Origin of the sequence: Gemmata sp., from assembly GCF_051859125.1 — a bacterium.
Lineage (GTDB): Bacteria > Planctomycetota > Planctomycetia > Gemmatales > Gemmataceae > Gemmata.
Genome location: NZ_JBHYGG010000168.1, coordinates 1 through 57,671 on the forward strand (window position 1 = coordinate 1; position 57,671 = coordinate 57,671).

Consider the following 57,671-nt stretch of genomic DNA (forward strand, 5'->3'; position numbering starts at 1 on the left):
TCGCTCGGCGCTCGGGCTCGGACCAATACGAATCCCACAGATCCGGGATCAGTCCTGCGCGTCGCCCTTGGACTTCTTGGGCTTCTTCGGGGGTGCGGGCGGGGCGACGTCGGGCTGCCCCTTCTTCGGCTTGGCGGTCGGGGCCGGGGGCGTGGCCGGTTGCTTCGCCCGCGTCGCCTGGAGCTGGTGGATCATCGCGGCGAGCTGGCGGCCGTGGATGCCCGACTTCGCCCACGCCGACACCTTTGGGCCGATGCCCTCGGAAGCCGGTTCCGGTTCCGGCTTCACGGCCATCGGAGCGGGCTTGGTCGCCTTCGGGGCCGGCGCGGTCTTCGGCGCGGGTGCCAGCGGTGCCTCGTTCTTCCGCCAGCCCTTGCCGGGCGGCGGGCCGGCGGTGCCCGGCTTCGCGTCCTTCTCGTCGGCCGCGACCGCGCCGACCGCGGCGAACAACACAGCGGCGACCAGAGAGTGCTTCAACATGCCAACCTCCGTTACGGGGTACCGAATCGAGCGGGCCGTCACGGCTTCTTGGACCACCCGGGCGGCCCCTTCCCGGGGTGGTCGTCCTTCTTCCACGGCGGGCCGTTGCCGTTGCCGTTGCCCTTGCCGGCCGGCTTGCCGGTGGCCTTGCCCCGGCCCGGCGCGGACACGGCGAGGGCGCGCTCCAGCCCGGCACGGGCGGCGGGGGGGGCCTTCGCCAGGTTCCGTTCGATCACGTCGGTCGCCCGGCCGGCCCGCTCCCGGACCTCCGCAACTTCCTTCCGGAGCTTGCCCGCGGGGTCCGCCGCCTCCACCCGGTCCAGGTTCGCGGCGACCCCGGTTTCGAGAACGAGGTCCAGCGCCCCGCCGACCCGGGCCGCGTCGTCGGGCCGGTCGGCGACCGACAGCACCGTCACCGCGTGGGCGAGCGCGGCGGCGAGCCGGGTCGATTCGTCGGCGCGGGCCAGGGGCGTCTCCGCGTCGGCCGTGCGGATCGCGTGCGCCGCGAGCGCCTCCAGCGGCGTCGCGGGCGCGGGCCACGCGGGCGAAACCGGGAGCAGCGCATCGTCGCGAGCCGCGGCCGCGACCTCCCGACACGACGCGACGAGCGGGCCCAGCATCTCGGCGGCGACGGGGACCAGGGTGCCCGACGCGGTCGCGATCTCGTCGGCCGACCGGCTCAGGCCGTCGCTCAGGCGGGCGGCGAGGGCGGACCGGTTCGGCTCCGGCACGCGGGCGAGGTGCTTCGCGACCCCCAGCTTCAGAACGCGGTCGTGCAGCACCGCCAGGCGCGGGAGCTGTTCGAGGTCCCCCGCCGCGGCCCGGGCCAGCGCGTCGGCCCGGAGGTCCGCGGCAAGACCGCTCAGGACGTCGAGGTGCGACGCCGGCGGACCGGCCGCGATACTGACACAGTGACGGGCGACCTTCGCCACCAGTCCCGGGGGGAGCGACGGGGGCGGCGCGACGGCCAGCGCGGCGGGGGCGGCCGGCGACTGCGGGCTCGGGCGCGGCGGGGCGGGCTCCCCGGGGCGCTTCCTGGCCGGCAGCGGGTCGGGCCTCGGCTCTTCGACCGTTGGGGGCGCCACGGGCTTGGGGGCCGTCGCCCGGCCGAGCCACCAGCCCCCGACGAGGAGCAGTACGACCGCGGCCCCCAGGCGAGCGCCCCGGCGGGCCGCGAGGTGCCGCCCTGCGTCATCGGGCCGGACTTGCGCGGCGTCCGCGAGGGCCGCGTCGAGCCGCGTGCGGGCCCCGCGGCCCGCGGCCGGAACCAGTCGCACGGTGGCCTCGTGGAGTTGGCTCAGTTGCGCGACCTGGCCGAGGCACCGCGGGCACCCGGCCAGGTGCCGGCGGACCTCGCCGGGCAGCGCCCCGGGCGAGCGGGCGGCCAGTAACCAGGGTTCCGCGGTGCCACAGGTCATCGTCGCTCGTCTCCCAGGTACCGCTTCATCGCGACCGCCAGCCGCCGCCGCGCGTCGCACACCCGCCACCGCGCGGTCTCCTCGGTCACGTCCAGCACGCGGGCGATCTCGGCGTAGGGCAACTCTTCGTGGGTCCAGAGGAGGTAGGCGGCCCGGTACGCCTCGGGGAGCTTCTCGACCGCGGCCCGCAGCGCCGCCCCCGCCTCCCGCTCCTCGGTCCGTTCGGGCGGCCCTGGTGCCGGGTCCGGGGCGTCGACCGGCGGCGCGCCCGCGGCCGACCGCGGCGAGCGGAGCAGGGCGAGGTGCTCGTTGCGGGCGATCCGGAACAGCCACACCCGGAACGTCTCCGGGGCGGCGAGCCGCGGCAATCCGGTCCACGCCTTGAGGAAGGTCTCCTGGGCGAGGTCCTCGGCGGCGTGGGCCTGTCCCGAGAGCCCGGCGAGCCAGCGGCGAACGGGGTCCCAGTACCGGTCGACCAGGACGGCGAACGCCGCACGGTCGCCGGCACGAGCCCGTCGCACCCAGCCCAGCTCCTGCTCGTGGTCCGCGTCGCCCACGGGTCCTCCCGCCCAAACAGATGCGCCCCGCCGTGTCGTGTGAGAACAATTTTCGGTTCGGCCCGAATGCGACCCCGCCACGGCCCGAGAAACTCGGCGCCTCGCGTGGACATCATTGTTGAACGGGCCGGCCGGCGCCGAGCGGGTCGGCCCGCGGGCCCCGAACCTGAACGCCCACGCCGACAGGCTCACGCAGACCCCGCGCCGCGGGCTGTTCGACCACAGTGGTGCGACGCGGCCCGGCGTCGCACCAACTGGCGAACGGCACCGGCACGCTGCCCCAGACCGGGCCCACCTTGCAGGTGTCGGCCACGTCCGCATCTGCCGTTGGGCCGTGCGTCAGAAGCTATCGGAACACCGGCTGACACCCCGGTGCTGCGGGGCACGTCGCAACGTGGTGGTGTCCGGGATGGCCGCCCAGACGGGTGGCGGGCTGAAAGGGCATCCGGTCCGGCTCGGGCAGCAAGCGAGGCGGTCGGACCTGGTGGACGTCTTCGACGCTGGACCGGACATGGACCTGGGTTCGGTAGCAGAGCAGCAGGAGTTCACGCAGACTTGGTATCGCTCACTCCACATCACGGATTAGAGAGTGTGATCCAAACTGGACCCAGTAACCAACCCATTCGCCGTGCTGACGGGCCAGGCAGGGGATGATGGTGCTCTCACGGTTACCATTAATGGCGGAGTCTCCGGCGTACGGGTCGTCGATGGGATGGAAGTCACACTGACGGGGAAGACCTGACAAGTTCCACGCGCAGGCGCTGCGCCGAGAGGGCCTCGGCCACTTCTGATCTCCGGCGAGCGGCCCCGGCCCACCCGGGAGTTCATGGAGCACGCCTGCAACGCGTGCAGCACGTCCCGAACGCCTTCCCGGGGCGGGACGCTCCCGCTCACTTCTTGTCCGGTTCCTTCAGGAGGACGCCCCAGGCGGCGATGTCCTTGCCGGTCTTCCGCCCGACCACCCCGACGACGAGCGTGCCGTCGCCCCCGGAGGTTGTCGGCCCGGCCCCGCCCTTGCTGCCCACCCACTCGCTCTCGTAGCTGTCCTTCGGGTCGAGCTTGCCGTCGACCACCTTCATGAACGTCACCGACAGCCCGTCGCAGAAGAACAGGCCCTTCGTGCTCAGCGCGCCGACGGCGTACCCGGGCTTTGCCACGACCTTGACCACGGTGGCCGACTCGACGCCGACCCACTCCCCGACCGAGTCCTTGTCCCCCGCCCGGTAGACCGGCCGGCAGGCGCGGACGACCTCGCCTCCGGACCCCTTGGCGAGCCCCACCTCCAGGCCCACCAGGAGGCTGCCCGCCGGCCCGGCGACGCGGAACTCGGCGTCCCCGCCGCCGAGGATCTTGCCCGGCTTGCCCGCCGGCCACGGCGCGTTGTCCTTCGCGGTGTCCGGGTAAATGACGCCCAGGCCCGTCACCGCGCTCCGGGCGTTCGCCACCGCGAGCAGGCCGACGATCGGGGACCCGTCGCCCAGCCTGGTCCCGCCCTTGTCGCACACGGTCTCGCCCTCGTAGCTGTCCTTCGGGTCGAGCTTCCCGTCGACCAGCTTCATGAACGTCACCGTCACCCCGTCCAGGTTGAGGCCGGTCCGCACGGCGACCGCGCCGACCGCGTAGCCCGGCTTCGCGAGGACGCGGACGGGCCGCGACGTGTCGGTGCCGAACTGGTCCCCGGGGACGTCCTTCTCGCCGACCCGGTACACGGGCCGGACGGCGACGATGATGTCGCGGTTGACGAACTTGCCCAGCCCGAACTCCAGGCCGACGAGCACGCCCCCCTCCGGCGCGAGGCTGCGCACCTCCTGGGCGCCCCGCCCCTGGATCCGCGGGCCGCGGTTCGCCGCGGGTTGCTCCGGGCGCCTGGGTGCCGCGGTCACCGAGGGGTCGAACCCCTCCTGCCCCTTGAACAGCAACCCGAACGCCGTCGTCTCGCTCCCCACGATCTTGCCCACGATCCCGACCGCCGGCGGGCCGTCCGTCACCACCTTGAAGGCGTCGCTCTTCCCGTTGAACCCGGCCCAGTCGCTCTCGTAACTGTCCTTCGGGTCGAGGGTGCCGTCCGGCTTCACCTTCATGAACGTCAACGAGAACCCGTTGCACCACCACCCCGCCTTGCCCGTGACCCCGCCCACCGCGTACCCGTCCCTGGCTTTTAGCGTGACGGACCCCGTCAGGTCGTCGCCGAACTGCTTGCCGAACTCCTCCTTGCCGCCCACCCGGTAGATCGGCCGCACCGCCCGCGCGATGTCGGTCGCCCCGAACTTCCCGAACCGCACCTCCACCCCGACCAGGACCGCGCCCTCGGGGCCGACGGTCTTGAACTTCGGGTCGTGCGCGATCGACCCCAGGATGGTCGGCTCCTTCCCGCCGACGATCAGCTTCGGTTCCACCACCACGACCGCGGCCGGGGCCTCACCGGCGGTGTTGACCTCCAGCGCCTCCTGGCCCTTGAACACGAGCCCGAGCGAGTACGTCTCGGTGCCGGCGATCCGGCCCACGACCCCGACCACCGGCGGGCCGTCGCTGAGAACCCGGCCCGTGTCGCCCTTGCCCGTGAACCCGGCCCAGGTGCTCTCGTAGCTGTCCTTCGGGTCGAGCGTCCCGTCCGGCTTCACCTTCATGAACGTCAGGGAGAACCCGTTGCACCACCACCCGTACTTGGCGGTGAGGCCGCCGACGGCGTACCCGTCCTTGGCCTTGACGGTGACGGACCCCGTCAGGTCGTCCCCGATCTGCTTGCCGAACTCCTCCTTGCCGGCGACCCGGTAGATCGGCCGCACGGCGCGGACGATGTCGGTGGACCCGAACTTCCCGAACCGCACCTCCACCCCGACCAGGACCGCCCCGTCCGGGCCGACCCCGCGGAACTTCGGGTGGTGGGCGTCGGTCCCGAAGATCACCGGCCCCTTGTCGCTGGGCACCAGCTTCGGCACCGTAGTCGCCACCTCGGGCACCCGCGCGACGTCGCCGGGCCGGTGGAACGAGGCCAGGACCGTCTCGGCCTCGGCCCCGGCGACGGCGGCCGCCGCGCCCGAGACCCGCACCAGGTACACCCGGTTGGCCAGAATGAAGGCCCGCACCCGGGTGACCTCGGCCCCCGCTTCGATCCGGTACTCGGCCCCGACCAGGCCGCCCGCCTGCGCCTCGGCCGCCTCGGTGATCCGCCCCTTCGTCTCCTCGCGGAGCGCGTTGCGGACCGCCGGGTACAGGCCGGCACCCGCGCGGGTGAGGACCGGGGGCAGGGTGATGACCTCGGCGCGGTAGGTGAGCCCGTCCTCCGTCTTCCCGCCCACGCCCACGGCGGCGAGCGCCTCGCCGGCCACCGTGACGGCCCGCCGCTCGTCGCCCTGGCGGGTCGGCTTCTCCGGCACCCACACCACGAACGCCCGGTTCGGGGCCGTGTACTCCTTCCACCCGGCCGGGGGCGGGCCGGCCAGGTCGCCGGGCTTGGGCGGCGGGGCCAGCGAGAACCCCCGGGGCCGCGTGGCCGCCGCGTCCGCGCCCGGCCCGCGGTCGGCGACCACCTGCACCATCACCAGCCCCTCCGCCTTCTCGACGCCGACCTCGCCGGCCGCCACCCCGTTCTCGATCTTGAGCGCGACCTTGCGGGCGTCCGGGTGCTTGTCGAGTGCCGCGGCGTCCGGTGCCTTCCCCTTCGGGGGCACGACGACGCAGTACGCGGTCGCCCCGCGGACCGCCCCGGCCGGGTCGATCACGTCGGCCGTGACCCGGGCGCTCGGCTTCCCGTCGGCCCCCGCGGCCACCGCGACCCGCACCCGGCCGACGCGCCCGGCCATCAGCCGCTCGACCTCGGCCGCCGGGACCAGGAACCCGATCCCCTGTCCCTCCTTCGCGCGGGCCACCGCGACCCCGACCAGCCGCCCCTTCGCGTCCACCACCGGGCCGCCGCTGTTGCCCGGGTTCAGGTTCCCGTCGATCTGCACCACGGCGAGTTCGCCGTCGTCCCCCTCGCGGAGGCTCGACACCGACGCCTTGCCCACGGTCACCGCCGGGAACCCCTTGCCCACCGACAGCGCCTGCCCGAGCGGGAACCCGAACGAGTACACGCTCATCGTCTCGAACGGCTTGGGCGGGTTCGCGAACGCGATTGGGAGCGGGGCGTCCTTGACCGCGGCCACGCGGAGCACGGCCAGGTCGCGGTCCTCGTCCGCGGCGACCACCGTGGCGGGGCACTCGCGCTCGGCCCGGGTGCCGCTGCCGAACACGACCGTCACCACCGGGGGCTTCGGCCGGGCCCCGGCCGGGACCTTCACGGCGACGTGGTGGTTGGTGACCACGAGCACCCGGTCCTTGTCCGCGGCGACCACGAACCCGGACCCGGACCCGCCCCACCCGTCCCCCTCGACCCGGACGTACACGCTGGCCGCCTTGACCGCGGCGACGGTCTCGGCGGCGAGCGCGTCGTCCGCTCGGGCGGGGGCGGTGCGGGCCAGTAGGCCCGCCACGAGGACAAGGGCGTGTAACATGGGTCGGTCCGGGTTGGAGGCGCAGACGGTTGAGTGTCGGTCACCGGACCGGGCGTGTCAAAGTGATTTCCGGACGACCGAGGCGGCGGAATGGCTGGCGTGCGGAGGCCCGCTCCCGATGCTCTGGTTCCTGAAGGGAAAGCTGCCCGACCGTACCCCGCGGCTGTTTGCGGTTGAGTGCCGCCGCTCGTCCGGTTCGGTCGGGGGGCCGACAAGCGGATCTCGGAGGGTTCGAGCGAATGGATGCCCTCGCCGACGGGGGCGGAGCGGCTTCCGCCTGGTGGTTGCCGGTCCGGAATCGCGTGTTCCTGGCGGCCGCCGTCAACTCGGGGCCTGCGGGGGGGCGGTGCGAGCCGCGGTGAGTGCGGCTGGAGCTAAAGCTCTAGCCGGGGGGGTGCTGAGCGACCGCGGTAAGCATCCCCAAGGGCGCGGGTCCCGACCGGCGCCCGACGACGCGGGCGATCACGCCCGTGGCGGTGACCGATTGGTCGTGGATCGGCTGTCCCGGTGCGGGCGCGTTTCGCGTGGCGGCGGGGCGACCGCCGGGGACGTCTTCTCCGCCGCCTGCTTCCGAAGTGTCGCCACGTCGGCCCAGAACTGGGCGAACGCCTTCTGCTCGTCCCCCGGGAGCTCGGCCAGGGCCGTCGCGTCGCGGACGCCGGCCAGGGCGGCGTCTCGCTGCCAGTGGCCCAGGCCCTGCACGACGCCGCGTCGGGCGTACGGCGGGCCGGCGTCGAGGAGCTTGCCCCAGTCGGCCAGGTCGGCCCTCAGCCATCCCAGGGCGAGCCGGCGGAACCTCGCCCTCGTCGCCTCGTCGAACCGCTCGGCGCTGCCCGGCCCCGTGGCGGCCAGGGCCGCGGCACGGGTAAAGACCTGGCGCTCCAGGGGGTCCGCGGGCCGGTCGAAGTCGCGCCAGCGGACGAACGATTCGCCCGGCCCGCCACGCACGGCCAGGGAGTTCCACCCCTCCCGCAGTTCGACGAGGGTCGGTGCGGTGCCGACAAGCGGGACCGCCGTCTCGTTGAGCCACAGCCGATCGGGGGGGACCGGGCCGATGTCCAGGGCGGCGACCGCCCGGCGCGGGGCGAAGACCCGGCAGACGGCCGTCTTGCCGCCCTGGGGGAGTGACACGAACCCGTTCGGATCGTCCGCGGGGGCGAGCCACCGTGCGGTCGCGTCGGACGGGGGGAACGCCGGCGGCCGGTCCCCCGGGCCGTCGACGGCCCACCAGCCCCCCGGGTAGGCGACCGCCGCGGGGGCGGGGTGCCGGGCCAGTTCGGTGAAGTCCACCGCCGCCGCGTCCCAGTCGCCGCGCCGGGCGAGCACCTCGGCCCGGAGCCGCCGGGCCGTGGCGTCGGTCGCGTCGCGCCCGATCCGATCGCCCAGGTCCCGCAGCGTCGCCGGCGACCGCTCGCCGAGGTACGACGGCATCGCGTCCCAGGTCAGCACGTTGCCGTGGTCGTCCCGGGTCACGAGCTGGCACCCGGTGGGGTGCCAGTGGACCTCCCGGGCCGCCGCCGTGTGCCCGCGGAGGGTCAGGGTTTCCTGCCCCGTGGCGGCGTCCCAAACTCTGACCGTGCGGTCGTAGCTTCCGGTGGCGATTCGGGTCCCGTCGGGGCTCCACCCGACCGAAAGGACCTGTCCGGAGTGCCCGCGGAGGGTGCGCACCTCGGCGCCCGTGGACGTGTCCCAGATCGTGGCCAGGCCGTCCCACCGGGACGAGGCAATCTGCCGGCCGCCCGGGCTCCAGGAAAGGCCCCCCACCCCCGTGTTGCACGACATTTCGAGCAACTTGCGACCCGTGGTGGGGTCCCACAGGCAAATTCGTCCGCCGTCGTTGCCGGTTGCGACGCGGTCGCCCGACGGGGACCAGGCGAGCCCCCAGTGCCGGCCCGTGGTGGTCACTTCCGTCAGGACCACCCGCTTCCCGGTCGCCGGGTCCCAGACGGCCAGCGCCCACCCCCACCCCGAGCATGCGATCCGCGTTCCGTCCGGACTCCAACAGATTCGGAGCGGGGTCCCGGGCGCGCCCTCGAGGGTCCGGATCAACTCGGCCGTTGCGGCGTTCGAGACGCGGACCAGGTTGTCCTTCCCGCTCTCGGCGGACTTGGTCCCGTCCGGGCTCAACTTGATTTGAGTCCACCCGGGTTGGACCTTGCCCGGACCCGGTCCCGGCGGGACGGCCCAGACGCGGGTCACCCCTTCTTCGCCGGTCGCGGCAACTGATCCTCCGTTCGGGTTCCAGGCGACCGCAAGAACGTCGCCCCCGTTGCCGCGCAGCGCCGAACGCACCCGCCCGGAGTCGGCGTCCCAGACCTGCACGGCCCGGTTCCCGCCCCCGGCCGCGATCTGCTTGCCGTCGGGACTCCAGCACACGCCGTGCAGGTAGTACTCGGCCCCGGTCAGGACCGCCCGCTCCTTCCAGGTTTTCGTGTCCCAGATGCGGACCGTCTTCTCCCAGGCGGCGGTGGCCAGGCGGTCGCCCGTCGGCGACCACGCCACGCCGAGAATGCCGTGGGGCGGGCGCCCGGGCAAGTCGGCGACGAGCGCCCCGGTCCCGGCGTCGAGGACCTTGGCGACCGAGCCCCAGGAGCCCACGGCCAGTAGCTTGCCGTCCGGGTTCCACGCCACCGCCGTCCCCCAACTGCCCCCCACCGGCGAACTGATCACCTCGCGCCCGGTGTCCGCGTCCCACACGTGCGCGCGCATGTCGTGACCGGTCGCCGCCACGCGGGCCCCGTCCGGCCGCCACGCGACCGCCGTGACGGCGACCCCGGGGCCGCAGAGTTGGCGGACCTCTCGTCCGGAGGCGGCGTCCCAGATGCGGGCGGTGCCGTCCTTGGACGCGGTCGCCAGGCGGCCCCCGTCGGGGCTCCAGGCGACCCCGTTGACCGGCCCCGTGTGCCCCCGGACGCAGGCGACCTCGCGCCCCGTCGCCGCGTCCCAGATGCGGACCGCGTTGTCCGCGCCGCCGGTCGCCAGGCGCTTCCCGTCCGGGGCGTAGGCCACCGCGTGGACGCTCCCGGCGTGCCCGCGGAGCGTCAGGGTCGCCTGCCGGGCCAGGCTGTCGAGGTGGTACCACTCCCAGCCGCGGAGGTCGGTCCCGGGCGCGGCCGGCCCCCACCGGGCCAGCAGTTCCCCCACCCGCCCGAGGCCGGCGGGCGCCTCGGCGGCGAGGCCGGCCAGGGTCATCTCGGCGTAGTACAACTTCTGCCGACCCTGGTCCCGCTCGGCCCGGAGCAGGTTCCGGTTGCCCTCCGCCTCGGCCCGCGCGGTCTCGGCCCGCCCCCGGTGGTCGTTCGCCTCCCCCTCCGCTTGGCGCGCCGTCCGGGCCTCGCTCTCCGCGTGCCCCTCCGCCCGCTTCGCCTCCCCTTCCGCCCGGCGCGCCGCCTGCGCCTCCTCGCCCGCCCGGACCGCGAAGTACGTCGACGCGACGACCCCGGCGACCAGCGACAGCAGGACGAGGCCCGCCGCGAGCACCCGGCCCTTGTGCCGGCGGACGAACTTCTGCAGCCGGTAGGCCGTGCTCGGCGGCCGGGCCTCGACGACCTCGTCGTCGAGGTACCGCTGGATGTCACGGGCCAGCCCGTTGGCCGTCTCGTACCGCCGGCCCCGGTCCTTCTCCAGCGCCTTCATCACCACCCAGTCCAGTTCCCCCCGCAGGAGCCTCGCCAGCTTCAGGGGCTCGATCCCCCGGACGGCCGCGATGCTCGGCAGCGCGACCGCGGTGCTGAGCCGGGTGCTCGGCCGCGGCGGCTCGACCTCCCGCACCATCCGCAGCATCTCCAGGATCGCCCCCCGCTTGAACTGCTTGCTGTCGATCGGCGGCGACCCGGTGAGCAGCTCGTAGAGCACCACCCCCAGGGCGTACACGTCGGTGCGGGTGTCGATGTCCATCGAGGTCGGGTCGGCCTGCTCCGGCGACATGTACGCCGGCGTGCCGACGATGGCCCCCGCGTCCGAGAAGCTCAGGTCGGTCAGCTTCAGTTCGGTCGCCTTGGCCACGCCGAAGTCGATGACCTTCGGCGTCGGCCGGCCGTCCACCTCGGTGACGAGCACGTTGCCGGGCTTGAGGTCGCGGTGGATGATCCCCTTTTGGTGGGCGTGCTGGACCGCCTGGCACACCGCCACGAACAGCTCCAGGCGGGCGGCCACCGGCAGCCGCTTCTGGTCGCAGTACTCGGTGACCGGAACGCCGCGGACCAGTTCCATGACGAAGAACGGCTGGCCCTGCTCGGTGGTGCCGCCGTCGTACACGCGGGCGATGTTCGGGTGGTCCATCAGGGCGAGCGCCTGCCGCTCGGCGTCGAACCGGGCCAGAACCGCCTTCGTGTCCATCCCCGCCTTGATCAACTTCAGCGCCACCTGCCGCTTGACCGGCTCGCTCTGACTGGCGAGGTACACCGACCCCATGCCGCCCTCGCCGATGACCGCGACGAGGGTGTACCGGCCGGCGACGGTCGTGCCCAGCTCGAGGGCGGTCGCGTGGGCCGGACCGGCCGGCGCGGGCGGGCCGCCGAAGGTGCCGGTGGCCGCGTCGGACCCGAGGTCCGCGGTCTCCTCGTACGCCGGGCGGCGGGCCGGCGGGGCGGCCCCGCCGGTGACGTCGGTCCGGGCGAGGGACGGGGGCTCGAGGATGCTGTCGGGGTCGGCGTGGGCGGCCAACAGGCGGTCGACCTCGGCCCGCAGACCGGCGTCGCCGCGGCACGCGTCGGCCACGTAGCCGGGCCACTTTTCGGACGGGAGTTCGACGGCGGCGAGGAACACGTCGCGGGCGCGGATCGGATCGGCGGGCATGACGACTTCTCCGGTGGGTCACCCCACAATGCGGATTCCCGGTCGGCCGAGTCTCGACAACCGCCGAATTACTTCCCCGGCGCGTCGGCGAGGCGGGCGGTCAGCCAGGCCCTGGCGTAGGTCCAGAGCCGGAAGGCGGTGGCGCGGGGGATCCCGAGTGCGGCGCCGGCCTCCTCGGCGGAGAGCCCGCCGAAGACCCGCAGTTTCGCCAGGTCGGCCGCCGCCGGGTCGACGCACGCGAACCGGGTCAGCGCCTCGTCCAGGTCGAGCCACCGGTCGGGGTCGGTCGCGCCGGCCGCGAGGCGGTCCGGGTCGAGGTCGGCCCTCGCCGAGCGGTCGCCGCGCTTGATCGCGTGCTTGGCCCGCGCGTGGTCCACCAGGATGCGGCGGATGGCCTCGGCCGCGGCGAAGAAGAAGTGCCCGCGGCCGTCAAAGTGTTGGCCGCCGAGGAGGCGGAGGTACGCCTCGTGGACGAGGGCGGTGGCGTCGAGGGTGTGGCCCGGGGCTTCCGCGGCCATGCGCGCGGCCGCGAGCCGCCGCAACTCGTCGTACACGAGTGGGAGCAACTCGGCGGGGGCCTGGCGGTCGCCGGCCGCGGCGGCATCGAGCAATCGGGTCACGTCGGACATCAAGGCCGAGTTTAGCGGCACTCGGGGTCAGAACCACAGGAAATGAGGGCGGATCTGTCAGTTCCTCCGCCGGGGCGATACCGGTCGCCGCTGCGGCGGGTCGGTACCGCGGGCCCGCTCCTCCAGGCCCACGGCGACGGCGCCCGGGGCGTGCCGTTCGAACTCGGTCGGGAACGGTTCGACGCCGCCAACGAGCCGAAACGCTTCGAGCGGGTGGCCGGGGTCGGCCACACCAACCCTCCCACGGCGGGGTACAAGGACGCGCTGTGGTACTTCCTCCGCTCGCTCCCGGACCGCCACTAGCTCGCGTCCGGGTTGAGCAACTCGGCCGCGGTCGGGACGAGTTGGCTCGTTGACAGGGCGTAGTACGGCGTCCGCCCGAGGCGGGTAAACCCCATCCGCCGGTAGTACTCCCGCAGCCGCACCGCCCCCGCCCGCCGCTCCGCCTTGGTGCCGTGGCGAGGTATCCACCCTTTGGGGACGGCCAGGAGCTTCGCGGCGTCGCGCCGGAGGGGGGCAACCAGGCCGACGGCCAGGCCGCACCCGCCGCCGGCCAAGTCCACCACCCGCCGGACCGCGAGGAGCCCCAGCTTGAGCTTCCGCCACTTCGGCGACAAGACGACGTAGTCGAGCACCAACAGGTCGGGTTCGGCCGCGTCGAACCGGGCCATCAGGCCGTCGCGGAAGTGGTACGCGTCGGGCTCGTACAGCAGCGCGTGGAGGTAGTGCAGCTCCCCGCTGTGCGCGTCGCACGCGTCGAACAGGGACGCGCCCACGTTGTGAGCCAGGGCCGCGTGAACCCGGAGGGCGGCCACCTTGCCGACGCTCGTCACGGCCCCGGTCTCGTCGTTCCTACAGGTGATGACGCCGCGGATCTCGGAGATGAAGTTCGTCGGCTCGCCGTCCGGGTGGAGGCTGCCCTGGGTCCGTAACACGATGTCGAAGCTCGCCACTCGGTCCTCTCCTGCTCGTGACCTGGCCCGGACACCGTTCGCTCAGCGGGGTGCGGGGCGAAGTGTATTGTCAGCAGGAAGGGCCGGGGGCTCAACCCGATGTTCGTGTTCGGCCCCACTTCCTTGCACGCGCGGCGTGCCTCCCTTACACTCCCTCCGTTCCTTCGGCCGTTTAGCTCGGTGCCCTGCACCAGGGCGATGTTGCGTCGCCCGAGCGTTTGTCCGGTCGTGCGTCCCGGGGAGGGCTGTTCCAGCACCGCTATCGGCCGAACGTCTCCGTGGCCAAGAACGGTCTGGAGCAACCCCGCCGGTCGTGGTTCCGTTCTTGGCCACGGAGACGTTCGGCCGGCGGTGCCGCGAGCCCTCCGCGGGCCAGGTCCAGAAGTAGACGCCGAAGGACACGTTGCGGGCGGGGGCACCCCGCCCGCAACCGTTGCAGGTGTCGGTGACTCAGTGGCACGGTGGCTCGGGTCACTCTGTCTGTGCCGAGGATGATGTCGACCAACCGCAGGGTGATTGAGCATGACCGACGAGGGCCCGGTGACCGTGGTCGTCCGCCACCGCGTGCGGGTGGGTCAGGAGGCGGCGTTCGAGGACTGGCTCCGGGGCGTCACCCAGGAGGCCCTGCGGTTCGACGGGCACCTGGGGTTCCACATCATCCGCCCGACCGACCCGCGGCGGCCCGAGTACCTCGTCCTGTTCCGGTTCGACACCCTCGACCACCTCACTCAGTGGGAGGACTCGGCCGCCCGCGAGGCGTGGCTGGCCCGGGTCGCGCCGCTGACCACGCACCCGCCGGCCCGGGAGCGGCACACGGGGATGGAGGTGTGGTTCTCGCCCCCGGCCGGCCGGGCCCCGCCGCCCCGGTACAAGATGGTCGTGGTGACCGTGGCGGCCCTGTACCCGCTCATCTCGGTGGTCCAGTACGCAGTCGTCCCGGCGCTGGGGGACTGGCCCCTCGTGGCGCGGACCCTGGCGACCACGGTCCTGATGGTGTGCGTGATGACGTACGCGGCGATGCCCCTGATGACCCGGGTCCTGTCCCGGTGGCTCTACGGGCGGAACGCCTGAGCACGCACGAGGCGCGGGGCCTTCCTGCTCAGGAGCGGGGTCGGTGGAGAGCGGCTCCCCAATCCCGAGTCAGATGTTTTTGAGCAAAGGATTGACAGGGAGGTGTCGTTCGGGGAGACTTCATGTACCGTCGGCGACCCCTCTCACGAGCGCGGAACCGGCGGCCGGGCCGGCCACTTTCCCACCGGCCCGGGAACAGTACCGCCCGGACTTGTGACACCCTCTCCCCTGTGTCACGAGTCCGGGCGGCGTGTTTTTTAACGGACGACGGCTCGCCGAGCAGAGTGCCTCTCCCCTCACTGTGCTCGACGAGCCGCCTCGTTGAGAGAAGTGAAAGCACCTCCCGTACCAAACGCAGCGAGAGCCGACCGTTGGTACGCTAACCGGTTTTATGTCAACGTCTTGTGACCGGGCGAGTGCTTCCGAGCGGGACCAACTACTCCTGGCTCCTGCTCACAGGTTGGGCGTTCACGAGGTGGTCTGCCCATAGCCTGCGCACCCTCACTTGCTATCCCCTTGGCCCGCGCCACACTCGCCTTCTGAAGGAATGCCCCGCGGACCACACCCGCCCGCTCTGGAGATGGACCTCGACGTCAACGGTGGCTCGGTCCGCCCCTGACTCAAACACCCGCTCCCGCCACCCCGGCACGGCCGCCTCCAGATGCGTGCGGAAACCTCCGGGCCAGTGCCATCACGATGGTGGCCCACGGTGGTAGCCTACGGTGGTGGTAGCCGCGCCCAGAGCGCGAACGCGACGGCCCACGCGCTCGGGCGGAGCGTCCAGACGGCACAGTACTACGTGGACTGTGAGAAGGCGTTCGACCGGACCGACACCTTGAGGAACGTGTCAGGGCAGTTGCTCCCGCCGTCAGAGGGCGACGGGCCGGTTGAAAAATAGTGTAGCGTCGCGCGGAGAGCCAACGAGAAAGGGGTTGCGGCACTTGCCGCAACCCCTTCGTATTTCAGGACTTGTTGAGTGGCCCCTGTCGGGCTCGAACCGACGACCCGCTGATTAAGAGGCGCCTCAAGTACGACCCCGAAAACGCCCCGAACGCCAGCGTTTTCTAGGGAAATCTTATCAGCCGCCCAACGTTGCGTACAGTGGAATCCGTTGCGTGGAAATGCTTGTGCGTGTGGAATTTCCACAGCCAACTGTGGAATACTGTGGAACGGATATTTTCGGTCCCCGTGCCGCCAGTTCCAGTCCGACATTCCGTCGCGCGGGTCGGGTACGTGCGGCGGAGGTGGGGTGCGCGCCCGGTCGAGCAGCTCGTCGAACCGGTCGGACGAGCCGGGCAACTTGCACAGGCCCGCGGTGGACTCGCCATCATTCCACGCGAGGTGAGTGCCGAGCGCGTCGGTGCGGACGGTGTAACGGAGCAGTTCCGCAATCAGCCGCTGGGTGTGTCGCACGCACCACGCCCACAGCACGGTCAGGTCCTCTCGTTGCCCACCAGGTGCCGGCCCCGGGCCGGCACCTGGTGCGGCGACCGCCCGGGCCGGACGGGGGTGAAGGGGCGCCCAGTTGACGCCGGCCACAGCTCGTGCCCGGTCTTCGTCAGCAGTTGCTTGACGAGCCGCCCGCCGGCGGGGGCGAAGTCGAGGCAGGTGCGGATGCCGTACGGGGCGAGCCGGGACGCCCGCCGTTCGCCGGCGCCGCTGACCACCGCTACCGGCAGGGGGGCCAGGATCGCCCGCTTTCGTCGCTGCGCTCGGCGACCTCTCCGCGTCTCGTTGAGTGGGTCACTGGGTTCCCCCTTTCGTGGCCTCGGCCTCCCGGCTCAACCACGCCCGCAAGTCGGCCACGGGGTACAGCACCGCCTTGCGCTTGCCGGTGCCCACACGAACGCAGGGGATGTGGCCGTCCTTTGTGAGCTGCCACAGCAGGCGCGGTGAGATGCTCAGAGCCTTCGCCGCCTCACGCGGGCGGAGAGCCAGGGCAGAGGAGGGGATGTCGGTCGTCACGGTTGCCGGCCCAGGGGGTCGCGTACCGCGGAGCGCGGTTCGCATACTTGTTGCGGAGCGTTCGGCTTTTTTTTCTGTCGAGCAGCCGGCTCGTCGCGCGGAATTGCCCGCGAACTCAGGGCGTCCCGGGGAGTTGCAATGGTTGAAGGTGTCCGGCACCCGGTGCCGAACGATCGAGCACCGAGCGAGCTTCTACGCTTTGTGACGGACGCCGTCGTCAGTGGGTCGGCGCCCGCGCACCACCTCGCGGCCGTGAAGTTCGTGATTCAACTTTCGTAGCAGCACGTAAAGCACCGCGAAATCGCCGCGGCTGAGCGCCTTGTACCTGTCGTATCCATCGAGATGCAGCTCGGAGAACGCCGAAGCGGTCGAATGCGATACTTTTTAAGAGTTACGCAGTTGGGTACGGCTGTTCAGCAGGCACCGGCCACGCGAGCGGAGTAGCACTACGGTCATGAATCCCCCGCGGCGCGCCCCCGAGGACTACATCCAGTTCCTGCTGGCCACGCCCCGGGCGTGTACCGCCACAGAGGCCGCCCGCGTGCAACCCGACCGCTCCCCGGACCGGCCCACGACGCCTTCACCCAGTTGCTTCATCGGCTCGAGCCCGACTCGGCCACCCTGTGGGAGGAGGTGGCCCCGCTCGTGGACCGGTCCGCCGGGGTCCTCGTGGCCGACGATGGGACCCTCGGCGAGCTCCACGCCCGGCACATCCCGCTGGTCACCCGGCACTGGTCCGGGAAGCACTACCGGGTGGTCGACGGGATCAACCTGCTCAGCCCGGGCGCCTCGGCCGCGAGCCGGGCGGCTGCGAGCAGGGGCGGTGGGGAGGCCCATCGGGACCAGTATACCCACCGTTGTGCCGGACCGGAACAGCACGGTCAGCTTCCCGTAAGGGTCCCCGCGCGTTGCGCCGTAAGCGTGGCTGGTATTCCGCGGTCGGGGCGTGTGCGGTCGTGTACGGGCGCCCGAAGCGGCACCCGCCTGCGAGTCGTACGACTCGCAGGCCTGATCCGGTACGGCGAGTACGTGGCCAAGGTGGGCGTCGTCCCTGCCACCGACGCGCTGAGGGTGGCGGAGAAGGGGTTCGACGTGACGGACGAGGACGGGTTGGAGGCGGCGACGCGGGAGTTCTTCCGGACCCATGAGGCTCGGTACGATTGTCAGGTGCAACTAGCGGTGGGCGAGAAGACGACGCCGGCCGAGGACCCGACGGTCGACTGGCCCGAGGACGTGGCCCGATACCGGACGGTCACCGCTTGGGCGGGATGAGGTTGGCAATACGGCGGGTAAAGGTTCGGGCGCCGACCGCGTTCAGGTGCAGGTGGTCAGCGAACCCTTCCGGCCCAACCCAGTCCGAAGCAACCAGGTACTCACCGCCCGCGGTCCGAATGAGGTCAGCCACGTACTCACGATATGCGGCCCATTCGGGGTTGGAGTAGAACCGCCGCCGGTGCTCGTCGGTCACCGGCATTTCGACGATCACGACGGGAGAGCCGTTCTCGACCGCACGACCGAGGATCGCAGCGATTGCGGGGGTGAGGGGTTGCCGCTCTTGAACGACCCGACGACAGGACGTGGCGAAGTCCGCGTCGTCAGTTGGCTCCAGGAGTGCGAAGTCTTCGACGCGGCCGAACCGGTTGACGTCTTTGTTCGGGAGGCCGACCTCGCCCAGCACCCGCCGCACCCGCTCGACCTTTGCCCAGATGGTCTGTCGCTCGACCAGTGCGGGCACCCACCCGAGCGTTCGGATGCGCCAAGCGGCAAGCAGGTTTCCCGGGGCATAGAACCCGGCCGCGACTCCGGGAGAAACGTAATACGCCATCGCCCGGTTGCCGACAAGGTCGTCCCACCCGCCGACTGCGGGCTCGGTCAGTTGCCCATCGAAAAACCCGTAGTAGACCGTTGCCCCGCGGTGCCGGCCGAGGCGATCATAAATCAGGTAGTGTTCGACAGGTCCGGTCGAGCCCAAGCCGGCATTCAACCCGTGGCGGTCCGGCCGCGCAGTGGTGAACGCGGTCTCGTCGAGGCCCGCGGCCATCATCGAGTTCCCCAGGAACAGGTCGGTCGCCGGGTTCCCCTCCTCACAGTGGCGCAGGAGTTGGCGTGGTACCGTGTTCACCGCCGCCCGTGCGACGAACCAGTTCGCGGCTCCCAGAACGATCGCGGTAACGGCCAGTTGCGTGATGAAGTAGCTTGCGTTCACTGCAGCAGCCCGGTTAGAAATCGATGTAGATGAACTTCGACGCTTGCCCGCAGAACAGGAAAGCGACGCAGAGGAGCGTGCCCCACCACAACCCCCAGATCGGTGACCATAGCGGGAGCGGTACCCCCAGAGGCGGTTCGTCGCGCTCGCCCCCGAGGTACTCGCACAGGTGCTTCAGCCAACCTATCGGAGCGGGCACGCTAGCCTCCCAGCAGCCGTCGGAAGAAGAGTACCGATGTGGGAAGGTCCATTGCGAAGAACGCCCACCCGATGTTCACACAGAGGTAGGTTAACAACCACCCCGGGGCGCGAGAAATCAAGGACCGGCGCTCCTCCTGTCGCCCGCGCCCCCTCCCCGACCACCACCTGTGCGCGACGAGGAGGACTCCGTGCCACGCTCCCCAGACGAGGAAGTTCAGGCCGGCCCCGTGCCACACGCCGCTAACCAACATCACAATCATGATGTTGCGGCAAACGCGCTTCTCCCGGCCGCGGGACCCGCCGAGGGGGATGAACACGTAGTCGACCAACCACTTGTAAAGTGACATGTGCCAGTGCCGCCAGAACTCGGCGATGTTGGTCCGGAAGTACGGCCAGTCGAAGTTCTCGGGGATGCGAATGCCGAAGAGCCGGCCCGACCCGATCGCGATGTCCGAGTAGGCGGAGAAATCGAAGTAGATCTTCCACCCGTATGCGAACAGCCACACGGGGAGCACCCACCGGTCGGCACGGGCGATGTCGGCCGCGTTCAGGTGGTCCGTCAGGCTGGTCAAGAAGTCGGCGACGGCAAACTTCTTGACGAGACCGGTCAGGATGCGGGTGATTCCCCGGTTCCAGTCAAGAGCCCAGGCCGGACTCGGGTTCCGGAGGCACGGTGCGAAGTCCTGGAACCGTTTGATCGGTCCCGCGACCATTGTCGGGAAGAAGAAGATAAACGCGAGGTACTCGCCCGCACTCCCGCGCTCGACCTTGCCCTCGCACCGATCGACCGCGTAGTGGATGAATTCAAAGGTGAAGAACGATACGCCCAAGGGCAGGAACGCACCCGCCCAGTGAAGGCCGGCGGTCTCCGGCGGGGCCAGCCCGACCAAGAAGTTCCAATACTTGAACGCGACGAGTACGAGCACGCTCACCGCGATACCGAACCAGCATGCCCATCCGCCAGGACGGTATAGCGTGCGGAAGCACGCCTCCCACACGAAGATCAGGACGCACGCTGCTCCCCACCACCCACCGAGTTGAGTGACCGAGAAGTAGACGAAGAATACCACCCCGAACGCCACGCAAACCCACGGTCGAGTGCGGGCCGACGCGCAGCGGAACCAAATCGCCGCCGGGAATAAAAAGAGGAAATAATAAGCGACTGTGTTGAAGATCAATTTTGCTATCCGTGCGTGAACCGTTTGAACTTGCCTATGTTAAGCGAGCAAGTCCACCATGAGGGGCAGGATCTTCTCGGTCCCACACAGCCGGGCGTGACTCGGACTGCCAATACCCGGTGGTGAGCAACGCCCAGCAGGCCGAGACCGGGGTAGCGGCCCGTCGGGCCAGTTACAGCGGGTGTTGCGGCCAACCTTCACGAAGAGGAGCACGACCAGGCCCGCGCACCCGCCGGTCACCGCGGTCGATCCGCCGCCCACGACGGGAGCCTGGTCGGGCCAACCGGGGAGGTACAGGCCGACGCTCGCGCCGATCAGCGACGTGATCACTCCACCAGCAGCCACAACGACCCGACGTGGCTCTCCGGAGTGGCCTGGAAAATCGGCCCCGCCACGAACACCAGCGCTGCCCGGTCGAGCGGCCAGGCCGCCAACAGCGCGACCGGCACGCCGATACTGGCAACTCCCTCGGCCGGTTTCGCGCACAAGATGATCGCTGCCGTACCGAGCGCTACCCAGACGACCCACGAAGTGACCGCGACGGGCTACAGGCGGCCCCGGTTTATCCCCCCCACGTGACCAGGTACCCGGCCGACTGGTTCCGCCAGGTGACGCGACCGAGTGGGCTCGTCCGAAGGAGCACCGCCCCGGTAGCACACGCGACCCTGCCGCATCCGCCCTGGAGTCCACGACAGCCCAATAAGGGGCGGCAAATCAAGTCACAAACCATCATCCGCTAAATTCTCATGGCCAAAACTTATCAGACTCTGACCCCTTCATCCCGTTCGGGCGGTTCGCCGGTCGGCCGCCGCCGCATCACCACCACGCCGTACACGCCCCACAACTTCGCACCGTAGTCGAGCGCATCGAATCTGGCGGCCGCCGCATGGCGCGCAGCCAGGCTGAGTTGAGCGCGGAGGTCTGGATTCCGCGCGAGGCGACAGACCACTGACGACAACTGGTTGACATTACCCGGTTCGAACCCGAGCGCGTCAACACCGTCGGTGAACAACTCCGTCGCGCCACCGGCCGCACTCACGACCACCGCCCGCCCACACGCCATCGCCTCGGCGATCGTGAGGCCGAACGGCTCGGGGGCGGTCGAGGCGTGGACGACGACGTCGAGCGCCCGGTACACCGAGGCCGTGTCGGTCTGGAACGGCACGAACGCGACCCGGTCGCCGAGTCCGCGAGCCGCGACCGCCTCGCGCAGTTCGGCGGGGGTGAACTGGGCCGGGGTCTGGTAGATCGGCCCGCCGACGACGTACCACCGGACCCGCAACTCGGGTGCGTCGGCTCCGAGCCTGGCGGCCGCGTCGAGGACGGTCAGGTGCCCCTTCCACCGGGCATAGGTCGCCACCAGGCCAACGCGGAGCGTGCCAGTTGGTGCCACGAGCACCCCCGCGAGCCGGTCGAGTTCCGGGCCGTCGCCGGCACCCTGGCAGAAGCGCGAGATGTCGATGGCGTTCGGCACCACGCGGACCGGCACGCCTGGGAGGACCGCCCGCACGTCGGCGGCCACGGCGTTCGAGATCGCCACCACCGCCTTCACCCGTGCCCGCGCCCGCCGCAGCAGCCATCCGGCGACGGGCCGCGACCCGTAGAAGTCGTGTGCGTGCCAGACGAGCGGCACGCGCTTCGGGACGACGAACGGCGAGAGCAAGTGGGTCTTGATGCCGTTGGAGTGGACGAGGTTCGGCGCGAACTTCGCGATCCTGTCCCGGAGCCGGGCGACGAACTGCGCGAGCGCCGGGAGCCGGTGAAGTGATCGGAGCGCGGCCGCGGTCCGACCGCCCGGCCGCGAACTGTCGCCGAGCGCCGCGAAGTCCGCCGGCAGCGCGATGACCTCGACCTCCGCACCGATGTCGCGCACCGCACCGGCGAGGGGTCCGTCGGCGAGAACGACGACCCGCACGACCGCACCGGGCCGCTCGCGGAGGACGCCGCGGACGGCGGTGAGGAGCACCCGCTCCGCCCCGCCCAAGGTGCCGACCGGACTGAGGTACAGGAGCCTCACGCCGTTCGTCGCTCGCGCAACCGCAGGTACGCATCCGCGATCACCCGGGCGTGAGTCGCCCAGGAGAACCGGGCGACGTGTTCGAGGCGTGCCGCGAGCGGCGGGATGGAATGTGAGTTGTTGAGAACATTGACTACGGCGGCGGCCCACGCCGGGACGTCGGCCACGGGGCAGTACGCTGCGACGGTGCCCCCGGCCTCGCGGAGCGTCGGCAGGTCGCTCGCCACGACAGCGGCCCCGCACGCGAGCGCCTCGATCACTGGCAGCCCGAACCCCTCAGCGTCACTCGGCACGACGACGACCGCTGCCCGGCGGTACAACTCGGCGAGTTGCCCCCGAGACAGGCCGCGGACCTGGGCGACCGAGGACCCGAGGCCGACGACCTTATCGGCAAGCGCGGGCCACCACGGCCCGCCCACCTGGACGAGTCGAAGCCCCGGAACACGCCCGCGGACAGCGGCGAACACGTCGAGGAGGACGTCGAGCCGCTTCCGCGGGGCGCTGCTCCCGACGTGGAGCAGGAACGGCGGGCCGGTGGCGACGGGCAGGCTCACGACCGGGTTTGGGTCGGGGGTGTACTCGTCGGCGACGCCGTAGGGCGCGTGGATCAATCGGTCGGCTGCCACACGTGCGAGGCTGTGCAGATCGTTCCCGATCGCGGCCGTGCTGTGGAACACGACCGCCGCTCGGCGCAGGCCGTCGAGGGCCCGCTGCGCCTGACGCCGGAACCACCACGGCCGACGCTCCGTTGCGGGATCCAGGACCGAGCGGAAGGCGTCGAGGTCGTGGCAGTACACCCCAGCGCGGCCGAGCGGAACGGAGCTGACGAGGTGTGCGTAACTGTGGTCGGCGACGTGAACGAAGTCGGTCTGCCGGGCGACGCGGCAGACGACCCGGGGGAGGAGCAGGTAGCGGTTGAGGGCGCGATCGGCGTTGAACCCGGGGCGGCCCGCCCCCGGCACCCGTCCGAACACGCGGGCGAACGCCGGAGCGACGTCGGCCTCTTCGACTCCGGGCGGGAGGTGAGCGAGGAGTTGGTCGGCGCACAGATCCATGCTCCACCACCCCTCGGCCCGGAAGTCGCGCACCACCGCGAGGCGGAGAGGGCTCGGCACGCTACGATGTCCGGGGCTGTCGCGCGTCGCCCCGCTCCGGGTCGCTGGTCGGCGGGGCCAAGAGCGCGCCGCGGTACTCGAGGCGGCGCGACGCGCGGGTGAGCGGGCGCTCCGCCAACTGATAGAACACCAGACCGACGACCACGGCCGCTCCGACGGCACCCAGGCACACGGCCACCTCGCCCAGCGGCGTCAGTTCGAGACGCATCACCGCGGGGACGTTGAGCACGCGGTAGATGACGTAGGTGTGGGTGAGGTAGATGCTGTAGGACCGGTGGCCGATGAACGCCAGCACTCGGGTGAGCGCGTTGGGGTTGAGCGTCGGGTGGGCCGCCACCCGGACGAGGAGGACCGCTGCGACGCCCGCCGCGATCGGGCGGGACGCCCCGGACGCCAGCCCGAGAGCCACCAGGGCGAGCACCCCGAGGCTCAGCGCCGCCACGCTCCCCAGTCCGACGGTGCGCCAGTACGTCAGGCAGCCGATGGCGAGATACAAGGCATTGGTCGGGAGCGCCCACGCGATGCGCGGCCCGGTCAGCGTGAACAGCAAGGATGAGACCAGGGCGAGGGTGGTGAAGTGGTACACGACCACGACGGCCCGGTCGTGAAACGCGGCCGGGCTCCACTTCAAATGGCACCGGCGGGCGCACCAGAACACTACCGCCCACGCCACGTAGAACTGCATCAGGGGGGCCATGAACCAGTAGACCGCCGAGGGGGCCGCGACCGGCGCAAGGTCCTGGACGAAGGCGAGCAGCGGGAGCAACTCGGCGGGCGACGGAAGGGTGTACGGCCGGTCCCGCACCCACGCGCTGACCTGGAAGCCGATCAGACCGAATGCGATCGCGACCCAGAACGGCACGGCCAACCGGACGAGGCGGCGGGAAAAGAACGCGCGGACCGAGAGGTAGCTCCACGCCCCGGGGCGGAACCCGTAGGCCAGGAAGTACCCGGCGATGACGAAGAAGCTCTCGAACCCGAACCGGAGGTGCGCGACGCACCAGACAGTGACGTGCCCCAGGTGCTCGGCGAGGGGCGGGTACCGCGCCCCGAAGAACGTGTGCGCCGTCACGATCTGGAGGCACACGACGGCGCGGAACACGTCCAGCGACGACGCCCGTGGCGTGCCGGCCGGATTGGCAGTGGCAGCAGCGTCCCGCGGTCCCAAGGGGTTGGAATCTGGCATCGGGTCCGTGATGGAGGGTTAGCAGTGAGCCCTGGAAGTCAGTAAAGGCCGGCGCATAGCGGGAACCAATGAGCGCACCGTGTGAACGTCCCGCACAACCGCGAGCCGGACCGGTGTCATCGCCGGGTTGGGGTTCGTGCGGCGATCCACGTCCCGCCCGCGATGAGGCGCGTCCAACCCGGTCGTCCCAGGGCCGCGTCACGAAGGACCTCGCAATTGCGCTGCCGAAAGTAGCGAGCGAGGTCGATGGGATTGCAGAGGTAGCAGGCGTCGTTGTCCGCGTGGAAGGGCGGCCGATCGTCGGGCCGGCGCATCGTGAACGCCGGGCGGCGGGACAGGCACTTCTGCGAGGCGAGGAACAGGTGGTACGCGAGGTACGCGAGGGCTTCCGGGAGTGTGTTCCCGAACGGATGCCGCGGCATTTCCGCGTCCCGGAAGATAATCCGACGCTGAGGGCGGGCCTGCCAGACGTAGCGCGTCAGCGCCCGGAACGATTGCCCGAAGCTGAGGAGGTTCGGACCGACGACGCACACGACACCCCCGGGCCGCGCGACGCGGATCATCTCCCGCAGCGCCCCTTCGGGATTGGAGATGTGTTCGAGACAGGCGTGGGCGGCAACGGCGTCGAACGTTCCGTCGGGGAACGGGAGACGGGTCGCGTTCCCCTCGACGAAGCGGAGGTCGGCCCGGACCGCCGGCTCGAACGCGCGGGGGTTAAGGTCGACTCCGGTGGCATCCAAACCCTGTTCCGCAAACCAGTGCGACGACCAACCGTTGCCGCATCCCACATCGAGGACAGATCCCGCGGGGACGAACGCGCGGACGAACTCGACGTACCCCTGGTACATCAGGGCGGACGTGTCGCCCGTCAGCCCCGCCGCACGGACGCGATCGGCGGTGCGGTACATGTGCTCGAGATCTACCGTTTGGTGTGTCATGGTTGGCTGCTGAGAAGTTCGTCGAAGAACGTCAGGTGCCGGCGGGCGATGAGCGGCCAGGTGAACTCGGCGTGGACACGGGCGAGACCGGCCCGTGCCAGGTCGGCCCGTCGAGCGGGGCCTTCCAGCAGCGCCCCGAGACCCGCCGCCCACGCCAGAGAGTCGGCTTCGGGGAGGACGACGCCCGCGTCGCCGATGACGAACGGGATCTCGCCCGAGTCCGACCCTGCGACCGGAACCCCGCACGCCATCGCCTCGATGAGCATGCGGCCGAGTTGCTCCTTCCACCGCGGGGTCGTCTGGCTCGGGGCGGCGAGGACGTCCATCGCGTTCAGGTAGGCGGGGACGCCCGCGTGCGGCACGCCGGTGACAACCCGGGCCCTGTCCGGATGTCGCGCCGCCCACGCGCGGAGTTCACTCTCAAGCGGCCCGCCCCCCACGAACAGCGCTCGCCACGGCGAACGCACGAGATCGAGTGCGGCCGCCAGGAGCCGCACGCCCTTCTCCGCCACGAACCGTCCAAGGTAGCCCACGACCGGCGGTCCCGGGTCGGCCCACCCCAGCGATGCCCGCACGGCGGCCGCGGCCGCGGCGTCGGGGCGGAACGCAGTCGTGTCCACACCCAGGGGGATGACCCGGTGGGGCTTCGTCGCGTAATCTGTTCGTGTGCCGAGGACCGCTTGTACCGTGTCCCCCGCTGCGATCCAACCGGCCGCATGACCTAACACGTAGTGCTCGATCCATGAGAACGGGGGTGGGTACCGCTTGGAGATGTTCTGAAACGTGTACCAACTGAGTCGGTAGCGTTGAGCCCAATGGGCGATCTGAGCGCCCGCGAGCACGAAGGGTTCTTCCCAACAATGTACCAAGTCCCAGCGGTCGCTGAAGAGTCGACGGAGGGATCGTCCGTAGCACATAAGGTGCGGGTGACGGGTCGCGTAAAGCGTGACCGGAACAACCCGGCACGCTTCCCCGGGTAACGGCTCCAGGCGGATCGGGCGGAGGTCACCGTGGACGTACGTCGGGGCGGCGACCGTGACGTCCCACGCGCCCCGGCCCTCGCGGGCCATCTCGTCGGCGAGCCGACGGTTGAGGCCGACGACGTAGGATCGGCCCACGGTCAGGAGCCGCCGCGGTCGAGTCAAAGTCCGTCTCGCATCGACGTGATCGTGTGGGCGAGCGTGAACGTGTCGCGGTACAGCACCTGTCCCGACGCGCCGACACTGCACCGGGCTGGTTCGACCGCGAGCAGGTGGGCGGCGAGCTCCGCCAGGGCGTGGGGGTCGCACGCGGGCGCGAGGGCGACGGCCCCGTGCGCCCAGACCCACTCGCTCAGTGGCCCGAGGTTGGTGACCACGGGGACGCCGTTCGCGAGCCCGGCCATCACGCTCGTCCGCCGCGAACTGACGCCGTCGGGGTAGGGCTGGACGAGCAGGTCGCACGCCCGGAGGTGGGCCGGGAGCCGGTCCGGGGGGAGTTCGCCGGTCGCGTGGATGCGGTCACCCAGTGCCGGCACCTGCGAGGCGAAAGCGTCGCGCCAGCGGTCCGAGTTGCGGCCCATCAGCAGCACCCGAGCGCGGGACAATCGGCCAAGGAGTTCGGTGAGGGCTCGCATGAGGACGTCCCCCACATGGGGAGCGTAGGTTCCGAAGTGCCCGATGAGCTGCGCCTCGGTCTCCGGCGAGTACCGACTCCGGACGGCGACCACGTCGTTGGGGTCGGCCACGGTGCCGACGTTGCACGGCACCGGGAGCCACTCGGGCCGCCGGACCTTTGGGCATACGCGGCGCAGCATCGGCACCCACCCGGGGACCGAGACGAGGACGCGGTCGGCCGCGCCGGCCAGCAATCGTGCCATGAGGTTGTTCAGCGACCCGAGCAGCGCGTACCGGGCGGGCCGCCACGAGAACGGAAACGCGACCTCGTGGAACATCACCCACACTGGCGGGAGCCGCCTGGCACGGAGGGCGACCCACAGAACGAACGGCACGTTCATGGCCTTCCAGCCGAACGCATGGGGAACGTACTGCACGAGGACGCGGTCGGGCCGGGGCCGCCGGGCGATCGCGTGGTCGAGTTCGAGTAGCCCGCGGGGGCCGAAGTGGTCCGGCAGCCGCACAACGGTAACGCCGGGGTGGTGCGGGGTCGCGTCACCGGGCGGGGCGTACACGGTGACCGCGTCCCCCGCCGCCGCGAGCCCCTCCGCCACGAGCCGCGTGTAGTCGCTGACCCCGCCTGGCTCCGGCGGGTACTCACCCGTGAGAATCGCCCAACTTTGAGTGGCACCACCCGGCCGGGTCTCACGCACCGCGGTCGGTCGCGCGGGCTAGAGCGGTCAGGAAGAAGCGCGCTTCGAGCACGGTCGGATCGGCACTTTCTAAAGGTACGGGGGCCACCCATCCTTCGAGGTGAACGAACCGGTCGTACCGGTCCGCTGGGAAGTGCGACAACACCTCCGCGGCGGTGCTCCCGGACCTGGACCACATCGGGCCGAGGTGAACCTCGACGAACCAGTCGGGGTGCGTGGCGGCGGTCCTGGCGGCCCCGCGGAGCGCGTGGCACTCGTACCCCTCGACGTCGATGAACACGACGTCCGGCGGCCCGTAGCGGGCCGTCAGGGTGTCGATGGTCACGGCGGGAACGTCGATCAGGCCACCGTAGTCGCTGACGGTCCCGACTGCCCCGTTCCACCCGGCGTTGAACTGGAGTTGCCCGTCGGCGTCCGAGATCGCCGCGTGCTCAGCGGTCACCCAGGGCATCAGGTTCCGGGTCGCGTTCTGCCGGCACATCTCAGCGTTGTGCGGGTTCGCTTCGACCAGGACGACGTGTCCGGCCGCCCCGACGCGGTCGCCGAGCATCAGGCCGACGACCCCCTGGTGCGCCCCGCAGTCGAAGACCCGTGCGCCGGCCCTCAGCCGCGACCGGCTCAGCAACTCGAGTTCCGGGAGGGGCTCCCAGTCGTGGTCGTACCACCCCTGGCCGAGCGGGTCCGTTAGCTCGATGCTCAAGTCGACCGTTCCGTACCGGTGGCGGACGACGCGGCGGGGGAACGCGGCCGCGAGGCGCTGTAGCTTGCGGCGCTGGAGCCATTGACGAACTCTCGGCGGAAGGACCGCCCGCGCGATGCGCTTCAGCATGTGCCACCTCTCGTCTTCAATGCGTGCGTTCGGCGTCCTATTCGGCGAACCGACGCGAGCCAGCATTCAGCGATGTAGTGAGAGAACCGTGCGTGGAAACCCGAGTCGCATACACCGGCGCTGTACGGCCGATGATGTCGTCCCAGCAGAACTCGCCGGCGCGGGCTCTGGCCCGGTCGCTCGCCGTTGATCGCGCGTTGGTGTCGGTCAGAAGTTGCACCAGTTTTGCGGTCACTGTCGTGATGTCCCCGCGATGCACTAGGAACTCGTCGCCGAGCATCGCGGTGGGGCCGGGGACGCGGTAGGCCACGACCGGGAGGCCGGCGGCGAGCATCTCCAGTGCCCCGAACGGGAAGCCCTCGACCGCGGACGGGAACACGCCGGCGGAGCATCCCGACAGCAGCGCAGGCAACTCGTTCGGCTGGAACGACGGGGTCACCGCTATTCGGTCGCGGAGGCGGCGGGGGAACGCCGCGAGTACCTCGGCAGCGGTCGGGAGCATGCCGCGGGTGCCGATCAACCGGAACCGCGCGTCGGGCACCCGATCGCACACGCCCGCGACGATCGCGGGGAAGTCCCGCATCCCCTTCCTGGGGTCGAACGTGCCGACGAACGCGACGGTCGGCGGGTCGCCCCCGGGGGTCGCGCGGCCCAACTCGGTCCGCCGCTCCGCGGTCAGGGCGTAGGGGAAGACGACGATGCGGGCCGGGTCGATCCCGTGGCGCACGAGTGCGTCGCGGTCGTCGGTCGTGGGGACGTTCACGAGGTCCGCCTCGCGGCAGGTGACCGTCGCGTCATCGACGATCCGTTCGAGCGCCCGCCGCCGCGCTCGGCCGTACAAGTGGTGCCCGACCCACGCCCGCCCCCCGGGCCTGGGCGGGATGCGGGCCGCGAGGACGTTGTGGATCAGGAGGACCGAGCGCGCGACGAACAGCGGGCCGGCCGGGAGGGACGCACGCGGGAACGGGAGCTTGTCGTGCTCGTACTCGACCACGTCGAACTCCGCGGCCCGCGCCCGGAGGTACTCGCCGAGTGCCAACTGGTACTCGCGCGTGTGCGGCCGCACGCCGACCTGTTCCGGGCCGATCAGCGTTGCGTCCCACCCGAGCCGCTGGAACGCGGCCGCGACCTCGATGTAGACCTTCGCCGCCCCGTACTTCGGGTCGACGGTCACCGGACAACAGAGCAGGATACGCATCAGGTCGCTGACCGCTCGCCGTTGTACGCTGCGAGGCACCGCTTCACGACCGCGGGCCAGGTGAAGTGGTCGAGCACCCGCTGCCGGGCGGCGGTTCCCATGCGTGCGGCCGCGGTCGTGTCGTCGCGGAAGCGCTCCAGGACCGACCGCAGGGCGGCCGGGTCGTTGGGCGCCACGACGAACCCGGTCGCGCCGTCTTCGACGATCTCGGGCATGCTCGCAACGTCGGTGCAGACGGCCGGCGTGCCGCACGCCATCCCCTCGATGAGGGTCTGACCCAACAGTTCGGGCACCCGCGACTCGGTGCCGTACCGGTCGCGGTACACGCTCGGCAGCACCACGCAGAGCGCCCGGCGGTACGCGCGGATTAGATCGGCGTCGTCGCAATCGGCCCGGAACGTCACCCGCTTCCCCTCCGCGAGCCGCTTCAGGTCCGCGAGGAACCGGTCGTGGTACGGGCGGCCGATGAGTTCGAGTGACAGGCCCTCGGGGAGTGCGGCCACGAGGTCATCGACCCCCTTGTGTGGGAGCAACCGCCCGGCGTACACGACGAGCGGCTCCCGCGGCACGGCCGGGTCGGGCGAGAACTTCTCGGTGTCCACGCCGCCGTAGATCACCGACGCCCGCGGCTCGGCGTCGTGGTTCGCGACGCTCCGTGCGTAGCGGCTGATGTCCAGGAACCCGTGGTACAGGTGGCGGACGGCGGGGAGGTACGCGGACACGTCCCACCCGCCGCCGCCCAGGTCGGAGACGAACACCCGCCGCCCGGTGAGCCGGCACGCTGCGGCCGCGAGCGTGCCGCCGAGGACGAACCGCTGGTGACAGTGGACGACGTTCGCCCAGGCGATGTGGCGGATGACGCTGGGGTGAACCGGGTTCAGCCGCTGCCCGCGGACGTACCACGGCGGGCCGAGGACGATTACGTCGAGGTTGCCGATGCGTTCGCGGCGCGGGCGGTCGGCGAACGACACGAGACGGGTCGGGACGACGTCGGCCATGCTGCGGGCGAGTTCGAGGGCGTACCGCTCGCCCCCTCCGAACAAGCCCCCTGAGCCGAACGTTGCTGGGCTCAGGTGAACGACGCGGGGGCCGGTCATCGCGCGGCCGCCTTCCGGTACACCGCGAATGTCTCCGCGGCCATCCGCACCGGGGTGAACGTGGCCGCTCGCGCCCGTGCCGCGGCCCGCAGGCGGTCGCGCTCGGCTCCGTTCGACAGGAGTTGAGTCAGTCCATCAGCCAGTGCCGTCGGGTCGGCGGTCTCGACCAGCAACCCGGCGTCCCCGACAACCTCGGCCATCGCCGAGGCGTTCCGCGCCAGGACGCACGCGCCGCACGCCATCGCTTCGAGCAGCGGGAGCCCGAACCCTTCGTACAGCGGCGGGAACGCGAACACGTCGGCCGCACGGTACAGGGCCGCGAGTTCGGTGTCACTCACGATGCCCGTTCGGGTGGCGGCACCCGCGAGGTCGAGCTTCGCGAGGAGCCCGCTCGTGCGCTCCTCCCGCTCCGGGGTCCACGACCCCTTCCCGAAGAGAACCAGTTCGACGTCGGGGAACTGCGCTCGCACGGTGCGGAAGGCGGCGAGCAGAGCCGGCAGGTTCTTCCGCGGTTCGAGGTTGTACGGGGCGAGTACGAACCGACGCCCGACCAGGGTCGGGAAGCGGCTTGTGAGCGTCGCCGACCAGGACGCCTCGAACCCCGCCGGGGGGAAGCCGGCCGTACCGTGGTAAACCGTGTCGATGCGCCGTGCGGGAACCCGCCAGAGCCGTTGCACGTCTGCGGCCGTCGTGCGGCTGATCGCCAGGAGTCGCTGGGCGCGGTGCCGGAGGAGCCAGCGCCACCGGCGGTAGCCGCGACCGGTGATCCACTCCGCATAGTCCTGCGGGAACACTTCGGCCATCAGGTCGTGAACCGTGACGACGACCGGGCACGGGGGCGAGTACGGTGGCGTCGCGTCGATCACATGGAGGACCTCGAGGCCGCGGCCGCGGTGCGCCCGGAAGCTCCGCCACTGGTCGACCCAGAACGACCCGCGGCCCCGTGCGAGCGGCTTGGCGACCCACTCCCAGTTCGAGCCGCCGGCGAAGCACTTCACAATCGTCGCGGGCGGCTCGGGGCGGGTGCCGAACACCGTCACCTGCGCTGCGGCCCCGAGCGCCGCCAGAGCGTTGATGAGGTCGACCGCGTACCGGAACTGGCCGTTCCCGACCGAGAACCCGTCCATCCCCCAGTCGATCCCGACGTGCATTCCTGTCACCCCGGCCCCTTCACGACTGGGGCGGGGAGCGGGACCGCGAGCGGGAGGGTCAGGGTGGCTTCGTACTGCGCCGGGTCGGGCCGGCAGTGCTGTAGCGCGAGCCACTCGCGGAAGTCCAGCGGTTGCGACGAGAGGATGCCGCCGTAGTGCGTGGCGTACTCCGCGTGCGGGGCGTACTTCGGCCAGTACAAGTCGAGCGAGGCCGGGTCGACGACGCAGAAGTGCCCCGCCAGGGAGTCCCAACTGTCGGCGAGCGTCCACGCGACCGGCCGCCCGATGGCCTCCAGGAACCGCGACGCGAGGTACGCCTCGGGCGACTTGTGCCGGCAGATCGGGCCGATCACGTCGCGGTAGTCGGGCGGCAGTTCCGACGGCCGCAGGGGGGCGGAGAAGTACAGTTCCATGTCGCCGGCGTCGCCGAACAGGAGCTGGTCGGAGATCTGGTACAGCCCGAACTTGTAGCTGCTCCGCCCGCAACTGACGATCCGCGCCCGCTGCCGGTATCCGGTAGTGACCGGGAACGCCTTCAGGACGTTCACCAGGAACTCGGCTACGCTCGGGGCGTAGACCCGCTGGTCGGCCCGCGTCTTGAGAACGAACTTTGCCCCGAGTTGCCTAGCCCGCTCGATCCCGGCCCGCGTGCTGACCAACTGGAAGTTCACGTTCAGCGGCCCGGGGTCGGCGGGCGGCGTGCTCAGCACCACCTCCGCACCGGTCGCCCGCAGGCTCTCTACCACCGGGGCGGGCGTCCCGTCCCACGTCGAGACGATGACGGGCTGCCCGGGGAAGTGCTTGCGGTAGACGCGGACCGACTCGAGGGTGAAGTCATCCTCAACGACCGGTGGTCCCTGGACGACGACCGCGACCCGCAGCGGCTCGACGAGCGGGTCGGACCACGTCCCCACGCCCGCAGCGAACTTCGGCCGCGCGTGAGCCGTGACGAACGCCGACCCACAACGGTTCACAACGCGGTGGGCAAACCGCATCAGCTTGGGCCAGATCCTCATCGCTGTGGAGCCGATATCAGGCTCCCGCCGCTAAGACTCTGGGACATCTCGTGGTGAGGTACGGCATCCTTGCCGGAGAGTCCGACGCAAAGGTTTAGCCACTCCGCGAAGGTGAGTTCGTGGAGCGCCTCAATCCCCGCGTATCGAGGTCGTGGGTGCTCGTGCGTCTCGCTAATCTTGAACCAAACGAGGTCGAGCGCCGCCCGGTCCACAATAGCGAAGTGGTCGGCCAGCGATTGCCAGTACGCTGGGAGACTCCATTCGATCGGCTTGCCAATCGAGCGGAGATACGACCCAACAATGTGCTGCTCCGGCGGGTTTGCCCGTGCGACCTCGCTCAAGACGTTCTTGTGGTCGGGTGGAAGCCCGGCGGTTTTCGTGTGCGGGCAACTCCAGTACTCCAGTACGTCCGCGACGTGGCCGAACACGTTCATGTCCGAGAACTGGTACATGATGTACTTGTGGCTGCCGAGGCTCGAGCCGATGAGCCGGCCGCGCTGCCGATACCCTGGGGCTGCGGGAAACGCGGTCCAGGTGGCCACGAGGAACGCGGGAACATTCGGGGCGTACATGCGCTGGTCGGTGCGGGTCTTCAGGACGAACTCGGCCCCCAGTTCCTGTGCCCGCCGCACGCCCGCGAGGGACGACACGAGCTGGAGGTTCGTGTTCTTGAACCCGGCGAAGCTCGGCTTGCGGTTCAGGAGCACCTCGGCCCCGGCGTCGCGGAGCCGGGCGACGGCCGCGGCGTCCTCGCCCTCCCACGTCGAGACGATGAGCGGGCACCCCGCGAACGTCCGGCGGTACAAGCGGACCGTCTCGACGGTGAAGTCGTTGACGAGGAGCAGCGGCCCCTGGAGCACCACCGCCACCGTCGGCAGGTCAGGGCGGCGGTCGGACCACACGCCCACGCCGTCGGCCCGCTTCGGGCGCGCGTGGTACGTCGGGAACTGGTCGCCGCCACGGTGCGCCCTGCGCAGGGCGTACCGGAACAGCTTCTCCCAGAACCGGACCGGCAGCGCCGCTCCGGCAGTCCGCTCGATGGCGGCCTTCACCCGGGCCAGTGTCACGAGGCACCAACGAACGCGACGGCCTTCCGCGACACGGGGTTGGCGAGGAACCGTTCGAGGTCGGCGGGGATGCCCAGGCCGTACATGCCGGCGTCCTCCTTGCCCACGTTGTAGACCGCGAGCTTCTGCCCCTCGGCGATGAGCGGGTTGTACGCCGGGGCGACGTAGAACTCGCCGTTCACCCGCAGGTCCGCGGCGATCATCGCGTCGGCGGCCCGCACGAAGTCGGACCCGCGGCGGAAGTTGTACACCCCGACCGTCGCCTCGTTCGACACCACCTTCTTCTCCACCACCTCGACCACCCGCCCGGCCGCGTCGAACCGCACGAACGACCACTTCGGGTCGTCGGCCCACATGGTCATAATGAGCCCGTCGGCGGCGTCGCGGTCCATTGTGGCGAGGTAGTCGTCGATGCTCACGTCCACCCACTGATCGCAGTTGGCGATCATGAGCGGGTCGGTGGTGTCGATGAGGTGCCGGGCGAGCAGGACCGTGCAGGCGGCCCCCTCGGTCACCCGGTCGACGAACACGATTTCACTGCCCCGTGCCCACGCCCGCAGGTGGGCGTCGAACCCGAACGCTGCGGCGTGCTCGCGGAGGATCAGGAAGATGAACCGGTGCGGGCGCGCCGGCCGCAGGTTTGCGATGACGGCCTCGGTCATGGGCCGCCCGTGGACCGGGATCAGCGGCTTGGGGGTGGTGAACCCCGCGTCCGCAAACCGCTTCCCGCGGCCCGCCATCGGCATCACGATGTTCAGCATTCTGCAGTCACCCCGGGTACTTGTCGCCGGCCACGCACGGCACCTTTACGACCACGGTGGCCGTGTCGGTCACGGCCTCGAAGTCGGTGGACTCGCCCGGCTCGATCAGCACGATGTCGCCGGTACGGTAGGTGGTGCCGTTCATCCGCACCTCGCCCGAGACGATCAGCGTCAACTCGGTGGCGACCTTGTGGTGGTGCCGGTCCTCGCGGTCCCCGGCCCGGTACGGCTTCACCGCGACCTCGACCTCGTGCGTGCGGAGCGCCGTCGGGGCGAAGTCGCCGACGAACCAACCCTTGGTCATCTCGTTGAGCTTGAACACCTTCACGATGCCGCCCCCCGGGCCAGTGCCTGCTCGTACTCCTCGACGCTCTGCGGGGTCGCGAGCGAGACGTACGCCTCGCGGGGGACCGGGAACACGCCCACCCGGGCGTGTCGCAGGATCATCTCGTTGAACGCCGGGCACACGTAGAACGCGCCGTTCACGTTCGCGTCTTTGCGAATCATCTCCGCAGCGGCCCGCACGAAGTCGGCCCCGCGGCGGAAGTAGTAGAACCCGGCCGTCGCGTTCCGGCTGATGGGCCGCTTCTCCGCGGCCTCGGTCACCAGCCCGTCGGCCCCGACCCGCACGAACGACCACCGCGGGTGGACCGAGTCGAACGTGATGGTCCCCGCGTCCAGGTCGCGGGCGCGGAAGTCGGCCACGACCCGGCCGAGGTCGGTGCGGACCAGTTGGTCGCCGTTGGTGATGACGAGTTCGCGGGCCGGGTCGATGTGCTCGACGGCGAGCAGCGCCGTGCAGGCCGCGCCGGCCGTCGGACCACTCGCGAGGACGACGTCGGCGTTCGGGATGGTGAGGCGGATCACGTCGCCGAGGTGGAACCGGCGGTCGTCGTCCTTGCGGACGACTGGGACGTACCGGTCGGCCCCGAGCGGGCGGACGTTGTCCCAGACGTGTTCGAGGAGCGGCCGCCCGGCGACCTCGATGAGCGGCTTGCAGTACGCGTACCCGCGCTCGCGGAACGCCTCGTCGCCTCCGGCCATCGGGAGGACGCAGATCACGGGCGCTCCCTCCTTTCAACCCAAGCGAGGAGTCTGCTCCGCCCGCGGAACCACATGAGTTCTCCGACACGCTTGACGTGCTCGGTCCAGTACCTGCGACGGTTGACGCCGCAGAACTTCGGATCGCAGTACTCCCGGTACAACATTTTCCACTCGTCGTGAAACATGTACCCGCACCGACTGCTCGGGTGGAAAGGGTACTTTCGGAACCATACGCCCAGGATCCGCTCGTCGGCCATGATGAAGTTGTTCGCAAACGTCAACTCGCTGAGACGCGAATGCCCAGGCCGCCGATCCCCGAGGTGGGCGACTTCGAGTGGGCCGAACTTCCGGAGGCAGTTGATCCAGATGTATTGTTCGGGGATGAACTGATACACGAAATCTGGCATCCGGTCGGGCGAGGGACGCGGTCGGTTAGCAAAGTGCAGCCCTACTCCATTTCCCACATCGAGAGGTACGTCCCAAAGGGTCAGAACATCCGCCGTGAGCCCGAAATGGAACCAATCGCTCGGGCTATATGACAGCCCGCGGCGGCGGACCGACTGCGAAGGGAGTGTACAGGTTACCACGCGGCGCTCGAATACCCGCCACTCCGCGGCCCGCGCGGGGTACCGGTCGAACAGGTCGAGGAACCCGGTGCCGGTGAACTCCATGTCGGCCCGGACCTTGACCGCGTAGGGCCGGGTCGCGGCCCGCAGCCCGTTCACCGTGGAGACGATCTGCCGGTTGACGTTGAAATACACCTTTGGTTCGGAGCGTGTGCAGACAACCGCCCCCGGGTCGTCGTTTTCGACGGCGCGATCGTAGTCGAGGCCGGCGAGGTCGGTGCCCTTCCAGGTGGACAGGACGACCTCTGCCCCGGGGAGGTGCTTGCGCACGCTCGCGAGGCACCGCGGCGTCAGCGCCCGGTCCACCGGACCCTGCACCACCACGCTGATCTCGGACGGCAGCACCGTCATGTCCGGCCCCCCTCGGTGGCCTTCACGGCGCTCAGGATGTTCGCGAGGTGGACCTCGTCCACGCCCTGGACCACCAGGACCGGGCACCCGGCGGCCTCGGCGGCTTTTACGCCGTGGGGGTTGTCCTCGACCACGAGGCACTCGGCCGGGGTCAGGCCGAGGCGGGTCGCGGCGGCGAGATACATCTCGGGGTGCGGCTTCGCGTTGGCCACGTCCTGGTTGCTCAGGAGCACGTCCAGGTACGGCCGCAGGTTGCTCTTCTCCATCATCAACTCGACCGTCGGGCGGATCGAGTTCGACGCCACCGCGAGCTTGTACCCCAGCCCCTTCAGCTTGCTCAGGGCGTACTCGTGCGAGAACGTGGGCTTGCACTTCTGGTGTGTGATCTCGGTCGTGTACACCTGCTTCAGGTCGTTGATCATCGCGTGGAGCCCGCGGGGCAGCCCGCGGTCGATGCTGAGCATCTCCAGCTTCTTCTTGGTGGGCAGCCCGTCGAACGCGGTCAGGTGGTCGATCCGCGAGATGGTGTGCCCGAACAGCCCGAGGGCGCGGTTGAGCGCCTCGTAGTGCCACTCCTTGGCCTCGATCAGCACCCCGTCCATGTCGAACACGACGGCCTTGATCTTACCCATGCAGCGCCGCCTTTGCGTCTTCGGGCCGGTCCGTGCAGAGCATCAACTTCGGGTTCGTGCGGACGTCGCTCGCCGCGAGCGCGTCCCAGACGGCCCGGGGGTCGCGGCCGTGCAGGTCGGGCGACACCACGCACACGCTCTTCCCCGCGTTGAGGTGCCTCTGGATCGTGTCTTGGGTCCACCAGTCGCTCCCAAAGGCGTCGAGCCAGACCCCGGCGGCGCGGTCGTAGTACAGCGGGTGTTCTTCAATGTCGCTGTGCCGGGTGAACGTCGGCACGCCGAGCTTGAGCCACCCGAGGGCGTCGGGGACGGACATGTCGAACACGAAGTAGTTGGTGACGGCGAACCGTTCAATGAGCGGGGGCAGGAGCTTGTGGAGCCCGTCGGCCTTGACGTTGAGGGCGAGGGGCAGGTCGACCCCGACCCCGTGGTAGATGCCGAACAGCACCTCGGCCGCCAGCGCGTCGGCCTGGGCCGGGTCGTGGGCGACGACGAGCCGTCCGGCGAGGTCGCGGAGGTCGGTCTCGGTGCCGAACCCGAGGTGGAACGACCGGGCGAACGCCGCCGGCGCGTTCTTCTCGGCGGCACCCCGCCAGTACCCGCGGTGGCTAAGAATGAGCATGGTCAGCTACTTCGCCTTTCCCGCCCCGCTGAAGAGAGACCGAATGCGTCGCCGAAGGCCACCGTATCGATTGAACAGCGTGTGCGACCAGATGCGATAAATGTGCTCGTCGCGGAGCGTCGCACGGATCTGGCGAATCAGCACCGGGAGACCGCGACTAAACGGCCGCGGGTTCTCGGAGTACAAGGCCGACAGTTGCTCCCACTCCTGGGTCGAGTAGCAGGTAGACGTGTGGCACGTCGCTAAGCCAAACTCACCCGCCTCGATCCGGGGAGGAAGTCGGATGGCCAGATCGCTGGGTTCTGCAATGAAAAAGTTCGCGAGCATACTCCGCTCGCTCAGCCACAGATTTGTTGGAGTCGGAACCCGAATCGAGGCTTTCCGAGCAATCCGACCGCCATACTGGCGCAGACAGGCGAGCCACAGGTATTGCTCGGGAGCTTGGTCGCACGCTTGGCCCCCCCAGACGGCGGCGAAGACCATCGGTGTGCGGGGCGTACAGGTAAATCGTGGGCCGGTCGATGAACTGTTGATTCCTCGGGGCGACCTGGACACCAACTCCGCGCACCAGAATCGGGTCACGTCCTCACGGAGGCCGAACATGAAGATGTCGCTGGGGTGGAACAGCCACGGAGAGCGTTCGGGATTCCGAGTGAAGTGCCGGCACGTCAAAATTCGTTCTCGGAACACCCGCGGCTCGCTCGGTCTGGGGCACATTGTGCTTCGCGAGTACCACTCCAGGAATTGCGCTCCACCGAGACGGGTATCACTCCGCAACTTCATCGCGTACCGTCGCGTAGCCAGTGCGAGGCCGCTGCGGGTGGACACAATTTGCCGGTTGACGTTGTTCGTTTTGCCCGGTGTCGGAATCGGCCCCGGATCATCGTTCTCAACGAGTACGTCAGGCGTGAGCCCGGTGAGATCCGACCCCTTCCACGTTGAGAGGATCACTTCCGCGCCCGGCAGGTGCCGCCGCACGGAATCGAGGACGGACGCAGTGACGATCGGGACCACTGGCCCCTGAACGACCACCGAGACTTCTGGGGGTCCGACCGTCACCTTGGAACTACTGCCCTGACGGTGGCAACAGGACGAGAACCGCTGTGGGAGTCTGATGTTGGGGTTCCGGGCTCCCCCGCGAGCGGCAATGGCACCCATTGCCAATCGGGTCGAAGGACATCCGTATGGTGCTGATAGCGCCTTCCGAGCCCCGACACGTTTTCGAGCGCGAAGAGTAAGCGGCCCTGATCCTGAATGACTCGCCGGACGTTGTGAATCCCAAGGTCGAACACAACTGTGTATCGGCCGGCGGCAAAGATGTCCGGGGGGATCACGAGTTCCCAGCAATATTCGCCGGCCGGCGACTCCGTCGGGGGCGGGGTTTGCACGTCGTCCACGGCGGTGTACACGAGGCGCTGCTGGAACTGGTTGTGAATCTCCACCGCACAAATGAAGCCGAGTATCGAACGGCGGAGCTGGTATCGAACGCGAATTCGAAGCGGTTCGTCGGTCCGAAACGACCCGTCAGCGGCCCCGCTCACCGACGTTTCGAGCAACCGGACATCTTCGTCGCCCTCGTCGCCTTCCCAACGCACTGCTGCTTCGTCGTCGGCCGCTGCGAGGTAATCCCCCACCACCTCCCGAGCAGTTCCCACCCGCAGAACTCGCCCCTGCTTGAGATGCACGCCGCGGTCGCAGAGGGTCGCCACCGCCTGCATGTTGTGGCTGACGAACAGCACCGTGCGGCCGCCCCTGGCGACCTCGCCCATCTTGCCGAGGCACTTCTGCTGGAACTGGGCGTCGCCGACCGCGAGCACCTCGTCCACGATCAGGATCTCGGGCTCCAGGTGGGCCGCGACCGCGAACGCGAGGCGGGTGTACATCCCGCTGCTGTAGTGCTTCACCGGGGTGTCGATGAACTTCTCCACCTCCGCGAACCCGACGATGTCGTCGAACTTCGCCCGCACCTCGCTCCGCCGCATCCCGAGGATCGCGCCGTTCAGGTACACGTTCTCGCGGCCCGTCAGCTCGGGGTGGAACCCGGTGCCCACCTCCAGCAGGCTCCCCACGCGGCCGTGGATGTCGGCCGTTCCCTCGGTCGGCTCGGTGATCCGCGACAGGATCTTCAGGAGCGTGCTCTTCCCGGCCCCGTTGCGGCCGATGATGCCCACCACCTCGCCCGGCTTCACCTCGAAGGACACGTCCTTGAGCGCCCAGAACGGCGGCGGTGCCTCGGCCCGCCCGCGGCCGAGGAGCCCGCGGAGCGGGGACCAGTTGCGGAGTTGCTCGCCGAGCGTGTTGTACGCCGGCCGGCCGCCCAGCCGGTACTCCTTGCCGAGCCCCTCGACCCGCACGACCACGTCACTCATCGGTCACACCACGTCGGCAAAGGTCTTCTCCATCCGCTTGAAGTAATACAGCCCGCCGGCGAGCAGGACTGCGACCACGGCGGCGGACACGCCCATAAGCCCCCAGTCGGGGGCGTCGGTGCCGAGCAAGGCCCACCGCGTGCCCTCGATGACCCCGGCCATCGGGTTCAAACCGTACAGGGTGCGGTACTGCTCGGGGACGATGCTCGCCGGGTACGCCACCGGGCTGACGAACAGCCAGAACTGTGTGAGGAACGGGATCGTGTACCGCACGTCGCGGTACTGCACGTTCAGGGCACTCAGCCACAGCCCGATCGCCAGCGCCGTCGCCACTGCGAACAGCGTGAGGACCGGTAGCGCGAGGATCGCGGCCGTCGGCACGACGCCGAACAGCGCCATCGCGATCAACACGAGCACCAGGGTGACGCCGAAGTCGACGAGCCCGGACAGGACCGACGCGACCGGGACGATGAGCCGCGGGAAGTACACCTTGGTGATGAGCCGCTGCTCGGCCACAAGGCTGTTGCTCGACTGGGTGAGGGCGTAGGCGAACAGTTGCCACGGGAGTAGGGCCGCGAGGACGAACAGGGCGTACGGCTGGCCGTCCGACGGGAGCTTGCCGAGCTTGCCGAAGAACACGGCGAACACGGTCATGGTCGCGAGCGGCTGGAGCACGGCCCACGCGACCCCGAGGGCCGTCTGCTTGTACCGCAGCTTGACGTCCCGCAAAGTGAGGAAGAACAGCAGCTCGCGGTACCGCCACACCTCGGCGAGGTTCACGGCCCGCCACCCGCCGCTCGGGCGGATGCGGACGACTTCGGTCGGTGCGGGGCCGGCCGGGGTGTTCACGCGGCCCCCTTCGGTCGGCACACGAACCACGCCTGGCTGCTCGCCAGCCCGCCGAGCCACCCGAGCGGGGAGAAGTGCGTCGCGTCGAGTGTCAGGTGGTGCCGGACCCGCTCCCGCAGCGCCCGCCAGTTGAACCCGTAGTGCGACAAGGACTCGGCCCCGGGCGGGCCGTACACGGGCCGCGGCAGAGTGGTGCCCTTCCCGGCGGTGAGCATCTTCAGCGCGTTCAACGGGGTGTAGGTCTCGTAGTACCTGTAGTCGCTCAGCCCGCGCCACGCGGCCGCCGTTCGAACGGCGTACTTGAGGAGGAACGGCGGGCCGGTCTCGACGGGCACGCTGATGACGACGCGGCCGCCGGGCTTGCAGAGTCGCCCCAGGTCGGCGAGCACCACCTCGACGACCGGGGTCGGGCAGTGCTCCAGGGTCTCCATGCAGGTGACCACGTCATACGCCCCGGCGTGCTCGGGTGCGGCGAGGTCGCGGACGTGGGCGAACCGCACGCCCGGGCGGTCCGCGAACCGCTCGGCGCAGTCGCGGAGTTGGTCCGCGGCCACGTCGGCACCGACCGCGGTCCCGACCCGGTCCGCGACCATCGCGAGGAACGTCCCGTCCCCGCACCCGTAATCGAGCAGTTGCCCCACCGGGCCGGTGCCGATGAGTCGCCGGGCCGTCTGGAACCGCGCGCCGTGGCTCCAGGCGATGACGGAACTCTTGCAGTTGAGCTGCTTCTCGTAGTAGTGCCCGGTCTTCGTAGCGATCTCGCTCACGTCGCCTCCCCGACGGCGCGGAGGAAGGTTCGGGCCATCACGTCCCAGGTGTCGGCCCGCAGCGCCTCGGAGAACGGTGCGACGCGGCGGCGGAAGGCGTCGGGTTCGTGCCGCCAGTGTCGGAGCCGGGCCGCGAGGTCGGCGGCGCTCTCGGGGTCGTGCAGGAGCAGGTCGGCGAGGTCCGCGGGGTAGCGCTCGGCGACCCCCGCCCCGGCCGAGACGATCGCGGGCAGCCCGCAGCAGAGCGCCTCGTGGACGCCCAGCCCGTAGGCCTCGTACCGGGTCGGCGACACGAGCGCGTCGGCGGCCCGGAGCAGGTCCGGCACGTCGGAGCGGAACCCGAGGAAGCGGATGCGGTCGCCCAGGCCGGCGTCGGCCGCGCGTCGCTCCCAGAGCGGGAGTTCCGCCCCCCGCCCCACGACGACCAGGACCGCGTCCCAGTTCGGCGACTTGCTCAGCTCGTGCCACGCGGCGAACACGGTGTCGAACCCCTTGCGGCGGTCGCCGAGCGCGCCGACGAACGCCACCACGGGGCGGTCCGCGGGCCACCCGAGCCTCGTTCGCAGCGCGGCTCGGTCGGCGTCGGACGCGGGGTGGAACTTGGCGGCGTCGCACCCGTAGTAGACGGTCACCGCCCGCTCGGGCCGGACCCCGAGCCGGTCGATCACGGCGCGGCGGGTGACCTCGGAGTTGCAGACGACGACGCGGGCGGCATGAACCGCCCGGCGCTCCTCGCGGCGGTTCATGCGGTCGGTGATCCGGGCCTTGAGCCGGTTCCGCCACGACCCGGCGGCGGTGGGCCGGTACGCGGCGTGGACGTAGTGGATCCAGTTCACGTCGGCGACGAGCGCGTTGCCCCCGTTGACCACGACCCGCCCCCCGGTCGCGAGGCGCGCCTGCCCCGCCCGCCGCCCCGCCCACGCGAGCGGGAACCGGCCGAGGGAGTACGCGCCGAGCGGCTTCGGGACGGTGCGAACGGTCACGCTGGGCCGGGCCGCGAGGTCCGGGGCCACCCGGTGCGCGACGAGTTCGACCGGCCGCCCGCTCGCCGCGAGGTACTCGGCCAGCGCGTAGTTCGCCCGGTCCATCCCGCCGGTGGTGACGAAGTCGCCGGTCACGAGCGTCCACCCGGTCACCGGCGGTCGGCCTCCGCGAACGCGGTGTAGAGTGCGGCGTTGAGCACCCAGAACATCATCCCGCTCTGGCTCAGGAACGTGCTGTACCCGGCGGTGCTGATGAGGACCGACACGTCGTACCCGGCGACGACCGCGGCGAGTGCGGCCGAGGCATTGTCCCGCAGGGTGAGCGTGAACCGCACCGCGTGGGCGATCGCCCCGCCGATGGCCGTGTACCCGGCGAGCAGGAGCAGGAGCCCGCCGTCGTACACCCACGCGGTCGCCTGGATCTCGGCCCACAGCGGCGGGGAGTCAGGGTTGGTGGGGGTGCCGAAGTACACGAACATCATCCCGTACCGCCCGAGCCCGGCCCCGAGCGGGTGCGCTGGCAGATCCTCGGTGAGCGTCGATTCCAGGAAGTGCCCGCGGTTGGCGTGGTACACCTTCCCAGGGTCGTCGTCGAGGAGCGTGGCGAACCGGTCGGTCACGCCGGTGCCCACGGCGGCGGCCCAGGCGAACGCCCCGACCGCGGCGGCCGCGGCGACCCCGGCGATCCCCGTGGCCCGGCCGACCTGCCCCCGCACGGCCAGCGACGCCACCAGCCCCGCGATGCTGAGCGCCGTGACGACCAGTGTGGAGCGGACGTGCGACAGGTAGATGCAGAACAGGCCGACCGGCACGGACGCGGCCCCGAGCGCCTTCGGCACCACGCCCCGCGCCCCGAACAGGAGGACCCCGACGAGCGCCGCGAAGCTTCCCGAGCCGGCCGCCCCGCCGGGCGAGTCGGTCAGCCCGGCCGGCCTGTAAACTTTCGTACCATCACTCAGTTCGACCATCAGCCCGTCCGCGTTCACGCCCGACATCTGCTTGACGAACTCCGGGTCCGGGGCGAACCGGCCCGGGTCGTACACCTGGAGCACGCCGACCGCGGCGCTGAGCGTGTGGAACGCCCAGAGCAGCAAGATCACGTTCGCGAACGCGAGCGGGGTGACCGCGATCCGCGGCACCCAGAACACCGGGCACCAGATCGCGAGGTAGAACACGACCGTCGCGACGCCGGCGGTCGGCGTGTTAAGCCCGGGGTGGAGGAGCCCCAGGGCGAGGACCGCGAGGAGGAGCACGACGAGCGGGGCCACCGGGTGCCGCCGCCCGCCCGCGGGGACTGCCACCAGCAGGCCGAGACTGACCGCGAAGGTCCCGATCCGCAGGAGCGTCCGCCCCGGCCCGAGCCCGGGGACCAGCAGCGCCGTTTGGAGCACCATCTGCAAGCCGACGAACCCGTACAGCCACCACGGAGATGCGAGTCCCAGGGCTCCCGCGGCACCCGGCAGCGCGGCGGCCGGGCTCCGGGTTGCGACCGCTGCTCCAACGGACGTGATGTGCGGGAGTGCCACTAGGTCCGAACGCCCCCGTAGATTGCCAGACTCCGCTCGGCCATCGCCCCGTGGTCGAACTCGGCGGCGGCTCGCTCTCGCCCGCCGGCCGCGAGCCGCGTCCGCAGATCTGACTCGACGAACAGCCGGTCTGCCGCGGCCGCGAGCGCCCCGGGGTCACCGGGCGGGACCGTCAGCCCCTCCTGCTCGTGCCGACACACCCACGGCACCCCGCTGCCCGGGATCGCGGTGTTGATGACCGGGCAGCCCGCCGCCATCGCCTCCACCTGCACGAGGCCGAACCCCTCGCTCCGCGCGACACTCGGGAACCACAGCGCCGTCGCCGCCCGGTACGCGCCGACCACCTGGTCGGCGGATGCGTGCCCGTGGAACGCGACGCGGTCCGTCACGCCGAGGTCGGCCGTCAGCGCCCGCAACTCGCCCTCCATCGGGCCGGTGCCGATCACCAGGAGCCTACCCGGAACCGATCGCATCGCCTCGACTGCCACCCGAAACCCCTTGTAGTAGATCAATCGACCCACGCAGAGCCACAGGGGCGACCCGTACTTCAGTCGCAAGTCCCGCTCGGTGGCTAGCGCGGCCGGGCTCGGGTCGCGGAACGGGGTCAGGTCGATCCCGAGGGGGAGGACGTCGACTTTCGAACGGTGCCCCTGCAACAAGGGAGACCCATCAACGTACCCAGGGCTATCCGACAGGATCCGGACGGCGCGGCGGTACACGGCCCCTTCCAGAGGGCGGATCAGGTGCTTGAGGAGGCGCTGGCGGATGATGTCGCTGTGGTGGGTGACTACGAGCGGCCGGGCCGCGGGACAGGCGAGGACGCCGAGCATCATGGTCACGTTCGGCGTGTGCAGGTGCCAGACGTCGGGCCGCCACCGCACCAGTTTGCGAAACGCGCCGGGAAGGCCCGGAACGACGTCGAGCTTGGCCACGTTCGCCACGCGGCCGACCCGCGTGACCCGCACCGGGCCATCGCACTCCTCGCGGTCGTGCGTCCGGGTGAGCCGCTCGAAGGTCGCGTCGCGGCCCGAAGCGTCCGCGTGGTTGACGACCAGCACCCGGACCTCGGCCCCGAGCGCCGCCTGCCCCCGGGCGAGGGTCCGCGTGTGCTCCTCGATTCCCCCCGGCGACGGCGGGTAGTACTTGCCGAGGTGGGCGATTCGCAGCATTCGGGTCGACAGCGGGTAACGCTCCGCGAGCCTCGCGCCCGGCCCCAAGAGGCCGTCGAGTCCGCCCGCATGTGTCTCGGGGTGCGATCCCGTTATAACGGTGCCACTGCCCAGAGTGAACTCACAACTCTCGATTCACTCGAAATCGACGCTAGTTCGGTAAAGCGTCAATCTGATTAGGCTCACGACGCCGTCAAATGACGCGCTGGACCATCCGCTCATCGATCTCAGCTTCGAGTCGGGCACCCAGGAACGACACTTCGATCACGAGCACCCACCGGTTGGGTTTGGCCCGGAGCACGCGCCCTTCGTGTCCGGCGAAGGAGCCGCCCGTGATCCGCACCGCCTCGCCGACCCCGCCGACGAGGCGCTCCTGAACCAGGTGACGGTCCTTGAGCAGGTCCGCAATGCCCCGCAACTCGATCCGCAGAGCCTCGCGGTCGGGCGGCCGCAGCACCTGGGCCACCCGCGAGCGCGTGCCCGGACTGAGGAGCTTGCTCGTCAGAAAGTCCGGCTCGGAACAGAACACGTAGCCCGAGAACACGGGAACGATGGCGGCCCGCCGCTTGCCGTGCGAGGTCGTGAACCGGGTCATCAGGGGGAGGAAAACCGGGATCCGAGCGGACGCCAGGGTTTCGGCCAGTTGCTTCTCCCACCGCGCCGATGTTCTGAGGGCCGCCCACGCTTCGACCCCGACCGGAAAGGGAGTTTGTTCGCTCATGCCGCCCCACGTGTTACCTGGGTTCCTGAACACTGTTGAGAGCTGCGGGGGAGAGGGCTTTTTGCGGCCCAGCACCATGCTACCCCGCCTGAGTGTGCCGCAGCAATGGTATGCCGGCACGCGAATCCGACGCACCGCGGGGCCGTTGTTGCGATCTAGGGGGACCCGTCCTTCATGCGGCACCCCGCGACGACCCCGCACGTACTGGAGACGGCCGATCCCGTTTGACTCGGAACTATGGCCCGGCCACTCCGCCGCACGATGGAACAACGCCGCGACCTGTCGGCGGCCGCAGACCGGTCTGGCAATCAATTGTACTAGCGGTGCATCTTCCCTCGCTCCTGCACCCCTCCCCACCTCAACGAACAGCCCGACCGCGGGAGGTCGTGTGCGGGGTCCGTCCCCAGTCACGCCCTGGAAACGGGCGGTCGCGTGTGGGAACATGGCACGACAACAGGTTGAGTGAGTTCTCGGGGAGTGAACTGTGTGGGAACACGAGGCGTTAACGGCAGCGATCCGGGCGGCCCCGGGCGAGGACACCCCGCGACTGGCCTACGCGGATTGGCTCGCGGAACAGGGCGAGGAGGCGAGGGCGGAGTTCATCCGCGTGCAGGTCGCGCTCGCCCGTGCGGGCGACGGGGATCACCCAGCTGAGGCGCTCCGGGTGAGGGAGAGCGAACTGCTAGGCGCGCACCGGTCGGCCTGGGTGGGTGAGCGGGTGGCGTTTGCTCCGCTCGAGGCGTGGGTGTTTACGAGGGGCATGCCCGAAGTCCTCGATCTGCGGGACCGGGTTGCCGGCGACGACGCCTTCGTCTCCCTCGCCGCCTGGCCAGGCCTGACCGAACTCATCGCGTTGCACCTCGCGCACAACCAGATCGGACAACCCGGTGCGGCCGCACTGGGATCGACCCCGTACCTTGCCAACCTCGTCATCCTGACGCTCGACGGGACGGGGATCGGCGACGACGGCCTGGCCACAATCGCCGCGTCCTCTCACCTGTCCAGACTCGGTCACTTGAGGGTGGTGGACGAGTACATCGGGTGCCAAAGCGCCGTGGTGATCGCGGCGTCCCCCCACCTCGGGAGCCTCACCACGCTGGAACTCACGGAGAACGCCATCGGGGCGGAGGGTGCGGCAGCGCTGGCGGCGTCGCCCCACCTCACGCGGTTGCGGCACTTGGACCTGGAGACGAACGACCTCGGCGCCTCCGGCGCATCTGCGATCGCCTCGTCGCTGGCACTCGCCGGCTTGGAAAGCCTGAACTTAACCCACAACGGAATCGGGGACACGGGTGCGGGATTCTTGGCCAAGTCTCCAAACCTGTCCCGGCTCGTGATGCTCAACTTGGGCGGCAACGGGATCGGGGACGCGGGCACGACCGCGCTGGCAGTCTCGGGCTCTCTCGCCGCCCTCCGGACCCTGAACCTGGAGGCGAACTCGGTCACCGACGCCGGGGTGGCGGCAATCGCGTCCACCCCTCGACGTTCGGACCTCACGACGCTGAACCTGGACAACAACGCGATCGGCGACGCCGGAGCGGTCGCAATTGCAACCTCACCCACCCTCGCACGCCTCACGTCACTCTATCTGTGGGGGAACCGAATTGGCGATGCTGGGGCGCTGGCGCTGGCGGGGTCACCGTACCTCAAGAAGCTGACTACGCTTGAGCTGAACGAGAACGCGGTTGGCAAAGCCGGCTGGCGGGCTCTGGGTGCGCGATACGGGGTGCGGAAACAGTAACGCACGCGAAACGGTCAAACGTTTCACTTAGTGGAGTCACCTGGTCGGTGAAGGCACGATTCCCCTACGCCCGGGGTCGGGGCGGCGTACGGCACCGGGACCGGCTGCGAGATGCCCTTCTGCGTCGAACGGTGGTGCTGGGCGCTTGAACTGCTCCCGGGGAGTGGCAGCGGGTTGCCGGCCGGGAAGGCGTGCCTTGGGGCGGGAGCATTTCGGCCCACCTGCCGCGCGGCAATCCGTTCGTCCCGAGGCCGATACTGCCCGGACGACCGCGGTCAGTCGTGGTCGGCACTCTGTTCCGCATGGAAGGACCGACCACAGCGGGAGCAGGTCGCGAACCACTGGGCGCCCTCCCGGTCGCGCGTGATGCGACTCTCCCAGTTGCCCTGAAGACGGTGCCAGACGCGGCACCACAAACTCCCGAGAAATGACTGGCCGTTCATGCGGCCTCGACGCGGTGTAAAGGGGTCCGATCGCATATATGTTGTACAGGGGCGGGCCGAGTGATTTACAATCGTAAAAATGTCCGGCGGGCCACCTCTCGCGTCGAAATGACTCGCACCGAGTTGGAGCCTAACACGCCGTCACCGGCGGCCACCAACCGACCACCGCGAAGCCCCGTGTGAAAACGGCGAGCCGCGTCACCGCCAACGTTGTAGTTCGTCACCTTGAAGCAGTTTCTGGACGGGTGTGGCGCGAGGAGGTAGTAGTTGTTCTCGGGGGTTCCGCGGCGTGCCCCCACCGGAGACGTCGACGGGTGTGTTCCTCCAGCAGCCGGGCGGGTCGATCACGACCGTCCTGCCGCTGCCCGCACTGCCGGCGGGTGTGGCCGGGTTCCAGCGGAAGGTGTCGCTGGAGGTTCGACAAGCGGCGGGCGACGGGCGGGTCCGGCCCGTGGTGGGCGTCCCGGACCTGAAACTCCCGTGGACCGGCGGGCAGATCGACCTGGGCGCGAGCCCCGGCAGCACTCAGCGGGTGGTTCTGCCGGTTCGAGCGGTGCAGGAAGGCGACATGGTGAGGCTGGTCGTCGGGAACTGACCCGTTGCCGGCGGTGCAGCCGTTGTCGAGCTTCTCCATCAAGTCCCACCCGGCCTGGGCCTCCTCCAGCGCGGCCCGCAACGTGGCGGGGTCGCCCCCGGCGCACCCGGCAAGGACGAAGGCCTGCAACTCGTCGCGCCCTTGCCCGATCCGAGATGTGGAACGACCGTGTCCAGGCCCGTGCCTCCCGCCCCGCAACCAACCCGGGCGGGGGTCGTGGAGGGGTTGGTCGCGTCACCGGTGTCGCCGGCGAGGGGAACGGGGTGTCATTGGGGGACAGCGGTTCAGAGGGCGAGCGATGACGGAAGCGGAATAGCTGGCGACAACCGACCCGACGCCTATGCTTCGTTTTATCCGCAACACAATCACTGAACGATTGGTTGGCACGGTGGATTGCAGACTGCCCTCGCCTACATCGCGAAGTACACTGCCACTTTCGATCACGAGAACCTGAATCTAAATACCTCCCGGCTAAGGCGGAAGTGGCACAGCGTGCGGTCCGCTTAGAAACCCAGGCATTTCGGCCCGCAGACACTTTCGCCTTTGCTGGGCGGTATTTAGCGCGTCAGCAGGTGACCCCGAATAGTCACCTTTCGATCTTGCACTTCGGCAACGCCTTCAGAAGTTCCTTCCGCCCTGCGGCCGTCACCTTTGTTTCCCGAAGTCTGAGGTGGGTGAGGTTCGTGAGCGCGGCTAACTCCTTCAGTCCTGCATCCGTCACCTGCGTCTGGTCCAGAGCCAGGAAGGTGAGGTTCTTGAGCGCGGCCAACTCTTTCAGTCCTGCATCCGTCACCTGCGTCCCGTGCAAGTAGAGTGTAATGAGGTTCGCCATTTTGGTAATTTCCTTCAGCCCTGCGTCGGTCACATTGGCGCCGTGGAGGCTGAGCCTGGTGACATCCTCGAGTTTGGAAGGCCGTTGTCCTTTGACGTCGGTGGCGCTTATCAACGTGTGGAGCAGATTAGTCTCACGCAACACGGCCAACGCCTCATCCGTCAACTGTGCCTTTCTCAAGGAGAGTGTGGCGAGCTTTTTGAGTGGGGCGAGTTCCTTCAGACCCGCGCCCGTCACCTTCGTGTAGGTCAAGTCGAGGTTGGTGAGGTTTGTGAGTACGACGAGTTCCTTCAGCCCCGCGTCCGTCACGTTGTGGTAGTGCTGCAAGGAGAGCGTGGTGACCTCCTCGGGTTTGGAAGGTCGTGATCCTCGATCGCCGGCTCCCAATGTGTGGAGCAGATTAGTCTCACGCAACACTGCCAACCCCTTATCCGTCAGTTGTGTCACGTCCAAGGCGAGAGTGGTGAGGTCTTTGAGTGGCGCGAGTTCCTTCAAACCCGCGTCCGTCACTTTGGTCCTGGTGAGGCGGAGGGTGGTGAGGTTTTTGAGCGGCGCGAGTTCCTTCAAACCCGCGTCCGTCACATTGGTGTTATTGATGTTTAGGTCAGTGAGGTTTGTGAGTGTCGCGAGTTCCTTCAGCCCCGCGTCCGTCACCCGCGTGCTGTTCAGGTTAAGCCTGGTGAGATTCTTGAGTGTGGCAACTTCCTTCAGCCCCACGTCTGTCACGCCGTGGGAGTTAGCGTCGAGATAGGTTATGTCCGTACGCCTGGCGACTACTTCCTTCAGCCCCGCGTCCGCGTTCGCCCCCCGCGAGAAAGACAACACTACCGTGACAACTGGCATCTTGGGTAGTTTGACCTTGTCTTTGGCGTCATCGGCAAAGGTCGCAGACGAGCTCTGTGCCAGAAACAACATGGCAGCGCCGAGCATTAAACGAGCCATGATCAAGCCTCCGGGTGGGAGAATGATGAGTGTACCGCGCCCCGCACTATCGGTTTTGCATTTCTTGTCCCCGCTTGGCTGACTTCGGACGTTATTGCCCTCGCCGAAGGCATTCGCCAGGACCGGGCCTTCGACCGGATGCCGATCCTTGCCGACGCCCATCAAGACGCCGGCTGCGACACCGCCGACATCCTGAACCACTGCCGCGAACCGGGCCAGCACGTGCGGGGGTGTTGGGTCGCCGATCTGGTGCTGGGCAAGGCGTGACGCGCGAGGTGAAGGCATCGCTCGTGAAGGCAAACCAAGACCGCTCCGAAATGTGGAATGCCCGTGTCCCGCCCCGTGCCTTCCCCTCTCGCACCCGACCCGCGCGGCGTGGTCGCGGCTGGGTTGTGCTCCACTTCGCACTGTCCGATACTTGCACTGTCGAAGTCCTAACTCGCCGCGGAGCGGGATGGGCCGAGCCCGGCGACGACGGTCTTGCCGCCCCCGCACAGTGGGACCCCGCGCGCCATGAGCGCGGCCGCCCCCGGCCCGTACCGCATTCCCGGCTCCGGCGTCCGCTTCCTGTGGCCCTCCTTGCGGAACCAGACCCCGGCCCCGGTGCGAGCCACCAGGTCCCTCGCCACCGCCCGGTACGCCGCCAAGCTGGCTGCGGGACCACTTCGCCGAGCCGCTCCGGATCGAGACGCTCGCCGAGCACGTGGGCATGAGTCCGTCGGCGCTCCACCTCCACTTCAAGCACGTGGCCGCCCTGAGCCCGCTCCGGTACCAGAAGCGGCTCAGGCTCCAGGAGGCGCGGCGGCTCATGACGGGGGGTCGGGCTCGACGCCGGCGAGGCGGCGTTCCGGGTCCGGTACGGGAGCCCCTCCCAGTTCGGCCGGGAATACCTGCGGATGTTCGGGACCTCTCCGCGGCGTGACGTCACTTCGATCCGAAACACCACGCCTCCAGAGGTCGTGCCGCTCACCACATCGGCCGGCAGCTCGCCGCCCCCCCCGTCCACGACTTCAGTAGCTTGACGCCCGCGCCCGGCCCGGAACGCGGTGGCTGGGGTAGAAGGGTTGGGCTAAGCTGAACCACCTTCGCCTCGACCATCAGGGCTCGCGACCGGCTGGCGCCAGGCGGGCCGCGGCCGACCGCAGCAGCACCTCATGAGCGAACACCGAAACGGAATGCCCAACGCCGCGGTCGCCACCGACCTGACACAGATCCGCGCCGTCGTCGACCATCTGCCGCAGCCCGCTTGGACGTGCCGCCCGGACGGGCACGTCGACTACCTGAACCGCCGGTGGTCGGAGTACACGGGGGTGCCCGAGGAGGAGCACCACGCGGGCGGCTGGCTCGCCGCCGTCCACCCCGACGACCGCGAGCGCACCAAAGAGGTCTGGGACGCGTTCGTCGCCGGCGCCGAGTACGACGTCAACTACCGGCTCCGCCGGCACGACGGGGCGTACCGCTGGTTCAAGACCCGCGGCACCCTCGTCCGGGATGACGCGGGCGTGCCCGTCCGGGTGTTCGGCACGACCACCGACATCGACGACCAGAAGCAGGCCGAGCGCCGGTCCACGGCGATCCTCGAGAGCATCACCGACGCGTTCTTCGCTCTCGGGCGCGACTGGCAGTTCACCTACGTGAACAAGCAGGCCGAACGCCTCCTCGGCCGCACCCGGCACGACCTGGTGGGCAAAAGCATCTGGGTGGAGTTCGCCCCGGCGCTGGGCACCGAGTTCGAGCGGTGCTACCGGAAGGCGGCGGCCGAGGACGAGGCCGTGACGTTCGAGGCGTTCTACCCGCCGCTGGACACCTGGTATGAGGTGCACGCCTACACGGACGGGCACCCTCACGTGCGGATCGCCGCGGCCCAGCACGGAAGCTCTTCCCCACGCTCGGAGTCCGCTACGGGGGTGAGGATGGGGCTCGCACTCATCTCTGGCAGCCGACGACCACCGCGCGGCGGCGATCACCGGCTCGGCGTTCGACCGCACCGGACGGGATCTGCGTCACCCGCGTCACGACGGACCCGAACCGCCCGAAAAGAATCTCCTCAGCCCGTGACGCAGCGAAACGGCTTGCGTCACCTCTCCGTCGCCCCGGGTCACCCGCCCCCGGGCCGTGATTCAAGTCATTCAGCCGGCTCGTGACGCGGGTGACGCAGCTGACGATAGGATCGTGAAACGCGTGCCGGGTCGGGGGTGATGTCGGGGTTGGAGACGTGCCCATCACCTCCGCCCGAGCTTCATACCATTCGCTGCCCACCATTCGTGGGGATCGTGGGGAAGACCAATCCCGGTGACAGCCCAGCGCGCCCGATTCTCGATCCGGTCGGCCGCGCGATTCGCCGCTTGCCCAACCCGCCCGCCGCGGCCATACTCGGGCGACACCCAAGGGCCGCCCTTGCTCGCGTTCTTCCACTGCGTCGCCGAGGCGGTCGCCGAGCACGGCTTCCGCGGGCTCGCCGAGATGGTCCCCGGGGGCGGGTACGCCGCCGACGTGGCCAGCTCCGTGTGGAAGAAGTACCGGGAGCGGCGGAAGGACGCCGAGATCCGCGAGGACATCCAGCAACTGGCCCGAATGAGCTTCGAGCAAGCGCGGCGGGCGGCGGAGGCGGTCGCCCGCGGGGCCGCCAGCGGCCCGGACTCGCCGATCGAACTGGAGCTGTGCCTGTCGCAGATCCCCGGTGCCGTCCAGCAGTCCCTCAAGCGAACCGAGGACCCGACCGGCACCACGGTGCCCGGCGCGTTCAGCCTGACCTCGGCCGACGACGTCATGAAGCTCCTCCCGTCGCGGCCGCCCCGCTTCCGGCCGGGGTCGGCGCTGCCCGGGAGGCCGGGCTGGGTGCTCGAAAAGCCCCTTGGCGTGGGCGGGTTCGGCGAGGTGTGGCTCGCCCGCCACCCGCAGATGGCGTCCCTCGTCGGCGCGGTCAAGTTCTGCCACGGCCAGCAGGCCCGCGACCTGAAGCACGAGAGCACCCTGATCGACCGCGTGATGTCGGCCGGGGCGCACCCGAACATCGTCCCGCTGAAGGACGTCCATCTCGAGGGCGACACGCCCTGGCTGATGTACGAGTACGTCCCCGGCGGCGACCTGGCCGACTGGCTCCGCGGGCTCCAGCGGAGCGCCCCCGAGCAGCGGGTCCGGCAGGCCACGGCCGCGCTGCGGCAACTCGCCGGGGCCGTCGGGCACTTCCACCGGATGACGCCGCCGGTCGTCCACCGCGACCTGAAGCCGGCGAACGTGCACACCGACAATGTGAACCGCCGGCTCCGGATCACGGACTTCGGGATCGGGTCGGTGGTCGCACAGGCGGCGCTGGTCGCGGACGCCCGGGGGCTGACCTCGCGGGCCGGGCGGCTCGCGTCCTACCTCCAGGGGTCGCACACCCCGCTCTACGCTTCGCCCCAGCAGCGGGCCGGCGCCGCCCCCGACCCGCGGGACGACGTGCACGCCCTCGGGGTCATCGGCTACCAACTCATCACCGGCCACCTCGACCAGGGGGGCGGCTCGGACTTCGCCGACGACCTGCGCGAGCACGCGGTCCCGCCGGAGTTGATCGCACTGCTCGGCCGGTGCGTCGCGCAGAGGCCCGACCGGCGGCCGCGTGACGGCGGGGAACTGGGGGTGCTATTGGCCGACGTCACCGCGGCGGCAACGCAACCGGCATCGGCAGTGCCGCCCGTACCCGCACCGCGCGAGCAAGCGCCGGAGAGCACGATCGCCGCTGCCCCCACGATCGCGGCCGCGATTGCCACTCCACCGGAGTCACCGCCGGTCGCCGCCACGCCGGCCGTTACGTCGGGTCGCCCGGTCGCGGCCCCGCCGGTGAGTTCGTCCCCGACGGCCGTCCCGGCTCCGGGCGCGGCGGCGGCGACATCCACGGCAGGTGCGGCCTCGATCGCCGACCGCGGTCACGCGAGTTCCGGGGCGGCCACGCCGGCGGTGTTGACCATCGAGGAAGCCATCCGGCAGTTCGAACGCGACGGCGGAGTACGAGGGGCCACGGCGGTCGCGGGGAACAAGACGTACGGGTACGCGGCCGACCTGCGGTTCAATCCGTGCCGGTGCGGGTGGGACGACCCGGACTACAACTACCACGAGTTCGTCGCCCGGAACGCCCGCGGGACGTGCTACTACGTCGTGCACGGCCTGCGGACGGGAAAGATCACGGTTGGCACGCAGGGCTACCACTGGGCCAACGCCCACGTGCCGGAGTGCGTGGTCGGAGCCGTGCCACGGGAGAAGGCTCCCGCGCGTACCACCCCAGCCCGGCGCAGCCTTGTCCGCACGGGGCGGTTGCTGGAGGAGCGGGACGTGATCCCGTTCGGGACGTGGTGGGTCGAACTACCAGAGGACAGCGGTAGCGCGGCGCCGGGCGACAGCGGCGAACCACTTTCTGGAGACGACCAAGAGATCGGAGACCAGGACGATTGCGAGGGACAACTCGGGGACGGAGACGCCAACGACTGGCAACTCGTCTGCGAGACCCCCGCGCGGGTCGAGATCCGGGAAGGGGAGATCTACTTCATGAGGCTCGCCCCGAGCGACGAGAACGACCTGGCCGGTCTGGGCGCGCTCGCCGACGTCCAGCAACTCGTCACCGTCGGCGTGCGGAACGGCAACGCGCTGACGGCGGCCAGTTACTCGAGCCTGGCCGCCTTCCGCCACCTCCGCGTCCTCGACCTGCGCGGGTGCCGCTGCGACGACGCGGCGCTCAAATACCTGGCGGGCCTGGTGGCGCTGCGGGGACTCGACCTGTCGGGCACGGACATCGACGGGTCAGGCCTCGCGCACCTGGGCGGCTTGCTCAACCTGGAGGCGCTCGACCTGTCCGGCACCCCGTTGACGAGGGCGGACTTCAGCGGGCTCGTTCGGCACCCGAAACTTGAGACATTGTTACTGGACCGGAGTGGCGTCACGGACGCGGCCATTCGAGGCCTCATCGGCATCCCGAATCTCAAACAACTTGGCCTGTCTGAGACGCAAATCGAGGGGTCGTGTCTGCCCTCCCTGAGCGGGATGCCCAACCTGACGGAACTGGACCTCCGGGACACCCCGCTGACCGACGCGGACTTCTCGGGCCTCCCCGGACTCACAAAACTCGAATCGTTGTGGCTGGGGGGCAGTGGCGTGAAGGATGCGGACCTTCACGCGCTCGGTGACATGGTATGCCTGGCGGAATTCGGGCTCGACGGGACCGCTCTGACGGACACCGGGCTCGAACACTGCGCGCGCGTGAAAACGCTCCGGCTGCTCTACGTGAATGAAACGAGGGTCACCGACTCCGGGTTGGCCCACCTCGCACCCTGTGCCACGTTGAACGAGTTGAGCCTCGACGGAACCGATATCGGCGACGACGGGCTCGCCCACGTGGCCCGATTGACCGGCCTGATCTCGCTGTCGTTGGTGGGCTGCTAACGGGTAACCGACGTCGGACTGGGCCACCTCCTCAACTCGTCGAACCTTGAGTCGCTAAACATCGACGGAACGAAGGCTACCCGGAAGGGCGTCGCGAAACTTCGGCTCGCTCTGCCCGATTGCGACATCGAGGGAAAGTGAAGTTACTTCTTCGGCGGCACTGGAACGGGCGTCGGGGTCGGCGGCACAGGGACCGGAACAGGTACCGGTGCGGGTGGCGTCTTCATCGCGTCGACGGCGGCCTTCGACCTCGCCGCGTTCGCGGTTGCGGCGTCGAGCGCGGCCTTCGCGGGGGTGGCGCCGGCCGCGGCCGCGTCGAGTGCGGCCTTCGCGGGGGCGACTGCAGTCGTGGCAGGCGCGACCATCGGCGTGAGAGCCGCGGCGTTCTTCTGGTTCGCGGCGACCGCGGCCATCGCGTCGGTGTACAGCTTCGATGCGGCGGCGAACTTCGCGTTCGCGGCAGCCACAACCGCGGCGGTGTCGGTCGCGGCCTTCCTCGTGGCGGTGAGTTCCACGTTCAACGCGGCGAGTGCGTCGGTCGCCTTCTTGCTCGCGGCGGCGAGGTCGGCGTTCGTCGGCGCCTTCGCGGCGGCGTCGGCGATGGCCTTCGCGGCGACCGCTTCCGCGGCAACGACCACCTCCACGGCGGCGGCCTTGTTCGCGGCAGCCGCGGCGACCGGCGTGGCCTTGTCCACCTCGGCCTTCGCGGCGTCCATCAGCGGCTTGTTCGCGTTCGCGACCGCCGTGTTGTCGGCCACCGCCTTGTTCGCGGCGGCGAGGTTGGCGTTGATCGTGTTCATGTTCGCGACGGCGGCGTTGTAGGCATCGGTCGCGGCCTTCGCCTTCGCCTCGGCAGCGGTGAACGCAGCCTGTGCCGGCGCGACCGCGGCAGTCGCAGCAGCGTACGCGGCCTCGGCCTGCTTGAGCCGCTCGGCCAGTGGCAGCGGGTTCGCGTCGAGCACGGCGAGCACCTTCGCGTCGGCGACGGACCACGTCTTCACGACGCCCGACCAGTCGCCCGCGATCACCTTCGCGTTCTCGTGCGTGACCGCGACGCGGAGTCCCAGGTCGGGGAACGAATCGAACGCCTTCACGGCGGCGCCGTTCTGGTCCCACACCTTCGTGACCTTGTCGCGGCCGGTGCTGGCGAGCTTGCCGTCGTGCGTGAAGCAAACGCCCGCCGCGCCACCGGGGTGGGCGGCCCAATTCTTGATGTTCCCGCCGTTCTCCATCTCCCAGAGCTTGATCGTCGTGTCCTCGCTGCTCGACGCCAGCACGTTCGAGTCGTCACGCCACGACACGTCGGTGATCATCGCCGTGTGCCCGCGGAGGCTGAAGTATTCGCGACCCGTGAACGACTCCCACACGAACAGCCCGCCGTTGCGGTCGCCGGTGGCGAGCAACACGCCGTCG

50 protein-coding genes and 3 pseudogenes (1 of these 53 running past the window's edge) are annotated in these 57,671 nt (G+C 70.0%); 10 read left to right on the forward strand and 43 right to left on the reverse strand.

The window, feature by feature from the left end; all coding sequences use genetic code 11:
* Positions 1–48: 48 nt before the first annotated feature.
* From ACTIGN_RS15445 to ACTIGN_RS15470, 6 genes are all read right to left on the reverse strand, one after another.
* Positions 49–480 (reverse strand): hypothetical protein, encoded by a 432-nt coding sequence (locus ACTIGN_RS15445; protein WP_439625357.1) that lies wholly within the window; start codon positions 478–480, stop codon positions 49–51.
* 38 nt (positions 481–518) lie between these two features.
* Positions 519–1,898 carry a hypothetical protein gene (locus ACTIGN_RS15450; RefSeq protein WP_439625359.1) on the reverse strand — a complete coding sequence of 460 codons (1,380 nt, stop codon included), beginning with the start codon at positions 1,896–1,898 and terminating at the stop codon, positions 519–521.
* Complete coding sequence (locus ACTIGN_RS15455; protein WP_439625361.1) at positions 1,895–2,455, reverse strand: RNA polymerase sigma factor; 561 nt, start codon at positions 2,453–2,455, stop codon at positions 1,895–1,897. The genes ACTIGN_RS15450 and ACTIGN_RS15455 overlap by 4 nt, the downstream gene beginning before the upstream one ends.
* Before the next feature lie 890 nt (positions 2,456–3,345).
* Entirely contained in the window at positions 3,346–6,948 is a 3,603-nt protein-coding gene (locus ACTIGN_RS15460) for a S1C family serine protease (protein ID WP_439625363.1), read from the reverse strand.
* A 462-nt stretch (positions 6,949–7,410) separates the two neighbouring features.
* Complete coding sequence (locus tag ACTIGN_RS15465) at positions 7,411–11,745, reverse strand: WD40 repeat domain-containing serine/threonine protein kinase (protein ID WP_439625365.1); 4,335 nt, start codon at positions 11,743–11,745, stop codon at positions 7,411–7,413.
* Positions 11,746–11,813: 68 nt separating this feature from the next.
* Positions 11,814–12,374: an ECF-type sigma factor gene (locus tag ACTIGN_RS15470; protein ID WP_439625367.1), complete on the reverse strand. Its 561-nt coding sequence runs from the start codon at positions 12,372–12,374 to the stop codon at positions 11,814–11,816.
* A gap of 150 nt (positions 12,375–12,524) precedes the next feature.
* Here ACTIGN_RS15470 and ACTIGN_RS15475 point away from each other — a divergent pair, with 150 nt between their 5' ends.
* Entirely contained in the window at positions 12,525–12,677 is a 153-nt protein-coding gene (locus ACTIGN_RS15475; RefSeq protein WP_439625369.1) for a hypothetical protein, read from the forward strand.
* On the opposite strand, the gene ACTIGN_RS15480 is transcribed toward ACTIGN_RS15475, so the two are convergent.
* Complete coding sequence (locus ACTIGN_RS15480) at positions 12,674–13,327, reverse strand: hypothetical protein (RefSeq protein ID WP_439625371.1); 654 nt, start codon at positions 13,325–13,327, stop codon at positions 12,674–12,676. The genes ACTIGN_RS15475 and ACTIGN_RS15480 overlap by 4 nt on opposite strands.
* Positions 13,328–13,849: 522 nt before the next feature.
* Between ACTIGN_RS15480 and ACTIGN_RS15485 the strand changes: the two genes are divergently transcribed.
* Positions 13,850–14,398: an antibiotic biosynthesis monooxygenase gene (locus ACTIGN_RS15485; RefSeq protein ID WP_439625373.1), complete on the forward strand. Its 549-nt coding sequence runs from the start codon at positions 13,850–13,852 to the stop codon at positions 14,396–14,398.
* Between the two features lie 1,433 nt (positions 14,399–15,831).
* Here ACTIGN_RS15485 and ACTIGN_RS15490 read toward each other — a convergent pair.
* On the reverse strand, positions 15,832–16,065 hold the full coding sequence (locus tag ACTIGN_RS15490; protein ID WP_439625375.1) for a hypothetical protein: 234 nt from the start codon (positions 16,063–16,065) through the stop codon (positions 15,832–15,834).
* A 76-nt stretch (positions 16,066–16,141) separates the two neighbouring features.
* Entirely contained in the window at positions 16,142–16,408 is a 267-nt protein-coding gene (locus tag ACTIGN_RS15495; protein WP_439625377.1) for a helix-turn-helix domain-containing protein, read from the reverse strand.
* Positions 16,409–16,817: 409 nt separating this feature from the next.
* Between ACTIGN_RS15495 and ACTIGN_RS15500 the strand changes: the two are divergent.
* Positions 16,818–17,143 (forward strand): annotated as a pseudogene (locus tag ACTIGN_RS15500) (IS701 family transposase); the annotation flags it as partial.
* Between the two features lie 249 nt (positions 17,144–17,392).
* Positions 17,393–17,635 carry a hypothetical protein gene (locus ACTIGN_RS15505; RefSeq protein ID WP_439625475.1) on the forward strand — a complete coding sequence of 81 codons (243 nt, stop codon included), beginning with the start codon at positions 17,393–17,395 and terminating at the stop codon, positions 17,633–17,635.
* On the opposite strand, the gene ACTIGN_RS15510 is transcribed toward ACTIGN_RS15505, so the two are convergent.
* The 31 genes and pseudogenes from ACTIGN_RS15510 to nusG form a co-directional block, all read right to left on the reverse strand.
* Positions 17,616–18,569, reverse strand: coding sequence for a hypothetical protein (locus ACTIGN_RS15510; protein WP_439625379.1), 954 nt, complete (start codon positions 18,567–18,569; stop codon positions 17,616–17,618). The genes ACTIGN_RS15505 and ACTIGN_RS15510 overlap by 20 nt on opposite strands.
* Before the next feature lie 13 nt (positions 18,570–18,582).
* Positions 18,583–18,768 carry a hypothetical protein gene (locus ACTIGN_RS15515; RefSeq protein ID WP_439625381.1) on the reverse strand — a complete coding sequence of 62 codons (186 nt, stop codon included), beginning with the start codon at positions 18,766–18,768 and terminating at the stop codon, positions 18,583–18,585.
* A gap of 1 nt (position 18,769) precedes the next feature.
* Positions 18,770–19,852 (reverse strand): MBOAT family O-acyltransferase, encoded by a 1,083-nt coding sequence (locus ACTIGN_RS15520; RefSeq protein WP_439625383.1) that lies wholly within the window; start codon positions 19,850–19,852, stop codon positions 18,770–18,772.
* A 422-nt stretch (positions 19,853–20,274) separates the two neighbouring features.
* A complete protein-coding gene (locus tag ACTIGN_RS15525) occupies positions 20,275–20,397 on the reverse strand; it encodes a hypothetical protein (RefSeq protein WP_439625385.1) in 123 nt (40 codons plus the stop codon).
* Between the two features lie 311 nt (positions 20,398–20,708).
* Positions 20,709–21,965: a glycosyltransferase family 4 protein gene (locus tag ACTIGN_RS15530; RefSeq protein ID WP_439625387.1), complete on the reverse strand. Its 1,257-nt coding sequence runs from the start codon at positions 21,963–21,965 to the stop codon at positions 20,709–20,711.
* Complete coding sequence (locus ACTIGN_RS15535) at positions 21,962–23,080, reverse strand: glycosyltransferase (protein WP_439625389.1); 1,119 nt, start codon at positions 23,078–23,080, stop codon at positions 21,962–21,964. Before ACTIGN_RS15535 ends, ACTIGN_RS15530 begins: the two co-directional genes overlap by 4 nt.
* Before the next feature lies 1 nt (position 23,081).
* Positions 23,082–24,182 carry an acyltransferase family protein gene (locus tag ACTIGN_RS15540; protein WP_439625391.1) on the reverse strand — a complete coding sequence of 367 codons (1,101 nt, stop codon included), beginning with the start codon at positions 24,180–24,182 and terminating at the stop codon, positions 23,082–23,084.
* 200 nt (positions 24,183–24,382) lie between these two features.
* On the reverse strand, positions 24,383–25,174 hold the full coding sequence (locus tag ACTIGN_RS15545) for a class I SAM-dependent methyltransferase (RefSeq protein WP_439625393.1): 792 nt from the start codon (positions 25,172–25,174) through the stop codon (positions 24,383–24,385).
* 26 nt (positions 25,175–25,200) lie between these two features.
* Positions 25,201–25,824 (reverse strand): glycosyltransferase, encoded by a 624-nt coding sequence (locus tag ACTIGN_RS15550; protein ID WP_439625473.1) that lies wholly within the window; start codon positions 25,822–25,824, stop codon positions 25,201–25,203.
* Positions 25,825–26,433, reverse strand: a pseudogene (locus ACTIGN_RS15555) (hypothetical protein); the annotation flags it as partial.
* Complete coding sequence (locus tag ACTIGN_RS15560; protein ID WP_439625395.1) at positions 26,346–27,512, reverse strand: glycosyltransferase family 4 protein; 1,167 nt, start codon at positions 27,510–27,512, stop codon at positions 26,346–26,348. The gene ACTIGN_RS15560 and the pseudogene ACTIGN_RS15555, both read right to left, overlap by 88 nt.
* Positions 27,505–28,341, reverse strand: a complete 837-nt coding sequence (locus ACTIGN_RS15565; protein ID WP_439625397.1) for an FkbM family methyltransferase — start codon at positions 28,339–28,341, stop codon at positions 27,505–27,507. Before ACTIGN_RS15565 ends, ACTIGN_RS15560 begins: the two co-directional genes overlap by 8 nt.
* A gap of 37 nt (positions 28,342–28,378) precedes the next feature.
* Positions 28,379–29,539, reverse strand: coding sequence for a glycosyltransferase family 4 protein (locus tag ACTIGN_RS15570; RefSeq protein ID WP_439625399.1), 1,161 nt, complete (start codon positions 29,537–29,539; stop codon positions 28,379–28,381).
* Positions 29,539–30,636: a glycosyltransferase family 4 protein gene (locus ACTIGN_RS15575; protein ID WP_439625401.1), complete on the reverse strand. Its 1,098-nt coding sequence runs from the start codon at positions 30,634–30,636 to the stop codon at positions 29,539–29,541. The genes ACTIGN_RS15570 and ACTIGN_RS15575 overlap by 1 nt, the downstream gene beginning before the upstream one ends.
* The gene (locus ACTIGN_RS15580) at positions 30,633–31,787 is read right to left on the reverse strand and encodes a glycosyltransferase family 4 protein (protein ID WP_439625403.1); all 1,155 of its coding nucleotides are present in this window, start codon (positions 31,785–31,787) and stop codon (positions 30,633–30,635) included. The genes ACTIGN_RS15575 and ACTIGN_RS15580 overlap by 4 nt, the downstream gene beginning before the upstream one ends.
* A 5-nt stretch (positions 31,788–31,792) precedes the next feature.
* A complete protein-coding gene (locus tag ACTIGN_RS15585) occupies positions 31,793–32,701 on the reverse strand; it encodes a WavE lipopolysaccharide synthesis family protein (protein WP_439625405.1) in 909 nt (302 codons plus the stop codon).
* Between the two features lie 98 nt (positions 32,702–32,799).
* Positions 32,800–33,870, reverse strand: coding sequence for a WavE lipopolysaccharide synthesis family protein (locus tag ACTIGN_RS15590; protein ID WP_439625407.1), 1,071 nt, complete (start codon positions 33,868–33,870; stop codon positions 32,800–32,802).
* The gene (locus ACTIGN_RS15595) at positions 33,867–34,631 is read right to left on the reverse strand and encodes a glycosyltransferase family 2 protein (protein ID WP_439625409.1); all 765 of its coding nucleotides are present in this window, start codon (positions 34,629–34,631) and stop codon (positions 33,867–33,869) included. The genes ACTIGN_RS15590 and ACTIGN_RS15595 overlap by 4 nt, the downstream gene beginning before the upstream one ends.
* 7 nt (positions 34,632–34,638) lie before the next feature.
* Complete coding sequence (locus ACTIGN_RS15600) at positions 34,639–34,959, reverse strand: hypothetical protein (protein WP_439625411.1); 321 nt, start codon at positions 34,957–34,959, stop codon at positions 34,639–34,641.
* On the reverse strand, positions 34,956–35,693 hold the full coding sequence (locus ACTIGN_RS15605) for a glycosyltransferase family 2 protein (RefSeq protein ID WP_439625413.1): 738 nt from the start codon (positions 35,691–35,693) through the stop codon (positions 34,956–34,958). Before ACTIGN_RS15605 ends, ACTIGN_RS15600 begins: the two co-directional genes overlap by 4 nt.
* Positions 35,690–36,652, reverse strand: coding sequence for a WavE lipopolysaccharide synthesis family protein (locus ACTIGN_RS15610; RefSeq protein ID WP_439625415.1), 963 nt, complete (start codon positions 36,650–36,652; stop codon positions 35,690–35,692). Before ACTIGN_RS15610 ends, ACTIGN_RS15605 begins: the two co-directional genes overlap by 4 nt.
* Positions 36,649–37,284, reverse strand: coding sequence for an HAD family hydrolase (locus ACTIGN_RS15615; RefSeq protein ID WP_439625417.1), 636 nt, complete (start codon positions 37,282–37,284; stop codon positions 36,649–36,651). Before ACTIGN_RS15615 ends, ACTIGN_RS15610 begins: the two co-directional genes overlap by 4 nt.
* The gene (locus ACTIGN_RS15620; protein ID WP_439625419.1) at positions 37,277–37,906 is read right to left on the reverse strand and encodes a hypothetical protein; all 630 of its coding nucleotides are present in this window, start codon (positions 37,904–37,906) and stop codon (positions 37,277–37,279) included. Before ACTIGN_RS15620 ends, ACTIGN_RS15615 begins: the two co-directional genes overlap by 8 nt.
* Before the next feature lie 6 nt (positions 37,907–37,912).
* Entirely contained in the window at positions 37,913–39,064 is a 1,152-nt protein-coding gene (locus tag ACTIGN_RS15625) for a WavE lipopolysaccharide synthesis family protein (protein WP_439625421.1), read from the reverse strand.
* Positions 38,962–40,275, reverse strand: coding sequence for an ABC transporter ATP-binding protein (locus ACTIGN_RS15630; RefSeq protein ID WP_439625423.1), 1,314 nt, complete (start codon positions 40,273–40,275; stop codon positions 38,962–38,964). Before ACTIGN_RS15630 ends, ACTIGN_RS15625 begins: the two co-directional genes overlap by 103 nt.
* A 3-nt stretch (positions 40,276–40,278) precedes the next feature.
* Positions 40,279–41,124, reverse strand: coding sequence for an ABC transporter permease (locus ACTIGN_RS15635; RefSeq protein ID WP_439625425.1), 846 nt, complete (start codon positions 41,122–41,124; stop codon positions 40,279–40,281).
* The gene (locus tag ACTIGN_RS15640; protein WP_439625427.1) at positions 41,121–41,891 is read right to left on the reverse strand and encodes a class I SAM-dependent methyltransferase; all 771 of its coding nucleotides are present in this window, start codon (positions 41,889–41,891) and stop codon (positions 41,121–41,123) included. Before ACTIGN_RS15640 ends, ACTIGN_RS15635 begins: the two co-directional genes overlap by 4 nt.
* Positions 41,888–43,027, reverse strand: coding sequence for a glycosyltransferase family 4 protein (locus ACTIGN_RS15645; protein ID WP_439625429.1), 1,140 nt, complete (start codon positions 43,025–43,027; stop codon positions 41,888–41,890). The genes ACTIGN_RS15640 and ACTIGN_RS15645 overlap by 4 nt, the downstream gene beginning before the upstream one ends.
* Positions 43,024–44,400 (reverse strand): hypothetical protein, encoded by a 1,377-nt coding sequence (locus ACTIGN_RS15650; protein ID WP_439625431.1) that lies wholly within the window; start codon positions 44,398–44,400, stop codon positions 43,024–43,026. Before ACTIGN_RS15650 ends, ACTIGN_RS15645 begins: the two co-directional genes overlap by 4 nt.
* Complete coding sequence (locus tag ACTIGN_RS15655) at positions 44,400–45,569, reverse strand: glycosyltransferase (RefSeq protein ID WP_439625433.1); 1,170 nt, start codon at positions 45,567–45,569, stop codon at positions 44,400–44,402. The genes ACTIGN_RS15650 and ACTIGN_RS15655 overlap by 1 nt, the downstream gene beginning before the upstream one ends.
* Before the next feature lie 193 nt (positions 45,570–45,762).
* The gene (gene nusG / locus ACTIGN_RS15660; RefSeq protein ID WP_439625435.1) at positions 45,763–46,368 is read right to left on the reverse strand and encodes a transcription termination/antitermination protein NusG; all 606 of its coding nucleotides are present in this window, start codon (positions 46,366–46,368) and stop codon (positions 45,763–45,765) included.
* A 406-nt stretch (positions 46,369–46,774) separates the two neighbouring features.
* On the opposite strand from nusG, the gene ACTIGN_RS15665 reads away from it, so the two are divergent.
* Entirely contained in the window at positions 46,775–48,031 is a 1,257-nt protein-coding gene (locus ACTIGN_RS15665) for a TIGR02996 domain-containing protein (protein WP_439625437.1), read from the forward strand.
* 732 nt (positions 48,032–48,763) lie between these two features.
* The gene (locus tag ACTIGN_RS15670) at positions 48,764–49,069 is read left to right on the forward strand and encodes a hypothetical protein (protein WP_439625439.1); all 306 of its coding nucleotides are present in this window, start codon (positions 48,764–48,766) and stop codon (positions 49,067–49,069) included.
* Positions 49,070–49,655: 586 nt separating this feature from the next.
* Here the strand turns inward: ACTIGN_RS15670 and ACTIGN_RS15675 are convergent.
* On the reverse strand, positions 49,656–50,843 hold the full coding sequence (locus tag ACTIGN_RS15675; RefSeq protein WP_439625441.1) for a leucine-rich repeat domain-containing protein: 1,188 nt from the start codon (positions 50,841–50,843) through the stop codon (positions 49,656–49,658).
* 138 nt (positions 50,844–50,981) lie between these two features.
* On the opposite strand from ACTIGN_RS15675, the gene ACTIGN_RS15680 reads away from it, so the two are divergent.
* Positions 50,982–51,110, forward strand: a complete 129-nt coding sequence (locus ACTIGN_RS15680) for a hypothetical protein (RefSeq protein WP_439625443.1) — start codon at positions 50,982–50,984, stop codon at positions 51,108–51,110.
* Positions 51,111–51,277: 167 nt separating this feature from the next.
* Here ACTIGN_RS15680 and ACTIGN_RS15685 read toward each other — a convergent pair whose 3' ends face one another.
* Complete coding sequence (locus ACTIGN_RS15685; protein ID WP_439625445.1) at positions 51,278–51,457, reverse strand: hypothetical protein; 180 nt, start codon at positions 51,455–51,457, stop codon at positions 51,278–51,280.
* Between the two features lie 35 nt (positions 51,458–51,492).
* On the opposite strand from ACTIGN_RS15685, the pseudogene ACTIGN_RS15690 reads away from it, so the two are divergent.
* The 3 genes and pseudogenes from ACTIGN_RS15690 to ACTIGN_RS15700 form a co-directional block, all read left to right on the forward strand.
* Positions 51,493–51,865, forward strand: a pseudogene (locus tag ACTIGN_RS15690) (helix-turn-helix domain-containing protein); the annotation flags it as partial.
* Positions 51,866–51,997: 132 nt separating this feature from the next.
* Positions 51,998–52,987 carry a PAS domain-containing protein gene (locus ACTIGN_RS15695; protein WP_439625447.1) on the forward strand — a complete coding sequence of 330 codons (990 nt, stop codon included), beginning with the start codon at positions 51,998–52,000 and terminating at the stop codon, positions 52,985–52,987.
* Positions 52,988–53,240: 253 nt separating this feature from the next.
* Complete coding sequence (locus ACTIGN_RS15700) at positions 53,241–56,258, forward strand: protein kinase domain-containing protein (RefSeq protein WP_439625449.1); 3,018 nt, start codon at positions 53,241–53,243, stop codon at positions 56,256–56,258.
* A 143-nt stretch (positions 56,259–56,401) separates the two neighbouring features.
* Here ACTIGN_RS15700 and ACTIGN_RS15705 read toward each other — a convergent pair whose 3' ends face one another.
* Positions 56,402–57,671, reverse strand: partial view of a c-type cytochrome domain-containing protein gene (locus tag ACTIGN_RS15705; RefSeq protein WP_439625451.1) — the 3' portion only. 935 nt of this gene lie beyond the right edge of the window; the window shows 1,270 of its 2,205 coding nt (coding positions 936–2,205); its start codon lies off the right edge, out of view — the gene reads right to left on this strand; the stop codon is at positions 56,402–56,404.

Bases quoted from the DNA above. Each gene is read 5' to 3' on its own strand.
- ACTIGN_RS15445 (WP_439625357.1), bottom strand. From the start codon at position 480: ATGTTGAAGCACTCTCTGGTCGCCGCTGTGTTGTTCGCCGCGGTCGGC.
- ACTIGN_RS15450 (WP_439625359.1), bottom strand. From the start codon at position 1,898: ATGACCTGTGGCACCGCGGAACCCTGGTTACTGGCCGCCCGCTCGCCC.
- ACTIGN_RS15460 (WP_439625363.1), bottom strand. From the start codon at position 6,948: ATGTTACACGCCCTTGTCCTCGTGGCGGGCCTACTGGCCCGCACCGCC.
- ACTIGN_RS15465 (WP_439625365.1), bottom strand. From the start codon at position 11,745: ATGCCCGCCGATCCGATCCGCGCCCGCGACGTGTTCCTCGCCGCCGTC.
- ACTIGN_RS15470 (WP_439625367.1), bottom strand. From the start codon at position 12,374: ATGTCCGACGTGACCCGATTGCTCGATGCCGCCGCGGCCGGCGACCGC.
- ACTIGN_RS15485 (WP_439625373.1), top strand. From the start codon at position 13,850: ATGACCGACGAGGGCCCGGTGACCGTGGTCGTCCGCCACCGCGTGCGG.
- ACTIGN_RS15495 (WP_439625377.1), bottom strand. From the start codon at position 16,408: ATGCGAACCGCGCTCCGCGGTACGCGACCCCCTGGGCCGGCAACCGTG.
- ACTIGN_RS15545 (WP_439625393.1), bottom strand. From the start codon at position 25,174: ATGTACCGCACCGCCGATCGCGTCCGTGCGGCGGGGCTGACGGGCGAC.
- ACTIGN_RS15565 (WP_439625397.1), bottom strand. From the start codon at position 28,341: ATGCTGAAGCGCATCGCGCGGGCGGTCCTTCCGCCGAGAGTTCGTCAA.
- ACTIGN_RS15570 (WP_439625399.1), bottom strand. From the start codon at position 29,539: ATGCGTATCCTGCTCTGTTGTCCGGTGACCGTCGACCCGAAGTACGGG.
- ACTIGN_RS15575 (WP_439625401.1), bottom strand. From the start codon at position 30,636: ATGACCGGCCCCCGCGTCGTTCACCTGAGCCCAGCAACGTTCGGCTCA.
- ACTIGN_RS15580 (WP_439625403.1), bottom strand. From the start codon at position 31,787: ATGCACGTCGGGATCGACTGGGGGATGGACGGGTTCTCGGTCGGGAAC.
- ACTIGN_RS15595 (WP_439625409.1), bottom strand. From the start codon at position 34,631: ATGCTGAACATCGTGATGCCGATGGCGGGCCGCGGGAAGCGGTTTGCG.
- ACTIGN_RS15610 (WP_439625415.1), bottom strand. From the start codon at position 36,652: ATGACGGTGCTGCCGTCCGAGATCAGCGTGGTGGTGCAGGGTCCGGTG.
- ACTIGN_RS15615 (WP_439625417.1), bottom strand. From the start codon at position 37,284: ATGGGTAAGATCAAGGCCGTCGTGTTCGACATGGACGGGGTGCTGATC.
- ACTIGN_RS15620 (WP_439625419.1), bottom strand. From the start codon at position 37,906: ATGCTCATTCTTAGCCACCGCGGGTACTGGCGGGGTGCCGCCGAGAAG.
- ACTIGN_RS15625 (WP_439625421.1), bottom strand. From the start codon at position 39,064: ATGGGTGCCATTGCCGCTCGCGGGGGAGCCCGGAACCCCAACATCAGA.
- ACTIGN_RS15630 (WP_439625423.1), bottom strand. From the start codon at position 40,275: ATGAGTGACGTGGTCGTGCGGGTCGAGGGGCTCGGCAAGGAGTACCGG.
- ACTIGN_RS15655 (WP_439625433.1), bottom strand. From the start codon at position 45,569: ATGCTGCGAATCGCCCACCTCGGCAAGTACTACCCGCCGTCGCCGGGG.
- nusG (WP_439625435.1), bottom strand. From the start codon at position 46,368: ATGGTGCTGGGCCGCAAAAAGCCCTCTCCCCCGCAGCTCTCAACAGTG.
- ACTIGN_RS15675 (WP_439625441.1), bottom strand. From the start codon at position 50,843: ATGGCTCGTTTAATGCTCGGCGCTGCCATGTTGTTTCTGGCACAGAGC.
- ACTIGN_RS15680 (WP_439625443.1), top strand. From the start codon at position 50,982: ATGCCGATCCTTGCCGACGCCCATCAAGACGCCGGCTGCGACACCGCC.
- ACTIGN_RS15695 (WP_439625447.1), top strand. From the start codon at position 51,998: ATGAGCGAACACCGAAACGGAATGCCCAACGCCGCGGTCGCCACCGAC.